Consider the following 57671-nt stretch of genomic DNA (forward strand, 5'->3'; position numbering starts at 1 on the left):
GCGTCGGGTGCGATAGGCGCCTACGCCAGTGCGTCGCGATGACGAATATTTGCAGGTTCGCCTATTCCTTCGAGCGTTGAGGTTCGGAGGAGGGATCCGGCCCGACCTGCGGTTCCCATGAAAGCGCCCCGAAGCCGGCCATCCAGGCGCCCGCGATGAGGCTGATGATCACCGTCCTCCCGAGACTGGCCGACGAAAAGGCCAGCAAGAGCAGGAACATGACCAACATGAACGGTAGACCGGCCCTGATCGCAGCCCTAAGGCGCGATCGTGATCCGCTACGCCGCCATATGAGGTATCTATCCCAAATGTCCCGCATGGTGGATGAGTCTCTCAGCGACCTGGCGTTGATCAGAACTTGCGCCCTTTACCCACATCGGATGTCTTGCATCGGGATCAGCCCTTGCGGAGTACACGGAGCCGATGGGGCGCTGGGTAGGCTTGTGTCGTGATCCGTGTTCACCTGGACGAGGCGACCCTCTCCCGGACCAGGGTCGCGATCAGCCGACTGCACGAGATGATCCGCGGCCTCCACATCCTGCACCGGCACCCCACGATCGTTCCCTGGCCCTACACGAGCTGGGCGATCAACGCGCGGAAGATCCTGCGGACGACGCCCGAGACGGCTCCGCTGCGGGTGTACAGCGAGCTGTACGGCGCGAACCATGGCCGCCCCACCCCGGATGCCTTCACCCCCATCCCTGAAGAGGCATTCCCCGACCTGCGGGCCGAACTCGATCGCCTGCGCCACGGCTCGCCGCTGGTGATCCGCGCACAGATCGAGAAGCACTACCCCGAGGGAACTCCTAGCTTCCTCCAACCGTACGCGCGGGAGCCAGAGGAGGCGTTCGCCCGCCTCGCCGAGGCGTTCAAGGTGTACTGGGACAAGGCTCTGGCGCCCTACTGGCCCGCGATGCGGGTCGCCTTGGACGAAGAGGTACTGGCCCGCGCCCGGGCGCTGGCCGCCGACGGTCCGGACGCGCTGCTGCTGGATCTGCACGGCCCCCAGGTGTGGCAGCCTCCTGTGCTGAATTTCCCGCGCAACGACAAGGAATCCACGGTGCGGGCCGTCAACCAACGGCTCCTGCTGCTGCCGCTGATCTTCGCCGAGGACATCACGATGATCTCGACGGATCATCCCCAGATTCAGTCGATGTCGTACCAGTCCCGCGGCCAGGGTGTTCTCGCGCCGGCACCGCCCGTCTCCGACGGCGCCCCGTTGGACCGGCTGGCCGCCCTGATCGGCCCCGGCCGGGCCCGGTTGCTGCTGGCGCTGAAGCGTCCCTCGAGCACGACCGCTCTGGCCCACGAGCTGAAACTGGCGCCCAGCACCGTCTCCGAGCAGCTCTCGGCCCTGCTGGCGGCGGAGGTCGTGTACCGGCGTCGCAGCGGACGCCGGGTCATCTACGGGCTGGAGCCGGCCGGTGACCTCCTGCTGTCGCTCTTGGGGTCTGGTCAGGACGAGCAGGCGGGCTGAGCCGAGGATTCGCCTTCGCCCGAATCAATACCGGACGGTCAGGGCGCCTGCCTAGCGTGTGATCGCTCCTGTAGTGATCGACGTGAGGTTGGGGACCGATGAGCCCGGAACGTGCGCTGCTGCGCGAGGTGGTGCGGCGACGGGCCCGGCCCCTCGTCGTCGGATGCTCGGCGTCGATGGTGCATCAGACGTGTGAAGCGCTGGTGCCCTTGGCCATCGGGCTGAGCATCGATCATGCCGTCAGCGGGGGTGCGCCCTCCACCATCCTCGTGGCGGTGGCCGGGATCCTCGTGCTGTTCACGCTTTTGGCCACGTGCGGCGGTCTGGCGTACTGGATGCTCAGCGTCAGCGTGCAGAGGGAGGCGCATGCGCTCCGCGTGCAGGCGGCCGGCCGGGTTCTGGCCGATCCGTCGGCCGGTCAGCACCGCACCGCGGGCGAACTGATGGCCATCCTGACGTCGGACACCACGGCGCTGGCGGGGATCCTTCCAGCACTCTCGCTCATCGTGTCCGGTATTGCGGGTCTGGGCGTCACCGTGTTCGTCCTGGTGCGGGTCGATCTCGCTCTCGGGTTGGGGCTGGTGGTCATGGTCCCTCTGCTGATGATCGGCGTGGAGCGGATCGGTCCCTGGCTGGAGCGCAAGGTCGCGGCCCAGCAGCAGACCGGTGGCCTGGCCGCGGCTCTGGCCGCGGAACTCGTCAGCGCACTGCGGACCATTCACGGGTTCGGTGGCACGCGCGAGGCGACTCGCCGATACCGGGCCGCCAGTCGCGTATCCCTGAGGGCCGCTGGTGAGGCGGCCACCGCGTCCTCCGTTGTCGCCGGTGTCGGTCTTCTGGCCACCGCGACCGTCGTGGTCGTGACCGCGGCCGTGGCTGCAGGCATGGCGCTGTCAGGCCGGATCAGCATCGGCGAGTTCGTCACTGTGGTGGCGATGGCGTCCTTCGTCGCCGAACCGGTGCAGCGGATCGCAACGGGCGTCCAGCAGACAGCCGTCTGCCGGGCCAGTGCTGCCCGGCTGATCCCGCTGACCTCTGGCGGGGTTACCGAAAGCACGAGCCTGGACAACCTCGTTCCGATCGCGCGTCTTCCCGGCCTGGACGTCGACCTTCGCCCCGGCGAAATGCTCGGAGTCGTCACCGCTGACCAGGCCACGGCGCAGGATCTGAGCGAAGCCTTGCGCACGGCAGCCCGGCCCGGCCTGCTGGTGGAACCGCCGCACGCGTATCTGCTCGGCGGCACCATCCAGGAGGCCCTGAACACGGGGCGGGACGTTCCGCAGGAGTGGACGCAGCTGTCCCTGACCGCGGCCGAGGCCCACACCATCCAGTCGGAAAGCCTTCTGGACGGGGGCATCAACCTCTCGGGCGGCCAGCGCCAGCGGCTGGCTCTGGCCAGGGCGCTGGCGGCGGACCCGCCTGTGCTGGTTCTCACCGATCCGCTCAGCGCGGTCGATGCGGTCACGGAGGACGCGGTGGCCCAGAAACTGCGAGAGTTGCGGTCTCATCACACCACCGTGGTCGTCACCACCTCGCCGCCTCTGCTGATGTCGTGCGATCGCGTGGTCTTCCTGAACGGGTATCCCGCCCCAGCCATCGCCTCGCACGACCGGCTCATGCAACGCCCCGACTACCGGAAAGTGGTTCTGCGATGAGCGTCCTTCCCGTTGCGAGCGGACGCCAGACCTGGCGAGGACTGTGCCGGTCCGCCCTCAGCCATCCCGGTGATCTTGCGGCTGCGGTCGTCTGGACCCTGACGGCCAGTATCGGCGTCGTCGTGGTGCCGGTGCTGCTGGGGCGGTGTGTGGACGCGGTCCGTGTTGGCTCGTCCTCGGACCTGCCCCTGCTGTTGCCCGCACTCGTGATCACCGCGCTTCTCGGGGCCGTCCTGACCGCGCTGGCGCAGCGTTCCACCGCCCGCCTCGGGGCGCAAATTGCTGCCGACATCCGTGAGCAGGCCCTGACGGCCGCGCTCGACCTGGACCCCGGCCTTCTGGAGCCGGCCGGCAGCGGGGACGTCACCTCCCGGGTCACTGAGGACGTCGAGACCTTCGTTGCTGCCATCCCTTTGGTGGCCGCGGTGTCGACCGCGGGAAGTACGCTGCTCGTTGCGGTGACCGCGGTCGCCGGGCTCGACTGGCGCCTGGCCCTGGCCTTCGTCGTGGTGCTGCCCTTCTACGCGTTCGGTCTGAGCCGGTACCTCCCTCGGTCCGGACCGCTGTACGCCCAGGAACGACGCGCCTCGGCCGAGCGAGGGCGGGTACTCCTGGAGTCCCTGCACGGACGCCCCACGGTGGCGGCGTACGGTATGGCCGACCTGCAGACCCGTCGCGTCGAGGAGGCATCCGGACACAGCCTCGAACTGCGGGTCCGCACGATCGGGCTGTCGCTGTGGCTGACCAAGTCGATGAACGCGGCCGAGGCAGCGGGACTTTCGACGATTCTGCTTACCGGGTACTGGCTGGTGCACGATGACGTCGTCAGCGTCGGTGCCGTGACCGCCGCGGCGTTGCTCTTCCACCGCCTGTTCGACCCCCTCGGCACGCTTCTCAACTCCTTCGACCAGGTCCAGCGCGCCGGAGCGGCCCTGGCCCGCATCATCGGAGTCGCTCTCGTCCCGGCGCGGCAGTACGTCGACGCCCCGCCCCCTCAGGGTGCCGTCGCCCTGCACGTGTCGCAGGTGCGGCACTCCTACGACGGTGTTCACGACGTCGTAGCCGACATCGACCTGGAGGTGCCCGCCGGATCGTCCCTGGCTCTGGTGGGGACCAGCGGCGCCGGTAAGAGCACCCTGGCCGGCATCCTCACCGGGATGTTCCCACCCACCGGCGGAACAGCCGTCCTGACGGACGGCCGTACGCGGCTCACGGTCGCCGAGGTGGCACCGGCACAGCTGCGCGACTGGATTGCTCTGGTCTCCCAGGAAACTCACGTCTTCAGCGGAACCCTTCGTGACGATGTCGCTTTCGCCGCGCCCGGTCGTACGGACAACGAGATTCGCGAATCGCTGAACCGCGTGGGCGCACTGGGCTGGGTGACAGCGCTGCCCGCCGGCCTCGACACCAGGGTCGGGCCCGGCGGACAGCACCTCAGCCCGGTGCAGGACCAGCAGCTCGCCCTGGCCCGCATCGTCCTACGCGATCCACCCGTCGTGGTCATGGACGAAGCGACCGCCGAGGCCGGCAGCGCCGGCGCACGGGACCTGGAACACGCTGCGACCGCGTTGCTCTCAGGCCGCACAGCCATTGTCGTGGCCCACCGGCTGTCCCAGGCTCGAGTGTGCGACCGGATCGCGGTGATGGACCATGGCCGCGTCGTCGAAATAGGCTCGCATGAAGAACTTCTCACCATGGGCGGACGCTACGCACGGCTCTGGACGGCCTGGTCTCGGACATCGAAACCGCCTGCCCGGCAGTAATACAGCTGAAACCGGCGGATGCGGTTCAGGGATGCGGTAGCACGAAGTGCGCGCGACGACCGTGCACGGCTTCGCATTGCACAACCTTTCGACATCGACTTGAGACCCGTCACTGCAGCCGGGCACGACCACGGCGAGGTTAAGGCCTTCGGCGACGGTGCGGGCCCGGGTGTCGGCCGGATGGCGCCGAGGGCTGACATATGGAGGCAATCCTCCACTTGACTGGTAGTGTGGAAGCCAATCGGAGGATATCCTCCACATAGTTGCAGGGAGCTGTGCATGTCCACCCTGATCCTGGGTGCCACCGGTCAACTGGGCCGCCTGTTGCTGGCCGACCTCCGCAAACGCGGCGTCGAGGCGAGTGCGATCACCGCCGCCGGGCGCAATCAGGATGTTCTGTCCGCTCTGGCGGCCGAGGGCTACCGAACCGCTACCGTCGAGCTGTCCGACGCCCAGCAGGTCGCCGCCGCGGTCGACGGGCACGACCGGGTCGTCCTGATCTCGGGGCTCGACCCGGACCGTGTTCAGCAGCACCGCAACGTGGTCGACGCCGCCAGGGCGGCAGGCGTTCAGCACCTCGTCTACAGCAGCGGGATCCGGGCCGACGACCCCAGCTGGATGCTGGGGGCCGACCACCGGGCGACCGAAGATGCGATCAAGGACGCCGGTCTCACGTACACCTTCCTGCGCAACGGCTGGTACATCGAGAACTACCTCACTTCGCTGGCATCCGCGCGAGAGAGCGGGGTTTTCGCAGCGGCCGTGGGCGAAGCCAGAGTTGCCGCCGCTGGTCGCCGTGACTATGCCGAGGCACTCGGTGCGGTGATCGCCGGGCAGGGGCACGAGGGACGCACCTACACCCTGGCCGGCGACCAGGACTTCACCTACGCCGATATCGCAGCTGCGATGGGCGAGGTGCTCGGTCGGCCGGTGGTCTACCAGGCGATCGCGCCCGCGCAGTACCCGCAGATTCTTGTGGCCGCCGGAATGGACGAGCAGACGGCCGGATTCCTCACAGCCCTGGACCAGAACATCGCCGCCGGAGTTCTGGCCCACGCCGGTGACGACCTCTCGCGTCTGATCGGCCATCCCACGATGTCCCTGGTCGAAGGGCTGCGGCAGTAGTCAGTTCGCGCTGATCCGGCCCCCGGGACCAGGGCCTGTCCTGCGGATCTTTGCCTACTTCGGGGCGCTGATCCACAGGGCGGGTCCTAGCGGGGCGGGCGGTGTCCACGCTGGTTCTCGGTGGCCCGCAGCATCGCTCGGTACATCTGACGAGGCGCCGGCGGTTCCGGCAGGGGACGGGCGGACTCGGCAGCGCACGCCTGAAGGATGTAACCGACCATCCGCCGCCAGGTCTCGGGCGCTGCATCGGAAGTGGCGGCCAGGACACCGGCGTTGGCCATCAGGAACATCGGCATGTCCTCGGCGACGAAGTCAGTGCGCAGCCGCCCGGCGGCCTTGGCCCGGTCGACCAGGGTGCTGAACGCGGCGTAGGCGGCATCCCGATCGGCCTCGAACTGTTTGGCGGTGGGGAAGGTCATGGTCAGCACCGTGGTGAAGCCCCGATCGCCGGCCTGCATGGCGCAGATCTGCTCCACATAGGAACAGAAGGCGTTCCACGGGTCCGGGTCGGCCAGGGCCGCACGGGCGGCCTCGGCATAAGCGCTCATCTTGACCTCGAAGGCCGCGGCCACGAGATCGGCGCGATCGGGGAAGCGCCGGTAGAGAGTGGCCACCCCGACCCCCGCCTGACGGGCGATCTCCTCGGTCGCCACATCCAGTCCCTGGGCAGCGAAGACCGCACGGGCCGCACTGACGAGGCGCTCGCGGTTGCGCTCGGCGTCAACCCGCAGATTCGAAGCAGTCACACGACCAGCCTAAGAGATGTGGAGGGTGTCGTCCATTTCTCTGTTAACCTGCGTCAGTAAATGGAGGCAAGCCTCCATTTGATCTCAAGGAGAATCCTGTGCGCGCATTTGCCCTGCCCGAAGCCGGTGCCGGCCCCGCTGTCACCGATGCCCCCGCCCCGCAGCCGGAGGCCGGTGAGGTCCTGGTCCGGGTGCAGGCTTCGTCCGTCAACGGCTTCGACCTGGCGGTTTCGGCCGGATACCTGGCCGGGATGATGGAACACCGCTACCCCGTCGTCCTGGGCAAGGACTTTGCCGGCACGGTCGAGGCCATCGGCGAGGGCGTGACCCGCTTCGCCGTTGGGCAGTCGGTCTTCGGCGTCGTGACCAAGGCTCACCTCGGGGAGGGGGGTCTCGGCGAGCTGACCACGGTGGCCGAGGCGATCGGCATCACCACCTGGCCCGAAGGTCTGGAGCCGGCTACGGCCGGGGCCCTCGGCCTGGCCGGGACCGCGGCTCTGGACTCGCTCAGCGCGGCCGCCGTGCAGAACGGTGAGACGGTCCTGATCAGCGGTGCAACCGGTGGTGTGGGCGCGATCGCGATCCAGTACGCCGTCGCCTCGGGCGCCCGGGTCATCGCCACCGCCCGCCCGGGCCAGGAGGAGGCATTCGTCCGTGACCTCGGTGCCCAGGAGGCCGTCGACCACACCGGTGATGTGAGCGCTCAGGTTCGGGCCCTGGCCCCTGAAGGCGTGGACGTCGTCCTGCACTTCGCTGGTGACGGTGTCGCACTGGCCGGTCTGCTCAGTGACCAGGGCCGGATCGTCAGCCTGCTGGCCCCGGTCGAGCACCCTAACGCCCACCAGGTGATGGCGACCCCGACCGCCGAGACGCTCGACCGCCTGGCCGCTGACGTCGTCGCCGGTCGTCTGCGTCTGCCGGTCGGCGCGGCCTTCTCGCTGGAGGAAGCGCCGGCCGCGTTCGCCGCCTTCGCCGGCGGCACGCTCGGCAAGATCGCCGTCTCGCTCGGCTGACCACCACTCGCGACAGTTCGGGAGACCCGATGGAACTGGGCATCATCTCGCTCAGCGATCTGCAGATCGACCCAGCCACGGGTCGCCGGTTCAGCGCTTCCCAGCGGCTGGCCGACACGATCGAGTACGCCGTGCTGGCCGAGCGTCTGGGCCTGGACGTCTTCGCGCTGGGCGAGCATCACACGCTGGACTTCGCCGTGTCGTCCCCGGCGGTCGCGCTGGCCGCGATCGCGGCCCGCACCCGCCGGATCCGGCTCACCAGCGCGGTCACCGTGCTGAGCGTGCTGGATCCGGTGCGGGTGTACGAGGACTTCGCCACGCTCGACCTGATCAGCAACGGCCGGGCCGAGATCATCGCCGGGCGCAGCGCGTTCCTGGAACCGTTCGCCCTGTTCGGTCATGATCTGAACGACTACGACCAGCTCTTCGGCGAGAAGCTCGATCTTCTGCTGCAGATCCGCGCGAACTCGAAGGTGACCTGGTCCGGTCGCTTTCGGCCGCCCCTGGACGAGGCCGAGGTCGCCCCGCGAGCGGTACAGGACCCGTTGCCGGTCTGGGCCGGCGTCGGGGGCTCGCCCGGTAGCGCTGAGCGAGCCGGCCGGCTGGGGCTGCCGATGGTCCTGGGGTACATCGGCGGGCCCATCGAGCAGGCTCGCCGGGCTGTCGAGGTGTACCGGGAAGCAGGGGAGCGAGCCGGGCATCCAGAAAAGCTGAAGGTTGGCATATCCACCCATTTCTTCGCCGGTTCCGACCCCGGGTCGGCTCGCGCGGTCTACCCGTACTACCACGAATACCTGCGCCCCAAGACTCCCGGAGGCCGTGGCTTCCTGGTCAGCCGATCCCAGTTCGAGGCTGGTACCCGGCCGGGGCAGGCCATCATGGTGGGTTCCAGCGACGAGCTGATCGAGAAGATCCTGTTCGCCCGCCAGACCCTCGGCATCGAGCGCTTCTACGGGCAGTTCGACTGGGGCGGTCTGCCCCGGGAACTGGTCGAGGCATCGATCCACCGATATGCCGACGAGATCGCCCCAGCCGTTCGCGCGAGCTGAGAACGGGCAGTCGGATCCACGATGGGCGTGAGAATTTGAGGCATGGGAACTGACGGCCGTGGACGGACAGGTCCGGAGGACGAGAGCGACGTCCTTGGTGCGGGCTTCGCCGGGCAGCGCATGCTGGTGCTGCCCCGGCCGGTGCTGAACGAGGCCCTCAGCCGGCCGGTGACCAGCGAGCTCCTGGTCACCGACTGCGGGTACTTCCCGCACGCCGAGCGGCACGGCCGGGAACGTCACGATCCCATCGAGCAGGCGGTCGTCCTGATCTGTGTCCGCGGGCGTGGCTGGTGCCGGACCGACGGAAGCGATTTTGACATCAGGGCAGGAGAGGTGGCCGTCCTGCCCGCCGGGCACCCGCATGCCTACGGGGCTGACCCGGACGACCCGTGGACCTTGTGGTGGCTGCACACTGCCGGGCGGGCCGTGCCCTCACTGGTGGAGGTGATCGGTGCCTCGGCGAAGGCGCCGGTGCGGGTTCCCGCGGACGCTCACGGCATCGCCCTGCTCGCGGCCGAGGTGGTGGCCTGGATGGAGCGGGACACGACACCCTCAAGCCTCGTCGCATCGTCCGGGGCGGCCTGGCACCTGCTCACCCTGCTGGCCTCCAGCCGATCGGTCCGCGACGGTGCCGAGACCCTGGTCGAGCGAGCTGCGGAACATCTGCGGACGAACATCAGCGCCCGTACCAGCGTGTCCGAACTGGCCTCCACCGCGGGCCTCAGCGAGTCCTACTTCGCAGCGCTCTTCCGGCGGCGGATGGGCGTGCCCGTGCAGACCTACCAGACCCAGGTGCGGATGGGGCGTGCGCGGGAACTCCTGGCAACCACCGAGCGATCGGTGGCCGAGGTCTCCACCGAGTGCGGATACGACGACCCGTGGTACTTCTCGCGCCAGTTCCGGCGCGTCCACGGGACCAGCCCGTCGGTCTACCGCAAGCAGTTGCGCTCCTGACCGCAGATCATCGGATCGTCCAGGTATTGCGTCAATACGTCCTCCTCCATCGCCCGGCCTGAGTCGTAGCCTCCTGATCGAAGGCCGGGAAACGTGGTTTCCGGCCGGCGGAACTCGATGAGGAGGTACGCATGAGACGCAGGACTTTCATTGCTCTCGCAGCCGGCGCGCTGACCAGCGCTTGTGCGGCCGCACCCGGCGCCCGGCCGGGGCAGACCGTGCTGAGGTTCTGGTCCTGGGTCCCCGGGATCGACCAGGCGGTCAATCTGTGGAACAGCCAGAACCGGGACACGTACGTCGATCTCGAACTCACCCCCGCGGGCTCTTCGGGTACCTACTCGAAGATGTACGCCGCGGTCCGGGGCGGGCGAGGCGCGCCCGACGTCGCCCAGGTCGAGTATCAGGAACTGCCGGGCTTCGCCCTGGAGAACGGCCTGATCGAACTCGGTCCGCTCGGGATGGACCAGCACCGTGACCAGTTCGTGGACTGGCAGATCTCCCAGTCCTCGTTCGGCGAGCGGATCTACGCCGTACCGCAGGCATCCGGCCCGATGGCCCTGTACTACCGCAACGACATTTTCGGCTCGCTGGGGCTGGACGTTCCCCGGACCTGGGAGGACTACCGAGCTGCGGCCGAGGCGGTGCGCGCTGACGGTAGATACATCGCCACCTTCCCGCCCGGCAACTCCGCCTGGTTCGCGGCGTTGTCCTGGCAGGCCGGCGCTCGCTGGTTCGGGCTGGACGGCGATGTCTGGACCGTCGGGATCAACTCCGAGCAGACGCTGCGGGTCGCCGAGTACTGGGACGAACTGCGCTCGCAGGATCTGATCTCCATGCAGCCGGACTTCTCCAACTCCTGGTACGCCGACCTGCAGAGCGGCCGCATCGTCACCTGGCCGAGCGCCCAGTGGGGTGGACCGATCCTGTCGGGCAACGCCCCCGGCACCTCGGGCAACTGGCGTGCTGCCCAGCTGCCGCAGTGGAATCCGGACAATCCGGCTTCGGCCAACTGGGGTGGTTCGGCCACCGCCGTGCTCAAGGGTTCCGAACACCCTCGGGAGGCGGCGGAGTTCGCCATCTGGCTGAACTCCGACCCGGAAAGCATCGACCTGCTGATTGCCGGCGGGTACGGCTGGCCCTCGGTGAAGGACGCCCTGGACGGGACCGCCCTGGACACGTCGGAGGAGTTCTTCGGCGGGCAGAACGTCAACCGTGACGTGTTCGCGCCGGCCGACGAGACGATCGGCACCGACTGGCTCTGGAGCCCGACCACGAACGCCACCTACCTCCACCTGAACGACGGATTCGCCGGGGTGGTGGCTGGGGGAAGCAGTTTCGTCGACGTGGTGCAGCAGACCCACCGTCAGACCGTGGAGGATCTGAGAGCCAAGGGCCTGACCGTGCGGGAGGCATCATGAGAGGCCGTCGACTCGCGATTCTGGGCCTGCTCGGCCCCTTCACGGCGCTGTTCGCCGCCACGATCGCGTTGCCGATCGGTTTTGCTCTGTACGAGAGCGTCACCGCGATCGAACGATCCGGACCGCTCGGCCGAGGGACGACGTCCACTGTTTTCGTCGGACTCGAGCACTACGCAACTGCCCTGAGCGATCCGGCCTTCACCGCCAGCCTCTGGCGGGTCGTGCTTTTCGCTCTGGTCCAGGTGCCGGTGATGATCGTCCTGGCCACTACTCTGGCCCTGATGCTGGACGCGGCCTCGGCTCGTGGGGTCAAGTTCTTCCGGTCGGTCTACTTCCTGCCCTACGGCATTCCCGGTGTGATCGCTTCTCTGTTATGGGGTTTCCTGTACACGCCGGGCCTGAGCCCGGTCCTGGACGTCGCCTCCTGGTTCGGGCTGAACATCGACTTCCTCGGCGCCAGTTCGATTCTCTGGTCCATCGCGAACATCGTGACCTGGCAGTTCGCCGGGTACAACATGCTGGTCATCGTGGCCCAGCTGAAATCGATCGACGGTGACCTGTTCGAGGCGGCCGAGATCGACGGCGCCTCGGCCTGGCAGATCATCACCCGGATCAAGCTCCCGCTGATCCGCCCGGCGATCGTGCTGACCACGGTGTTCACCATCATCGGCACGATCCAGCTGTTCGGTGAACCGCTGATCCTGCGGCCTTTGACCGGCTCGATCACCAGCACCTACACCCCGAACCTGGCGGCCTACAACGAGGCGTTCGCCAACAACAACTACAACCTGGCGGCGGCCGAGTCGGTCCTGCTGGCGCTGGTCGCCTGCGTCTTCTCCTTCGCCTTCCTCAAACTGGTGAACAGGAGCGGGAAGTGAAGAATCCTCGCACGCCGTCGGCGGCCTCCCGGGTCCTGCTCACCGCGGGCCTGGCGGTCGCGGCCGTCTACTTCCTCTTCCCGGTGTACTGGCTGGTCATCGCGGCCACCAAGAGCACTGGCGACCTGTTCGGCTCCTCCGGGTTGTCTCTGTCCAACCCGCAGCTGCTCACCAACATCCGTAATGTGTTCGAGTACAACGGCTCGATCTTCTTCCGCTGGGTGGGCAACAGCCTGCTGTACTCCGGGGTGGGTGCGCTGGTGGCGACCGTGGTCTCCATCGCAGCCGGATACTGCCTGGCCAAGTTCACCTTCCGGGGCCGCGACGCGCTGTTCAACATCTTCCTGGCCGGGGTGATGATCCCGGGCACCGCGCTGGCCCTGCCGCTGTTCCTGCTGATGAGTGAGATCGGCCTGGTCAACACCTACTGGGCCGTCCTGCTGCCGTCAGTGATCAGCCCGTTCGGGGCCTACCTGGGACGGATCTACGCCTCGGCCGCAGTGCCGGACAGTCTGCTGGAGGCGGCTCGGCTGGACGGGGCGGGGGAGTTCCGGATCTTCTTCACCATCGTGCTGCGGCTGATGACCCCGGCCGCCGTCACCGTGTTCCTGTTCCAGTTCATCGGTATCTGGAACAACTACTTCCTGCCCCTGGTCATGCTCTCGGACCCGGACCGCTACCCGCTGACCCTGGGACTGGTGAGCTGGCAGAGCGTTTCGGACCGCCACCCCGAGCTGTACCAGATGACGATCGGTGGGGCCCTGCTCTCGTCGGTCCCGCTGATGATCGCGATCGTCAGCCTGCAGCGCTTCTGGCGGGCCGGCCTCACCGAGGGAAGTGTCAAGGGCTGATTCCGCCCGGCACCGAACGACAGCTACGACGAAAGTTGAAACACCAGCCATGTCCTCAGAACCGATCTCCCGTATCGAGCTTCCCGATGCTCCGGCCGACGCCTGGCAGCACGGCGTCGCGGTCTGGTCCGAGCCCCTGGTCATCGACAGCTATCTGCCCGAAAAGCCCTCGGCCTACCCAGCCTTCCTGCACAACCGGGTCTACCAGGGATCTTCCGGACGGGTTTTCCCGTTGCCGTTCCACGAGCGGATCGCCGCGGTCAAGCGGCCGCACACCTGGCAGGCGCTGCATCTGGAGAACGAGTGGCTGCGCGTGGTGATACTGCCGGAGCTCGGTGGCCGGGTGCACATCGCCTACGACAAGGTCGCCGGGTACGACCTGTTCTACCGGAACAACGTGATCAAGCCCGCTCTGGTCGGCCTGGCCGGGCCCTGGATGTCGGGCGGGATCGAGTTCAACTGGCCGCAGCACCATCGCCCGGCCACGTTCCTGCCCACGGATGTCGAGATCGAACGAGAGGACGACGGGTCGGCGACGGTCTGGTGCTCCGACCACGACCCGTTCGCCCGGATGAAGGGCATGCACGGGATCCGGCTGACTCCCAGCAGCTCCCGGATCGAGGCCCGGGTGCGGTTGTACAACCGCAGCGAGGTCCCTCAGACCTTCCTCTGGTGGGCGAACGTCGCCGCCGCGGTGAACGACGACTACCAGTCCTTCTTCCCCGGCGACGTGACCCACGTGGCCGACCACGCCAAGCGAGCCGTGGTCACGTTCCCTCGGCCCGACGCGCCCTACTACGGCATCGATTACGCGGGGGCCACCGAGGACGACCCCGAGGCGGACCGGCTCGACTGGTACCGCAACATCCCGGTGCCCACCTCGTACATGGCCCTGGACACGGTCGAGGACTTCTTCGGCGGGTACGACCACGGCGTGCAAGCCGGATTCGTCCACGTCGCCGCCCACGAGATCTCGCCCGGCAAGAAGCAGTGGACCTGGGGAGACACGCCTTTCGGCTGGGCCTGGGACCGCAACCTCACCGACACCGACGGCCCGTACGTCGAACTTATGGCCGGCGTCTACACCGACAACCAACCCGACTTCGCGCACCTGGCCGTCGGCGAGACAAAAACCTTCGTGCAGGCCTGGTACCCCGTCCACGGCACCGGCCCCGTGCAGTATGCCGACCGTCGCCTTGCGCTGAGCGTCGCCGAGAATGAGGGACGCCTGTGGGTTCGGCTCTGCGCGGCCGAAATTCTTGACGCGGTGAGCGTGGTGATCACCGACGGCACCTTCGAGTTGGGCAGTCGGACGCTGGACCTGCGTCCCGGGCAGACCTGCGAACTTGAGGTCGGCAAGACAGCGAAGCTCACGGTCCGGATCACCCGGCCGGGGGAGACGCTGGCCGACTTCACCCTGGGCGAGCCGTCCGTTCCGGACCAGGCCCCCACCACGACACGGGCCGTGGCCCCGCCCTCGCCCGCCGACGTCACGAGCATTGACGAGCTGATCCACATCGCCCGGTATCTCGACCAGTACCGGCACGCCACCCGTTCCTCGGTGCCCTACCTGTACGAGGTTCTGCATCGCGAGCCAGGAGAGTCACGAGCACTTCTCGCCCTCGGTGCCAAGGCTTACGAACGGGGCGACTACGCCACAGCTGCCGACCTGCTGCGTCGTAGTGCCGACGCCCAGACCCGCTGGAGCCCCACCCCGGCCTCGGGTGAGGCGCTCTACCGGCTGGGCCTGGCCCTGACCCGGCTCGGGCGGGACGGTGAAGCGGCCACGGCCCTGGCGCGCGCCGGCTGGGATGCCCGCTTCGCCGTCACGGCCCGCTTCGCCCTGGCCCGGCTGCGCTGCCGCCACGGCGACCACCGACGGGCCGGCGAACTGCTGCACGAGGTGCTCGACCTGGACGCCCACCACCTGCAGGCCGCGGACCTGCTGGCTACCGTCCTGGCCGAGACCGGCGACCAGGAGAAAGCCCGGACCCTGGCCAGGACGACCCTCGAGCGTGACCCGCTGGACGCCTGGGCCCGTGACCTGGCCGGCCTGGCCCCCACCGCCGACGCCACCTCCATGCTGGACGTGGCCCTGGAATACGCGGCCGCAGGTTTCGACGGGCACGCGATCGCAGCTCTGAACAAGGCCGAGACCCTCGCCGCCACCAGCCCGAGCGGGCAGGTGAACGTGACTCCCCTCGTCCAGCTGCACCGAGCCGTCCTGCACCTACGGGCCGGGGAGACGGAACTGGCCCGAGCCGACATCGACCTGGCCGGCCAGCAGGACCCGGCCTCGGCCCATCCCCTGCGCCTGGACGACATCGACACGCTGCGAACGGTTACCGCGACGGCTCCGGAGGTGGCGCTGCCCTGGGCCATGCTCGGGCACTGGTACTACTCCCGGGACCGCGCCGAGGATGCGATCGAGGCGTGGCACAAGGCCGCCGCCGCCCACCCGGCGACCGAACTGGCCGCCATCGTCCACCGCAATCTGGGCCTGAGCGCCTACAACGTCCGCGCCGACGTCGAGGCAGCCGTGCAGCATTACGAGAGCGCCCTGCAGGCCTCGCCCGACGACGCCAAACTCTGGTTCGAGCGCGACCAGCTCGCCGCGCGCGCCGGCGAGAACTCCGCCGACCGGTTGGCCCGGCTGGAACCTCGACGTGACCTGGTGGCCGAGCGTGACGACCTCACGGTGTCCCTGACCCACCTGCTGCTCGACGAAGGACGGGTGGACGAGGCCCGCACCTTGTTGACGGAACGCCACTTCCAGCCCTGGGAAGGCGGCGAAGGCCTGGCTCTCGGCGCATGGGAGCGCAGTTCGGTGCGGATGGCTCAGCGTCTGCTCGCCGACGGGCAGCCGCGAGAGGCGGCAGCGGTCGTGCGGAAGGCTCTTCAACCGCCGGCCGGCCTGGGCGAGGATCGCCACCACCTCGCCAACACCGCCGAGCTCTACCTCCTGCTGGGTGACGCGCTCGCCGCCGACGCGGACCCGATTGCGGCGCAGCGCTGCTGGGAGATCGCCGCGCGTTCCACCGGCGACTTCGTCGACATGGCGGCAACCGCGTTCAACCGCAACACCGTCCACGCCGTCCGGGCACTGGCCTGCCTCGGCCGCGAGGACGAAGCCGAGAACCTGGTCAAGGCCTTGGCCCAGTGGGTGGAGGAGTACGCCGTGACCCCGGTGGAGGTGGACTTCTTCGCCACCAGCCTGCCCAGCATGCTGCTGTTCGTCGAAAGCCCCGAAACCGCCCGGAACCGCGAAGTGAGCATCGTGCGCGACCAGATCCGCGGATGGCAGTCATGACCCCAGCACCCGAGAACCAGCAGGAGACAACCTCCGTGACCGAGTCCACGCCCTACGTCCTTGACCTGTCCGGCCGCTGGCGCGCCGCGCTCGATCGAGAGCACGTGGGTGAGCACCAGAACTGGTACACGGCCGAGGCGTTGCCGGATGCCGCCGAGCTGGACCTCCCCGGTTCGGTCCAGGAGCAAGGGCTGGGCGATCCCGTCACGCTGGAGACCCCGTGGACCGGGCTGGTCGTGGACCGCTCGTACTTCACCGACGAGCGCTACGCGCCCTACCGCGAGCCCGGCCAGGTAGCGGTGCCGTTCTGGCTGCAGCCACACACCTACTACCGCGGCGCGGTCTGGTTCCAGCGCAGCATCGACATCCCGCAGCAATGGCAGGGACGTCGCGTGATCCTGCACCTGGAACGAGTGCACTGGGAGTCCACCGTCTGGCTGGACAACCGCCGGATCGACAGCGCTCGCAGCCTGACCACACCGCACCGCTTCGACCTGGGTGTCGTCGAGGCTGGCCGGCGCACCCTCACCCTGCGGGTGGACAACCGGACAGTGGTCGACGTCGGCCCGAACGCGCACAGCATCAGCGACCACACCCAGGGGAACTGGAACGGGGTGATCGGCAGCCTGCGCCTGGAAGCTCTTCCTGCGGTGGTGATCCGCTCGGTCACCGTGATTCCCGACCTGGCCGGGCGCTCGGCCAGGGTCAGGATCGACATCGCCAGTGACTCGGCAGGGGTCGGGCAGGGGCGGGTCACGGTCTCGGCCCGCCGGTTCAACGTGCCCGGCGAACACGTGACCGACGAGATCATGAGCGAGTTCGACGATCAGCGCGAAGCCGATCTGAGCGAGCGCGGCATGATCGAAGGTGGCGCGCACCTCGACCTGGACCTTCCGCTGGGTGAGCAGGCCGAGGCCTGGGACGAGTTCCACCCGGCGCTGTACGAACTCACCGCCCGGATGTTCACCACGGTCGGCGCGCAGCAGCACGAGCACGCCTACCGCACGGTCTTCGGGCTGCGCGAGGTGGGCGTCCAGGGCACCCAGATCGCCGTCAACGGCAACGTGACCTTCATCCGGGGAACCCTGGAGTCGTGCGTCCACCCGCTGACCGGCTATCCGCCCACTGATGTCGAGTCCTGGCGCCGGATCATCCGCGTCAACCGCGCCCACGGGCTCAATCTGCTGCGCTTTCACTCCTGGTGCCCGCCGGAGGCAGCGTTCCGGGCAGCCGACGAGGAGGGCCACTACCTTCAGGTCGAGGGGCCACTCTGGGCCAACCAGGGCGGGGCCATCGGCGAGGGCCGCCCGGTGGACGCCTACCTGTACGAGGAGACCGACCGGATCCTGAGGGAGTTCGGCAACCATCCGTCCTTCATCCTGATGGCTCACGGCAACGAACCGTTCGGCCGGGACGCCGAGTTCCTCGGGGCCTGGGTCGAGCACTGGCGCAAGCGCGATCCGCGTCGCCTGTACACCAGTGCTGCCGGCTGGCCGGCCATCCCGGAGAACGACTTCGACAACATTCCCGACCCGCGTACCTACCGCTGGGGCGAGGAACTCGACGCGCGTTTCAATGCCCGCCCGCCGGAAACCGAGACCGACTACCGCGACTGGGTCCAGGCCACCCCGAGGCCGATCGTCAGTCATGAGATCGGGCAGTGGTGCGTGTACCCGGACTTCGCCGAGATGGCCAAGTACACCGGCCTGATGCAGCCGAAGAACTACGAGATCTTCGCCGACTTCCTCCGCGAGGCGGGCATGGCCGACCAGGCGCAGGAGTTCCTGCACGCCTCCGGCAAGCTGCAGCTGCTGTCCTACAAGGAAGAAGTCGAATCAGCGCTGCGAACACCCGGTTTCGGAGGGATCCAGCTGCTGGGCCTGAACGACTTCCCGGGGCAGGGCACGGCTCTGGTCGGTGTCCTGGACGCCTTCTGGGACGAGAAGCCCTACAGTACGGCGGCAGACTGGGCTCGGTTCTGTGGGCCGACCACGCCGCTGGCGCGGCTGCCCAAGCGGGTCTGGCGCACCGACGAGGAGCTTTCCTTCACCGTTCAGGTTGCCCACTTCGGGCCGGCGCCTTTGCAGGCCCGCGTTTCCTGGAGTCTGGGCGAGGCCGACGGACTGGTCCAGGAAGGGACGATCGCGCTCGGCAACAGCTCGGACTTCGCAAAGGTGAGTGTTCCAGCCGGGACGGTGACGTCCACCGGGCGGCACAAGCTGGTGCTTCGAATCGTGGACGTCGGTGGGGCCGTTTTCGAGAACGACTGGGATCTCTGGTTCTTCGGTGAAATCCTGGAACCGGTCGCTGACGTGTTCGAGACGGCCGACGTGGACGAGGCTCTGCGCCGAAGCGGCGCCGGCGAGTCGGTGCTTCTGCTGCCGGACCTCGACCGGGTGCGGACGGAAGCGGTGCTCGGCTTCTCGACCGTCTTCTGGAACACCGCCTGGACGAGGAACCAGGCCCCTCACACGCTCGGCATCACGCACGACCCGCAGCACCCCGCACTCGAGGGCTTTCCCTCGGACGGGCACACCGACTGGCAGTGGTGGAGCCTGCTGCACGGAGCCAAGGCCATGGTCCTCGACGGGTTGCCGATCGAGTTGCGCCCGGTGGTTCAGCCGATCGACACCTGGTTTCACGCCCGGCGACTGGGCGCCCTGATCGAGGCCCGGGTGGGCGCCGGCCGCCTGATGGTGTGCACGCTGAATCTGGACGGGACCGATCCGGTGCGCGCCCGCTTCCGCGCATCTGTGCAGCGATACCTGGCCAGTGACCGATTCCAGCCGGCCGTCGAACTGCGCGAGAGCGACATCCTCGGGCTGTTCATCTGACCCGGGTAGAGCAAGATTGGTCATCTGAAGTCTGACGACAAGGAGATGAGATGGCCCGCGTCCTGATCACCGGAGCCTCGGCCGGTCTCGGCCTGAACACTGCCCGGGCTCTGACGGACGCGGGCCACGACGTCGTAGTGCATGCCCGGGGTTCCGGGCGGATGCCCGACTGGCCGAAGGTCGTCCTCGGTGATCTCAGCGATTTGCAGGAGACCCGTGGCGTTGCCGAACAGGCTCAGGAACACGGCCCGTTCACGGCCGTCATCCACAACGCGGGCACGATGGATCCGGCCCATGCCTTCGCGGTGAATGTGATCGCTCCCTATGTCCTGACCGCCCTCCTTGAGCGGCCAGAGCGCCTGATCTACCTCACCAGCTCCATGCACCGAGGCGGCTCCGACGATCTGGGGCGCATCGGGAAGCGTCGCGTCACCTACTCCGACAGCAAGCTGTACGTAACCGCCTTGTCGGCGGCGTGGGCCACCAGATGGCCCGGAACCGTGACTCACGCTGTAGACCCTGGCTGGGTCCCCACCAGGATGGGCGGTTCAGGGGCGCCCGACGACCTGGTGGCAGGCCATGAGACCCAGACGTGGCTGGCCACCGCCGATCGAATCGACCCGTCCACCGGTGGTTACTGGCACCATCGGCGCACCCAGGACCCGCATCCAGCGGTCACGAACGGCCGTTTTCAGCAACAGTTGCTGGACCTCCTGGGTCCGCACACCGGAGTCAAGCCTGACTGAGACCTGATCCACCGGCTGGCCCGAAGCCGGGTGTGGACGTCATCCCAGCTCCCGGTAGCTGAGTCGGGCCCGCCTCCACGCGACGGGCCCGGCCAGCCAACGGGCTCAGCAGTTGGATATGGCGAGCGGGATGGTGGTGGCGCTCTGCGCGCCGCTGATTGCGAGGTCGCTGCGGTAGTCGCCGTCGAAGTCGCCGGCTACGACCTGGTAGCCAGCTTCCCTCGCCCAGACCGGGAAGCCCGACACCCAGGAATTGGTGACGCCGAATGTGCCGTTCCCGTTGGAGAACACCGCCGGGATCGTGGTGGCGTTCTGGGCGCCCGTCATCGACAGGTCGCTACGACCGTCGCCGTTAAAATCACCGGCCACCAGCTGAAAACCGGCTTCCCGGGCCCAGATGGGAAAGTTCGGCACGGTGTAGTTGGTGACGCCGAATGTGCCGTTCCCGTTGGAGAACGCCACCGGGATCGTGGTCGCGTTCTGGGCGCCGGTCATCGCCAGATCACCGCGGCCGTCCCCGTTAAAATTTCCTGACACAATTTGGTATCCGGCTTCTCTCGCCCACACCGGAAAACCCGACACCCAGTTGTTCGTCACGCTGAAAGTTCCGCAGGCGGCCGCCGCCTTGGCCATCGATGAGCCGGATGGCAACACGGTCAGACCGACAACGCTGGCCACGACCAGCAATGCCGTCGAAAGGGACCTCTTCACTTTTCCCTCCACCATCATCTGTCTCAACGGTCGAGGGATGACATCACCACGGGAGAGGAGGAAGATCACTCTGGCCCCGACGGTAATCATGAGTACAGATGTGCCGAGCCCCCTCCATTCGCAGCGACTGGGACGCCGACTTGTGCCGGTTCCCCATCTCACTCCGGCGCAACCCGGGAACGCTCAGATCTGTGGCGACTTGTATGAATCGGCGCCAACTGACCGGTCTTAGCCGCGCACCGCTCGTTCGATGAGTTCCAGTGCGGTGATCGAGTCGGCCGGGTCGATCGGCAGCGAGGCACTGTCGGTCAAGGCATCGCCCAGCAGGCGGTAGAAGGCCAGATACTCTCCGGCTTGCAGTTCGACGGCGCGCTCGCCCTCAGGGGTGGAAATGGTTGCGGTGCGTCCGTCGTCGTGCCGGCCGAAGCCTTCTGAGCCGGGGCGCCGCCCGGCGATCGATTGCGGTTCCTGCGGGTCAAGCCCTTCCGAGACGAACACGCCCTGGGAGCCGACCACCCGGAAACGAGGTCGGGGCGCGGGGGAGATGGCGCTCATCCACATCCGGGTCCGGACGCCGGAAGTGTGGCGCATGGTCATGAAGGAGTCGTCGTCGTTGAAGGCGCCAGGGCGCCGGGCGTCAAGTTCGGCGTGAATCTCCTCGACCGGGCCGAAGAGCTGGATGGCCTGGTCGATCAGGTGCGGGCCGAGGTCGTAGAGCATGCCGCCGCCGGACTGTGGGGTGGCGGTGTCCTTCCAGCGTTCGGTGACCTTCGGGCTCCACCACTCGAAAGACGTCTCGAATTGGCGCACCTCACCGAGTTCGCCCTTTTCGAGGACGGCCTGCAGCGTCTTGAAATCGCCGTCCCATCGGCGGTTCTGGAACACCGTAAGCTTGACTCCGGCCGCGGCGGCGGCCTCCACCACCTGACGGCTCTCGGCGGCGGTGACTGCGATGGGTTTGTCGATGACCACGTGCAGGCCGGCCTCGATCGCCCGCAGCGCCAGCGGCGCATGTGTCTCGTTCGGGCTGCCGATCACGACCAGGTCGAATTCTTCGGCACGGTCGAAGAGCTCATCAGTGGAACTGAGGACGACCGTGCCGGGGTACTCGGCGGCAACCACGGCAGCGCGCTCGGGGGAACTGGTGACCACGGCGGACAGAGCGAAGCGGGGTTCGGCGGCCACCAGGGGTGCGTGGAAAACACGTCCGGCGGTGCCGAAACCGATGACTGCGGTGCGGATCGTCATGGTTGACCTTTCCAGAAGCTTTACTGAGGACCGAGATCGGTGGGAAGGGTGGCGGCGATGCGGTCGATCTCGTCGAACAGGGCGTCGGGGATGTCCAGTTCGACGGCGGCGACACTTTGTTCAATGCGAGACGCTCGGGAGACTCCCACGACCGTGCTGGCGATGCGCGGGTCGCGGACCGAGAACTGCACGGCCGCAGCCGACAGCGGAACGTCGGCCTCGGCGCACAGCCCCTCGATCCGGCGGATCGCCTGCAGCAACTCCTCGGGTGCTTCCCGATATCCGTAACGGGAGGACGCGGTGGTCCCGGTAGCGAGGATGCCACCTCCGAAGACGGCTGCGTTCACCACACCCATGCCCCGCTCGAGGGCCGCATCGATCAGCCCGTCAGCGTTCCGGTTGACAAGCGTCCATCGGTTGTGGGTGAGAAGGACATCGAAGAAACCGGTTTCGACGTACTCACCGATGATCTTCGTGTCGCCGCCGGCGACCCCGATCACGTCGGCGACACCGGCGTCCTTCAGTTCCCGGATCACGTCGACCGGCCCGCCGGGCGCCGTGGCCTGAGCGAACGTGGTGTTCTCGGGGTCGTGCAGGTACAGCAGGGGTACCCGGTCGACGCCGAGGCGCTCGAGGCTGCCGGCGATGGCCCGGCGCATCTGCTCGCCGGAGAAGTCGCCGGTGTCCAGGTCGCGGGTGATCTTGGTGGCCAGCACGTAGTCCTCCGGCAGTCCGCCGACGTGCTGGATGGCCTCGCCGATGCGCCGCTCGGACTCACCCTTGCTGTAGGCGCACGAGGTGTCGATCGCCCGGATCCGGCCGCGCAGAGCCGCTTCCGCCGTGGCTATGCCGTCCTCTGCGGTGACCTCGTAGCCGAAGTTCGAGGGCATCGACCCCAGGGGAGCACCGCCGACCGTCAGCGGGGTGATCTGCAGCCTGGTACGGCCAAGCTCGTTGAGTTTCCAGTCCATCGATCAGTCCTTCGGTTCGTTCCAGTCGAAGAAGTTGGCTGCGCCTGGTTCCAGATGCGTCGCAGCCGCCTCGCGGTCGAACTCGATGCCCAGGCCGGGCCGGTCGCCGACCTGCACGTAGCCGTCGGTGACGATCTCGCTGTCGAATCCGTCGAGGATCTGGTACCACCACGGGTCCATCGCCAGCGGGTACTCGAAGGCGATCAGGTTGTCCGGCAGGGTGGCGCTCACCTGAATCAGGGTGGCCAGTCCGAGCAGGCCGCTGCTGACCCCGTGCGGCGCGATCCCCACGCCGTACAGATGCGCGAACTCGGCGATCCACTTCAGTTCGGCCAGACCGCCCACGTCGCCCGGGTCGGGCCCGATGATCCGCACCGACCGGGTCTCGATCAGTTCGCGGAAGTTGTTGCGCAGGTAGAGCTGTTCGCCGGTGTGGGTGGGGACGCTGGTGGCCGACGTGAGTTCGCGGTAGCCCGAGACGTCGTTCCAGGGAACGAAGTCCCCGGTCAGCACGTCTTCAGCCCAGGCGATGTCGAACGGCTCGAGCGCCTGGAGCACGGTGATCGCGTCCGAGATCTGCCAGCCCGGGCCCATGTCGAGAGCCAGCCGCCGATCGGGACCCAGGACGTCTTTCATTGCCGCCACGGTGTCGACGATGTGGCTGACCGCGCTGGGAGTGAGGAAGCCGGCGTTCGGGTGCAGGGTGCCCTCGCGCAGGTCGTTGTACATGAAGTCGGGGGTGTTAGGGGCCATGAAGCCGTGCAGGCCCACCCCTTCCTTGTAGATCGAGAAGTTCTCCGGCGAGTCGACCATGAACTGCATCGACTTGGCGTAGTCCTCCGGGGTGTGGTTGCCCAGGTCGGTGCGAATACCGCCGTTGTAGACCCGGATCCGGTCGCGCACCTTGCCGCCGAGCAGTCGGTGCACGGGTACACCGAGCGCCTTGCCAGCGATGTCCCACAACGCGATCTCGATCGCCGAGACGATGGCGCCCCAAGGCTTGGAGCCGCCCATCCGGCGGATCCGCTGCATGCATCGCTCGATCTCGGTGGGGTCGCAGCCCAGCAGTTTCTGCCGGTAGAGCTCGAGGGTCTGGGTGACGTAGGGCTTGGAGTGCTCGATCTCGGCGAAGCCGTCGATGCCCTCGTCGGTGAGCACGCGCACGATCGGGCTGCGGCCGATCCGTGCCGTGCGGATGTCGGTGATCTTCATCCCTTGACCGCTCCTCCGGTGAGTCCGGCCACGAAATACCTTTGCAGGGCCACGAACAGCACCACGATCGGCAGGGTCAGCACCACCGAGGCGGCCATCGTGGCGCCCCAGTCCACGCTGAACTCCCCGGCGAACTCGGTGAGGGAGACCGGGGCGGTGCGGGCGGAGGTGGAACTGGTCATCACCGAGGCGAAGAGGAACTCGTGCCAGGACTGCAGGAAGGCGAACATGCCCGCTGCGGCCAGGCCGGGTGCGCAGATCGGCAGGGTGACGTAGGTGACTGCGTCGAATCGGGAACCGCCGTCGATCATCGCGGCCTCCTCCAGGTCGATCGGGATCGCGGCCACCTGGTTGCGCACCATCCAGGTCACCAGCGGCACGGTGATCGCCAGGTGTGCGAAGGCCACGCCGATGGTGGTGTCGAGCAGGTTCATGGCGTTGACGAACTGGTACAGCGGCAGCAGCACCACGGTCAGCGGGACCACCTGGCCGAGCAGGATGAACAGGGCCAGCGGGCGGGCTGCGCGGAAGCGGAACCGGGCCAGCGCGTAGCCGGCGCTGAAGCAGAAGATCAGCGTGGCGGCCGAGACCAGCAGGCCCACCACGATCGAGTTCCACAGCGCGGTGGGCATGTTCGAGCCGGTGAAGACCGTGCGGTAGTTCTCCAGCGTCCAGGTGTCCGGCAGCAGCCGCACCGGCACCTGGTAGATGTCCGAGCCCGGTTTGAACGAGGTGAACAGCATCACCGCCACCGGGGCCAGGCTCCAGACCAGCAGCATCGCCAGCAGCGCCCAGATCACGCCGCCGCGCAGCAGGCGGGCGGATTTCATGTCTGCTCCTCGATGTCGGTCCGCATCGTGCGGGCGAAGAAGACGGCGAACACGCTGCCGATCAGCAGTTGCACCACGGCCACCGCGGAAACCAGGGCCTGGTCACCGTTCTGGAAGGCCTGGTACAGCAGGATCGGCAGGATGGTGGACGATCCGGCCGGGCCGCCGCTGGTGGTGACGAAGATGATGGTGAACGAGTTCAGTGCCCAGATCGCCAGGGTCAGCGAGCAGATCGCGGTGGTGGTGCGGATCGCCGGCAGGATGATGTGACGCAGGATCTGCGGCCCACCTGCGCCGTCGATCCGGGCCGCTTCCAGGCGTTCCTCGGGGATGCCGGACAGCACGGCCGAGACCATCAGCATCACGAACGGTGCGGTCACCCAGATCTGGATCAGCGCCACCGAGATCAGCACGATGTCCGGGTTGGACAGCCAGCGCACCGGCTCACCGATCACCCCGAGGTCGAGCAGGGTCTGGTTGAGCAGGCCGTAGTCGGTGGACAGGGCCCAGCGCCAGACCGTGGCCGCGACCACGCCGGGAATGATCCAGGGGATCATCACCAGTGCCCGCCACAGGCCCACCAGCCGAAGCCTTTTGGACGAAAGGACGAGGGCGCCCAGGTAGCCGATGAACAGCGCTCCGGCCACCGAGCCGACGGTCCAGATCAGGGTGTTGAGCATGACCTGGCCGATGTTCGGCAGGTCGAAGAGGCGCTGCAGCCCGGTACCGCCGTCGGTGATCACCCGGATCACGGTGGTGACGATCGGGATCAGCATGAGCACGGCGGTGAGCAGTGCGGCCGGAAGGATGAGGGCCACCGGCTGGCCGCTGCCCCCGCGCCGACGCCTCGAGGGCGCCGGCGGGTGAGCGACTGCCGACGCGGGGGTCGGCTGGTCGGTCTGAATCATGGCTCAGATCAATCAGTTCGAGGCGGTCTTGTCCGCGATTTCCTGGATCGAGGTGGCCGCCGCGGCGGCGCTCTTGTCCCCGAGGGCGACCTTCTGGATCTCGTCGTGCACCTGCTGCAGCACCGCGGTCCAGCGCGGGTCGTTCGGGGCTGGGACGGAGTGCTCGGCCAGCTGCTCGGCGTAAGCGGCCCGTTCGGGGGTGGTGAACTTCGGGTCGTCGGAGGCGCTGACCCGGGCGGGGAAGGTCAGGGTCAGGGCGGCCATGTTCTCGGGCTGACCGAGGAACGAGACCAGTTTCTGGGCCGCGTCCTTCTTCTGCGAGGCCTGCGGCACGATGTAGGCCCAGCCCACGCCCTGCGCGGTGCCGGGACCGTCCGGGCCGGGCAGGGCAGCGGTGGCGATCGGCGCGCCGGCTTCCAGCGCCGCGTCCACGTCGAACACGCCTGCCGGGTACATCGCTACCCGGCCCTGCAGGAAAAGCTCACGGATGCCGGTGTTGTCGAGCTCGAACGAGCTCTTGCTGGCCCAGCCCTCGTTGATCGCGTCGCCGATCAGGTTGATCGCCCCGGCACTGGACTTCTCGGTCAGCTTCGGCAGGCCGTTCTCGATCGTGGCGCCGTCGGAGAGCGCGAAGTCGAGGAAGCGCAGGGTCAGGTCGCTGGCGTCGCCCTGCATCGGCCAGGCGGTGCCGACCACGTTGCCCTGGGTCAGTTTCTTGGCGTCTTCCTCGAACTCGGCCCAGGTAGCAGGCGGTTCGTCGATGCCCGCCGCCTGGAACAGAGCGGGGTTGTAGATCAGCGCGTTGGTGGCCCAGCGGTAGGGCACCGCGTAGGTGGCGCCGTCCACGGTCAGGGCGTCGATCAGGCCGGGGGCGAAGTCGTCCTCCGGAAGGTCCTGGCCGTACAGCGTGGACAGGTCGGCGAGCTGGTCCTTGTCGGCGTAGCCGCGGATCCGGGCGATCGACTCGGTGATCACGTCCGGGGTGTTGCCCGAATCCAGTGCCACCGCAGTGCGGTTCGCCACCGTGTCGCCCGTGGTCTGTACCAGTTCGACCTTGATGTCGGGGTTGTCGGCCTCGAAGGTCTCGACGATCTTGACGGCCTCCTGGTAGTCCCAGTCCGGCACCCACCAGGTCACGGTGTTCTGGTCGTCGGCCGCTCCGCCGGAGGCGTTGACCACGATGGTTGCGCCGATCCCGATGACGGCGGCGCCCACCACGCCGGCGAAGAGCGCGGTGCGAGGCTTCATTGCCATATTTGCTCCCAGGTCAAGGGTCGCCGAAGCAGCGGCGACCAGCCCAGGCTGCACTTGTAATTACAGGATGTCAACCTTCCTGAGGGGCATGCCGGACCTCGATCTCCATCCGGCTGCGATCGCCCCGGTGATACCCGACAAAACGCTCCACCGGACGGCCGCTGCCGTCGAGAGAAAGACTGCGCATCACCAGCATCGGTGCCCCAGCGGCAATTTCGAGTGCTGAGGCAACCGTCTCCGGGGCCAGGCCCACCTCGACCGACCGGTTGGCCCGTTCGAAGCGGATGCCGTAGTCGCGCTCCAGGATGCCGAACAGCGACACGTCCTCCAGCGGCAGGTCGAGCAAGGGAAGACCCACCGCCATCGGCAGATGGGTGCGGGTGAACGCCCACTTCACCCCGTCCACCTCGCGGATCCGCTCGATCTCGACCACCTCGTCGCCGACACCCACCTGCAGGTCGCGAGCCACCAGGGCCGTGGCCGGCACCACGCCCTTGCGCACCACGTAGGAGTGCTGTTCGGTGCCTTCGGACTGGATGTCCTCGAACGTGCCCACCAGCGCGCCACCAATACCGCGCGAGGAATGCAGGTCGGCCACGAACGTGCCACGCCCGCGCTCACGCCGGATCACGCCCTCGTGCTCAAGTTCCAGCAGCGCCTGCCGCACCACCGTGCGCGACACGTCGTAGCTCTCGCACAACTCGTGCTCGCCCGGCATGCGGTCGCCCGGCTCCAGGCCCTGTACTGCCAGATCAGCGACCAGCAGGCGCTTGAGCTGCGAGTACAGCGGCACCGCGGAGCGGCGATCGATCTTGGACGTCTTCGGCCCCATTTGCACAGCGTAATTGTAATGACAAGTTCAAGGGGTTGTTTATCAAGGGCACGGCGCGGTGCTCGGTCTCCGCTCGGGTGCCCGCGCTCACGTCCGGGCGGATCGGTCTTTGATGGGTCACTGCAGATCCGATCAGCGGTGGCAGCCGTCGAACCACATCTCACGCCGACGGGGGCCGGCCACGAACTGAGGCGGTGGAGAAGTGAAACCGGCACGGCACCCGATCTCGATCCCCGTTGGGCGACTGGATCAGACGCACGATGCGCAGTCCGGGCTCTCGCCTGGCTGGATCCGGTGCCCACGTAAACTGACCCGTGTGGCGGTGACCAGGAATGATGTGGCAAGAGTGGCGGGAGTGTCCACCGCGGTCGTCTCCTATGTCCTGAACGACGGCCCGCGGCCGGTGTCCGCGGCGGCGAAAGCGCGTGTCCTGGCGGCTGTCGAAGAGCTGAACTACCGGCCTGACGGGGTGGCGCGCACCCTGGCGGCCGGGCGTAGCCGGACGGTAGGGCTGGTCGTGCCGGACGTGAGCATGCCCTACTTCGCCACGGGGGCCCAGGAAATCACTCAGGAAGCCGCCCGGCGTGGATATCAGGTGCTGGTGGCCACCACCGGCTGGGATCTGGAGGCCGAGCGGCGGCAGTTGCTGGCGTTGGCCGAGCGCCGGGTCGAAGCACTGATCTTGATGAGTGTCGATCCGACGCAGGGCGACGAGTTCCTGGGGAAACTGGGTGCTCCGGTGGTGGTCGTGGACCGTCCTGGGGTGGCCCTGGACGGCGCCGAAGCGGTTACTGCGCATCTGCTGGAGCACGGTCACCGGCGGGTCGGTTACATCGGTGGGCGGGCAGACCTGGTGGTCAGCCAGCGGCGGGAACAGGGCTGGCGAGCTGGTCTGAGGGCCGGGGGGATCCGCTCTGCCACATCGTGGATCACGCGGGGGCCGTATACCGAGCAGGGCGGGTACGACGCGGTCGATGTGCTGCTGAAGGCTCCGGCCCGGTGCACCGCGCTGTTCGCCGAGAACGATGTGCAGGCGCTCGGGGCGCTGCGGCGGCTGCGTGAACTGGGACGGCAGGTCCCGGGCGATATCGCCGTGGCCACCCTCGACTCCTCCAGCCTGGCCCGGTTCTCCAGCCCTTCGCTGACCGCTCTGGAGCAGCCGCACCGCAAGATGGGTACTCGCACCCTGGACGTGGGGCTGGGTGGTGAGCCACTCGTCCATCGGATCGATGTGCAGGGGTTCGAGCTGGTGCGGCGGGAGTCGTGCGGATGCCGCAGCACCGATGAAGCTTGATCTGCTTCAATCAACACGGCTGAAACACTTCCCTGACCGGATTGGCAACCAGTTGGCCCTAGCGTCCGCGATATGACCACCGAGCACGATTCTCCGCGCGCCCCGCTGGCCGGAATCGGCGATCAGGACCACCGCTTCGACGATTGCGGCCGCCCCGTCCCGGCTGTCGGACTGGGCCGCCGATCTCTGTTGGCGGCGGTGGGCGCAGGGGCAGCCGCCGGCCTCACCCTGGGTACGCCGGAGATGGCGGCCGCGGCGCCGCGGGTTGCCGGAACCAGGAAGAAGACTTCTCGCGGGCACTACCTGATCAAGGGCGCCGCCCTGGTCAGCGTCGATCCGGAGATCGGCAACCGGGCCAAGGCCGACATCGAGGTGAAGGACGGCACGATCGTCGCCGTCGGCGCGAGCCTGAAAGCCCGCGGTGCCAAGGTGATCGACGCATCGCGGATGATCGCGACGCCCGGTTTCATCGAGACGCATTACCACATGTGGAGTGCACTGGGCCGGAACTTCGTCAGCGAAGGCTTCGAGTACTTCGCAGCAAAGTCCGCAACCGTGGCTGCCTATCAGCCGGACGACTTCTACGACAGCGTTCTTCTCGGGCTGGTCGAGGCGGCCGGGGCGGGCATCACTACGGTCAACAACTGGGCCCACAATGTCCGTGGCCCTAAATTCGCCGATGCTGAACTGCAGGCCCACGCCGACGGTCTGGTGCGGGCGCGCTACTCCTACGGCCACAAGGACGGCCAGCCCGGCACCCAACTGATCGACTTCGCCGACATCGACCGGGTGCAGCGCCAGTGGTTCGGCAAGAAGTCGCCCTTCGACGGCCTGGTCCACCTCGGCGTGAACCTGCGTGGCCCGGGTCAACTGGAGACGTTCCACGCCGAGATGAAGGAGGCGCTGAAGCGCAAGCTGCCCGTTTCCGTCCACTCCGGACAGGGCCCGACCACTGCTGTGCACGCCGCCGACATCAAGAAGATGGGCTACCTCGGCCCGGACTTCCTGCTGTGCCATGCCCTTCCGTTCGACGAGGCCGACCGGCAGGCGATGGTGAGTACCGGCGCACCGGTCAGCTTCTCCCCGCACTCGGAACTTCGCCTGGGTACGGCCGGTGGCTTCCACGGACAGTTGCTGAAGATGGCCCACGCGGGCATCACCGTCTCGCTGTCGTTCGACGCCTCGTCCCTGGCCCCGATCAACATGTTCGAGTCGATGAATCTGACCTGGAACCTGGGCATCCCGTACATCGGTACCGACACCGAGAAGCTGCCCGCGATCGTCTTCGGGCAGGTGATCGAGATGGCCACGATCAACGGCGCCAAAGCTCTTGGCCTGGAAAAGGTCACCGGCTCGATCACTCCGGGCAAGCGGGCCGACATCGTGCTGGTGCGGGCCGATGACATCAACATCGCCCCGATCGGTGACCTGGAGTCGACCCTGGTGCGCTCGGCCACTCCGGCCAACATCGACACCGTCATGATCGACGGACGGATCGTGAAACAGCACCGGGAGACCACCAGCCACGACGTGAGCAAGGTGGTCCGCAATGCGGCGGCCGCTGCCCACGCGGTACGTACCCGGGCCGGCGGCACCCTCACGCCGGTCAGTTCGGCGGTGCCGCGCTTCTGATCCCGGAAACGTGAAAGGGACGTCCCGGTGGCTGAGACCACGACCGGGACAAGGGTTGAAGGCGCTCCTCCTCGGTGCGCCTGAAGGGTCCTCGCCACGCACCATCTGAGGGTGCTGACCGGATGTTCCCGGGCAGCACCCTCAGAGTTTCTAGGCCGGGGTCTTCGCCATCTCGGCGTTGACCCGCTCGCGCTCGGCCTTGCCCCAGGTCTCGGGCGTGGCCAGGATTCCGGCCAGGCCGATCAGGGCAGCGGCTAGGTAGAGCAGGGAGGCGCCGGGCCAGCCCAGCCAGCCGACCGCGGCCGCGGCCAGCAGCGGCGCGAAACCACCGATGGACGCTGCGAGCTGGTACCCGAGAGAGGCTCCCGAGGTGCGGGTGGACGTCTTGAACTGCTCGGTCAGCAGTGATCCCTGGGTGCCGGTGAGTGAGGCGTGGATGATGCCGATACCGAAGACGAACACGAAGGCGATCAGGAAGGTGTTGCCGGTGTTGGTGAGCAGGTACATCGGGAAGGCGAACAGCACGGCCGCGCTACAGCCGACGATGTAGATCGGGCGCCGGCCGATCCGGTCGGTCAGGGCACCCGCGGCGAAGGTGACGAATACGGCCAGGATGCTGGCGGCAGTGATCGCGTTCAGGGCGGCGCCGCGCTGGTCGGGATTGCGGTCGGAGATGTAGCTGAGCAGGTAGGTAGCGGTGGAGTAGTAGGCGAACGACTCCACCACCCGTAGGGCGATGACGCGGGTGATCGCGCCCTTGTCCCGGGTGACGGCCTTGGCCAGTGGGTTCTTCTCGGTCTTGCCGGACTCCAGGGCCTCCTGGAACTCGGGAGACTCCGAGAGTTTGGAGCGCACGATCAGCGCGGCGATCACCAGGACGGCGCTGAGCAGGAACGGCACCCGCCAGCGCCAGTCGCCTTCGAGCTGGGTGCTGGCTGCGAAAACCGCGCTGGCCAGGGCGATACCGACCGGGTTGCCGGCCTGGGGGATGGCGGCGTACATGCCGCGGCGGTTGGCCGGGGCGTGCTCGTAGGCCATCGTGACGGCGCCTCCCCATTCGGCGCCGAAGGCCAGGCCCTGGATCAGGCGCAGGGCGACCAGCAGCAGCGGGGCCAGCACGCCGACCTGGGCGAAGGTGGGCAGCAGTCCGATCGCGAAGGTGGCCAGGCCCATCACGATCATCGCGGTGACCAGGACGGGTTTACGGCCGTAGCGGTCGCCGAGATAGCCGCCCAGAGCGCCACCGAGCGGTCGCATCAGGAAGCCGACGGCGAGCGTGGCGAAGGAGAGCAGGGTACCGATGAAGGGGTCGGTCTGCTGGAAGAAGACAGCGTTGAAGTAGAGCGCGGAAGCGGTTCCGTACGAGATGAAGTCGTAGTTCTCGACGCTGGTGCCGAAGGCCGCGGCGATCGCGGTCTTCTTCCGGTCGGGTGAACCGTGCAGCGAGTTCGGGGTGCTCGTCGACATGGGATCCTCTTTGATCGGGGGCAGGCCGGATCACCCCACGGCACCTTCTGCGGTGGGGGAGCCGGTCTCGGGGGGATTAGGGGGTGAGTTGGTCCAGGGCGTTGAGCTTGGCCACGCGGCGACGGGTGTCCTCGTCGTCGTCGAAGACCGCGCCGAGGAATTCTTCGACGATGTCCTTGACCAGGGCGTGCGGGACCAGCCAGGCGCCCATCGCGATCACGTTGGCGTCGTCGTGCTCGACCGCCTGGTGCGCGGAGTATGGCTCGTGGGCCAGGCCGCAACGGATTCCGGGGATCTTGTTGGCGGCCATGATGGCGCCGGCGCCGGTTCCGCAGACCAGTACTGCCCGATCGGCGCGCCCGTCCAGGACGGGTGCGCAGGTGGCCTGGGTGATGTCGGGGAAGTCGACCGGGTCGGTGTTGTCGGTGCCGCAGTCGATGATGTCGTGGCCGAGTGTCTCGATCACTTCTCGGACCCGCTGTTTCAGCGGGAATCCGGCGTGATCTGCTCCGAGAGCGATTCTCAAGGTGTTCCTCCTGCGTGCTGAACAGCGAAATGGGGGACGAGCGGCGCGACTTGCGCGCGGGTCGGGATGGATGGTGAGGCCCCGGCTCGGGTGACGGCCTGCGCGCCGGCGGCCGTTGCCCAGGCCAGGCGTTCGGTCTGGGGGAGGTGAGCCAGGGCGGCGTAGTAGCCGGTGAAGGTGTCGCCTGCGGCCGTGGTGTCGACGGCCTGCACCCGGGGTGCGGGGTGGACCGTGCGTTCGTGGCCGTCGCTGAGCAGGGCACCGTCGGCGCCCAGGGTGCAGACGACGGTGACGCCGAGCAGGCGGGCCAGCCGGTCGATCAGATTTCCGGATCCGCTGGGCAGCTCCAGAACATCGGCCAGGGAGCGTAGTTCGCCTTCGTTCACGATGACGACGTCCAGGTCGGACGGTATCTCGGCGCGGTCGGCCGGGGCCGGGGCTGCGTTCCAGATCACCGAGGCACCCTTGTCTCGGGCGATGCTCGCGGCCCGGGCGGTGGTCGCGGCCGGGATCTCGTTCTGCAGCAGCACCACGTCGCCGGGGTTCAGGTCGGCCAGATGGGTCTCCAGACTCGCCGCACCAAGCTCGTCATTGGCTCCGGCCACCACCAGAATGTGGTTCTCGGCGTCGTCCGAGACCACCACCAGTGCCTCGCCGGTCGCCGCGTCGGCGCGCGCGATCCGTTGCACGTCGACCCCACCCGCAGACAGGTCGTCCACGATCCGGTGGCCCGCGGCGTCCTTACCTACACAGCCGACCATCACCACCGGTGAGCCGGCGGCCGAGGCGGCGAGCGCCTGGTTGCCGCCCTTGCCGCCCACACACTGATCCGATCGGTGGGCGGCGATCGTCTGCCCACGGGCCGGCAGGGACAGGACGCGATAGACGGTGTCCAGGTTGAGGCTGCCGACGACCACGACCCTCGAACTCATTGATGTGCTCCTGTCTCGGGGTGGGCGAAGCGCTGCCGGAGGCGGCGTTGCGACGCCGGTCGGGAGGCCGCTCTATCTACTCGCGTAGACTAAAAGCCTCTTCCGAAGGATGGCAAGTGCAACCTTCGGGCGGCGGTCCCGGCGTCTCCCTCATGAACAGGGCGTTTGTGCAGTTTTCCGGGAGCGCGTCGGTCGGTGGGCGATCCCGGGTCCATCACGTTTCGTGATACCTCACTCATTCGCTTTGGAACGTGCCAATGGAACGTGACAATGGTCCGGCGCGAGGGGGACGAGCGCCCATGACCCTGCACGGCTTCAGCACTCCGAAGAGGACCACCAACCCATGTTCCACCGCCCCGGCCGCCCACGGCGTCCCTTGCTCATTACCGTTCTGGCTGTTTCCGCGCTCGCCCTGAGCGCCTGCTCGGGTTCCTCGGGTGGCTCCGGTTCGGGTGGGACGTCGGACAAGACGGACCTCAACCTCGCCGTGGGTGTCCCGCTGAGCGGGTTCTCTCCGCAGGTCATTGGCGATGGTTATGCCCTGCAGTGGATGCAGGCGGCCTACGACACCCTGACGTTCGCCGAGGCCGACGGCACGTACTCACCGATGCTGGCCACGCAGTGGGAGTACGACGACTCTCAGACCAAGCTGACGCTGGATCTGCGGGCCGATGTGAAGTTCAGCGACGGCACGGCCCTGGACGCGGAGGCGGTCAAGAAGAGTCTGGAGGCCACCCGCGACAGCGCCGGTGGATCAGCCTCGGCGCTGGCCGCCATCGACGAGGTTACGGCCCTCGACGCTGACACCGTGGAGCTGGAGCTCAAGGCGCCCGACCCCAGCCTGATCCGTAGTCTCAGCCAGGTGGCGGGCATGATCGCCAACCCCAAGAGCGTCGGCACCGACGCCCTGGACGCAGCCCCCGACGGCTCAGGTCCGTACACCCTGGACGCCGACGCCAGTGTGGCCGGTACCAGCTACGTGCTCCAGAAGAAGGACGACTACTGGAACACCGATCTGTCCCTGCCGTTCCAGAAGATCACCATCCAGTCGATGCCCGACCAGAGCGCGGTGCTCAACGCCCTGCTCTCCGGCCAGGTCGACTCGTCCTTCATCGTCTCCAGCAACGCCGAGCAGGCCACCGCGCAGGGCCTGACCGTCACCCAGTACTCCGCGCCCGGCGCCGTCGGGCTGTACCTGTGGGACCGCGACGGCAAGATCGTGCCCGAGCTGAAGGACGTGCGGGTGCGGCAGGCGATCAACCACGCCATCGACCGCGAGGCCCTGCTCACCGGCGTACGGGCCGGGCACGGCACGGTCACCGAGCAGCTCTTCCGCCCCGACTGGGACTCCTCCGACGAGGCCCTGAACGCCAGCTACTCCTTCGACCCGGCCAAGGCCAAGGCGCTGCTGAAGGAAGCCGGCTACGAGGACGGCTTCACCGTCGAGATCCTGCAGAACGCCGCCATGCCGGAGAACGACCTGGTGGCCCAGATGCTCGCCGACGTCGGCATCACGGTGAAGTGGAAGCCCACCACCAACATCGTCCCGGACATCCAGTCCGGCGACACCGGCCTGAGCATCTTCCAGCTCGCCTCCCAGGCCGAATGGCAGTTGGTCACTGCATTCCTGCTGCCGAACTCCCCGTGGAACCCGCTGAAGTCCACCGACCCGCAGGTCGAGCAGCTGATCGAGCAGGCCCAGCAGGCCGGTGACGACGCTGCCCGCTCGGCCGCGCTCAAAGAGCTGAACACCTACCTGGTCGAGCAGGCCTGGTTCGCCCCGTTCTACTTCCTGACCGGCAACTACGCCTCGACCAACGGGGTCACGGTGCAGGCGCCCTACATCAACGTGCCCGCGATCTACGACTTCCAGCTGGGCTGAGCACCGTCTGCCGTGGGGTCGCGTCGTCCGGCGCGACCCCACGCGGCGTGAAAAAGGTTGACTATGTTCGTATTCCTGGCCCGGCGCCTGATGTCCGGCTTCGTGCTGGTGGCCGTCGTCGGGTCGCTCACTTTCGTGACGATGAGCCTGTCCGGTACCGACCCGGTGCGGAATCTGCTGGGGGAGAACGCCACCCAGGAACAGGTCGATGCCCGCGCGGCCCAGCTCGGCCTGGACCGGCCCCTGCCGGAGCGCTACCTGGACTGGGCCGTCAGCGCTGTACAGGGTGACCTCGGCACGTCCTGGGTGAACAACGCGAGCGTCTCGCAGGTGATCGGGCAAAGGCTGCCGGTCTCGCTCTCCCTGGTGATCGCCTCCACCCTGGTCACCGCCCTGGTCAGCGTGGCCCTCGGAATCGCCGCGGCCGTCCGTAAAGGCTTCCTGGACCGGCTGGTTCAGGTACTGGCGGTGGCCGGTTACGCCCTGCCGAACTTCTGGGTCGCGCTGGTCCTGGTGTCGTTCTTCGCGATCAGCCTGCGCCTGCTGCCCGCCACCGGGTACACGCCACTGACCACTGACCCGGGGAAATGGGCGCTCGGACTGGTGCTCCCGGTGGCAGCACTGGCGATCGGCACCATCGCCTCCACCACACAACAGGTCAGAGCAGCAACAGTGGACGTCCTTGAGCACGATTTCGTGCGGACGTTGCGGTCCCGGGGTCTCCCGAGCCGTTCGATCGTCGGCGTGCACGTGCTGCGCAACGCCGCGGGCCCGGCCCTGACCGTCCTTTCATTGCAGTTCGTCGCCCTGCTGGCCGGAACCGTCGTGATCGAGCGGGTGTTCGCTCTGCCCGGCGTCGGCAGCATGGTGGTCTCCAGCGCCACCGCCGGAGACCTGCCCATGGTGCTGGGAATCGTCACCGTCATGGTCGTGGTGGTCGTCGTGGTGAACCTGCTCGTCGACGTCGCCACCGGCTGGCTCAACCCGAAGGTGCGTGCCCGATGACCCCCAAATCCCAGCCGGGTCTGGGCCGGCGCCTGCTGCGTAATCCGCTGGCCGTCGGGTCCGTAACCGTCCTGCTGGCGATCGTCCTGGCCGCCCTGCTGGCCCCGGTCCTCACCTCCTGGGACCCCTCCCAGGCCAGCGCCCGCGAGATCCTGCTGCCGCCCGGTGGAGAGCACCTGCTCGGCACCGACAGCGCCGGTCGCGACATCCTGGCCCGGCTGCTGCACGGCACCCGGTTCACCCTGCTCGGCGCGGTCCTGGTGATCGGCGTGGCCTTCGTGATCGCCGTGCCCGCCGGCATGATCGCCGGCTACTTCGGCGGCCGGATCGACGCCGCGCTCAGCTGGATCTCGGACCTGCTCATGTCGATCCCGAACCTGGTGATCGTGCTGGCCTTCATCACCGTGCTCGGCCCCCGCACCACGATCGTGATGCTGATCTTCGGCGTGCTCTTCGCCCCCGGCACCTACCGCCTGACCCGCTCAGCCACCCGGGCCGTGCGGCGCGAGCTGTACATCGACGCGGCCCAGGTCTCCGGCCTGTCCGACCTGAGGATCATCCGCCGGCACGTGCTGCGCCGGGTGCGCTCGCCGCTGATGATCCAGGCCTCGATCGCCGCCGGGGTCGCCATCGTGCTGCAGTCCAGCCTGGACTTCCTGGGTGTCGGCGACCCACGTGATCCGCGCTGGGGTCAGATGATCAACGATGCCTTCCTGAACATCTACCGGGCGCCGCTGATGATCCTCTGGCCCGGACTGGCGATCGGGATCACGGTGGCCGCGCTCGCCCTGCTGGGCTCGGCGCTGCGGGACGAGATCGAAGCTACGTCCTCGCGGCGTGGTCGCTCGGCACGGGTGCGTCCCCAGGCGAAACCCACGGATCCGGCCGAGGGGCTACTGACGATCCGCGGCCTGCGCATCGCCTACGGCGAGGTGGAGGTCGTGCACGGTGTTGACCTGAGCGTGCAGCCCGGTGAAGTGCTTGGTGTGGTGGGGGAGTCCGGCTCGGGCAAGTCCCAGACCCTCTTCGCGGCACTGGGTCTGCTGAGCCCGGGCGGGCGGATCACCGAAGGAGCAGCCTGGGTAGACGGGCAGCCGGTGGCCTGGCCCGGCAGTCCGGACTCGGCCGTCACAGCGTTACGGGGCCGGACGATCGGCTACGTGCCGCAGGAACCGATGGCCAACCTCGACCCGTCCTTCACCGTCGGGCACCAGCTCGTCGAGCCCTTGCGGCATCATCTGAAGCTGAGCCGTTCACAGGCTCGCCTTCGAGCGCTGGAGCTGCTGAAGCGGGTCGGCATCCCCGACCCGGAACGGACGTTCTCCGCCTACCCCCACCAGATTTCGGGTGGGATGGCCCAGCGCGTCCTGATTGCTGGCGCGATCTCCTGCTCGCCGCGCCTCCTGGTCGCCGACGAGCCGACCACCGCGCTGGACGTGACGGTCCAGGCCGAGGTGCTGGAACTCCTGCGCGGCATCCAGAAGGACGAGGGCATGGGGATGATCGTGATCACTCACAACCTGGGCGTGGTGGCTGACATCTGCGACCGCGTCGCCGTCATGCAGAACGGTCAGGTGGTGGAGAACGGCTCGGTCCGCGACGTTTTCGCCCGACCCCAGCACTCCTACACGAAGATGTTGCTCGCCTCCACCCTGGAAGGCGCGGCCTCCCGGGTGCAACTGGACTCGGAGGCAGCCCGATGAGCGCGCCCTTGCTGCAGATCAAGAACTTGATGGTGGACGCTCCTGGGCGCCGATGGCGGCAACCTCACCATCGGATCCTGCACGGGGTCGACCTGTCGGTCGGACAGGGGCAGACCGTCGGTCTGGTGGGGGAGTCCGGGTCAGGCAAGACCACCATCGGACGGGTGGTGCTGGGACTCTTCCCACACACCTCCGGTGAAGTCCGCTTCGACGGCCAGCCCATGCCTGCCCGACGCGAACGCGGGGCCCAGGTACAGGCCGTGTTCCAGGACCCGTACTCGTCCTTGAACCCGGCCATGACCATCGGTGACATCCTCACCGAGCCCCTGCTGGCCGCCCGCTGGAGCCGCACCGATGCCCAGGCCCGGATCAGCGAACTGCTGGACCGGGTGGCCATGCCGGCCGGAACCCTGCGCCGCTACCCACGTGAGTTCTCCGGCGGTCAGCGTCAGCGCATCGCGATCGCCCGGGCCCTGGCCCGGGAACCCCGGCTGATCGTCTGCGATGAACCGGTCTCCGCCCTGGACCTGTCCACCCAGGCCCGGGTTCTCGACCTACTGATCGAGGTACAGCGCGACACCGGCGTCGCGCTGCTGTTCATCTCCCACGACCTGGCCGTTGTACGCCGGATCAGCCACCGCATCGCCGTGATTCAGAGCGGGCGGATCGTCGAGGAGGGCGAGGTTGAGCAGGTTGCCGACGATCCCACCCACGACTACACCCGGCGTCTGATGACCGCCTCGCCCCTGCCCGACCCCGACCGCCAGGCCGAGCGCCGCGCGGCCTGGCTGGAACTGACCCGCACCACCAAGGAGTAGTACCCATGACCGATGTGATCGACGAGGTCCTCGGCCTCCAGGCCGGCGACGACCTGTACGCCCTGCGCAACACCCGGCCGGCCGTCAAGGAAGGTCTGCAGGGCGTCTACGACGCCATTTACGACCCCGCCTCCTCCACCCTGAACCAGCTCAGCCTGGACGAGCGCGCAGCCGTGGCGCTGCGGGTGTGCCTGGTCGCCGACGTGAAGCCGCTGGCCGAGCACTACCGCGCGCGCATCACCGACGAGGCCGTGCGCGAGGCTGCGATCAGCGGCCGCTCGGACGATGCCCGGCTCTCGCGGATCCTGGAACACGCAACCCTGGTGGCGGCCTCCCCGGACCAGAGCGGACGGGCCCAGATCGACGCCCTGCGCGAGGCCGGGCTGGACGAAACCGCACTGGTCACCCTCACCCAGACCATCGCCTACACCTCGTTCCAGCTGCGCGTGGTCGCCGGGCTCTACATGATCGGATACTGACAAATGGCACATCCCAAGACCTTCAAGGCCGGCAGCACCGTGGGCTGGACCTCGTACCTGCAGGCACCGGCGATCGAGGAACTGAGCGACGAGCAGCGGGCGGCCCTGCGGCCGGTCCAGGTGCGCGCGGAGTACTACCGCCTCCTGGCCCGCGACCCGAAGATCGTCGATGCCCGCACCACCGTCGACAACGCGATCTACCACGCCCGCGAAGGCCTGCCTCGGGGCGAACGCGAGCTGTGTGCGGCGGTTTCGAGCATGATTACCGGATGCCCGGTCTGCACCACCACCCACGTGAAGTTCGCCGCGAAGTTCAGCAAGCGCGAGGACGACGTGCTCCGCCTGGCCGAGGAGGGCCTGGAGTCGGACGTCGGCTACCGCTGGAACTCGATGGTCAACGCGGCCGCCAACCTGGCCGCAGTCCGGCCGGTCATCGACCAGAACGACGTGGACTCGCTGCGCGGCACCGGTTTCAGCGAGGAGGAGATCCTCGACGTGGTGCACTCGACCGCGTTCTTCGCCTGGGCCAACCGGCTGCTGATGACGCTGGGGGAGACCACCGTCAGCGACCCGGCATGACCTACGGCATCGGCATTCTCGGGGCCGGGATGATCGCCACGACCGCGGTCGGTGTGCTCCCTGGCATGCGAGAACTGGCCGGCCGGGCCCGGGTGCGGGCAATCGCCTCGCGCACCCGGGCCACCGCCGAGGCGGCAGCGGCTGAGTTCGGCATCGACCAGGTGCACGACGACCTGAGCGCCCTGCTGGCCGATCCCGCAGTGGACGTGGTGGTCAACCTGACCCCGATCTCCGCTCACTTCGAGACCTCCCGGCAGATTCTTGCCGCAGGCAAGCACCTGGTTACCGAAAAGCCTCTGGCCGCAACCGTTGCGGAATGTGACGAGCTGATCGCTGTGGCCCGGGCGAAGGACCGGCAGATCGTCGTTGCCTCCCCGCGGATGCTGGAGCCGAGCCGTCGGCGGGCGGCGTCGATGGTGCAGTCGGGGGCCATCGGCCCGGTGACACTGGTGCGTGCCCGGGTCTCGCACGCTGGTCCGGGTGGTATGCCCTGGCCGTCCGACCCCCGCCCGGCGTACGCGCCGGGGGCGGGCCCGCTGCGTGATCTGGGCCCGTACGCCATCGAGCAACTTTCGGGCATCGTCGGCCCGATCGAGCGGGTGAGCACCCTGTCCCGGCGCAGTCGCGCATCGTTCCCGGCCTGGGGCGAAGGGCCGTTCTCCGGGGTGGAGGTGCCGGTGCACAGCGACGACACCGTGGCCCTGGCCTGTGAACTGCAGGGCGGAGCCTTCGCCCTGATCGACTGCTCCTTCGGGTCGGTGGCGGCGTCGAGCCCGCAACTGGAGATCTTCGGCCTGGAAGGGACACTGGAGCTGTACACCTGGTACGGCGGTGAACAGGGACCAAGGCTGCGCTCTTTCCTGCGTGAGCGCGGCACCTGGGTCGGCGAGGACACCCCGGGTGACCAACAGCGTCAGCAGCAACTGGCCCGCCTGGGACGTGCCGTGCTCGTGGAACACATGCTCGACATCCTGGACGACGGCTCGACACCGGTGATCGGGGCGTCCATGGGCCGGCACGTGGTCGCGGTGATCGAGGCGGCCGAGGCGTCCGCACACAGCGGACGCCTCGAGCCGGTCAGACCCTAACCGCGGGTCAGCTTCAGAGCAGCTTCGGCGACCGCGTCGGTCTGCCGCAGGAACACGGAGTTCGACCGTGCGAAAGCGGTGAAACTCGTTCCCACGTGCGGGCCGACCGGAATGCCGATGGCGAACACCCGCCCGCTGGCCTGACCGTCCGCCTCCACCAGATGGAACGGTTTCTCGGTCACCTCGAAACCGGATGCATCCTGAGTGCTTCCGTCCAAGGACGGCAACCGGTAGGGGCGGCAGCGGCCTTCATCGAGCAGTGAGCGCAGCAAGGGGTTCGTCGTCCGGGTGATGTCGGAGTCGGCCAGTCGGGCCTCCACCAGCACGCTGCCACGAATCTCGACCCCCGGCAGCGAAGCGCTGCTGGCCAGCGGGCCCTGCTCGTCAACGCTGACCCGCAGGCCTGCCCCCAGCATCCGGACCACGCCGGCCTCGATGAGCGCGGCCAGTTGGGCCAGGCGTAGAGCGGGAGGTCCACCGGCCAGGGAATTGGCGTAGCCCGCATACCAGCCCTCGAACCTGCGCCGATAGCTGGTTCCGGGCAGGCCACCGTACGAGGCCAGCGGGAACACCCAGGCCCGGGCACTGCCGATGGCCCGGTCACCCTCCTTGACCGGGCTGAGGATCGCCCGGCGAGCCTGGTCGAGATCCTCCTCGACCCACGCCCGGGTCCAGCCACTCAGGTCCTCGACGCTGCCGAATTCCTTGCCGCCCAGCGGGTCAGCGCTTCGCTCAGGATCGAAATGCAGCTCCAGGCCGAAATCGGCGCGCACTTTGTCCAGATCAGGCGTCCGTGAACCTGCCTCGGCGTCGAAGCTCCTGGTGAGATCGGCGACCGCGACGGGGTCACCGTCGCCAAGTTCGACGAGCGCGGCCTGCCACAGCGCTTCCTTACGGATCCACGGCCAGATGTCCGAGTCGAAATCCAGACGCCCCCGAAGCACCCAGAGCTGCTGCAGTGCATGGCCATCCGGGTACCGCCGTACCTGCGCCGGAAGGCGTTCCTCGACGATCGCCTTGGCCTTGAACGGCACGCCCCGCCGCGAACCCGCCCAGATCACCGGCTCCTGCCCGCTGGGAAGGTACTCCAGCCGGCTCTCCCCACGGGCGACGAACCGGCCACCACGGGCCAGGGTCAGCATGGCCATGGTGTCAAAGAAGTTCAGCCCCAGTCCCCGCACGATCACGTTCTCGCCGGGAGCAACGGCCGACCAGTCCTGCTCGGCCGGCTGGCCGGGCGGCACGTAGAGCCAGTCGCCCTGCCGCGCAGCGCTGATCGCATTCTGGACCTCAATGCTGTGCTCGGCGTCTGTGTGACCGACCGCCAGGACCACCGCGTCCACCATGAGTTCTTCGCCGTTCGACAGCGAGACGACCTCTGCCTGCACGGTTCGGCGTAGCCGGGTTGCGCTGTGCGGCACCACGACCACCCGGCATCCGTCGGGGATCCGGCTGCTGATCTCGGTGAACGCCCACCCCAGATAGATGCCGTACAGCCGGCGGCTGACCGAGGTGACCGGCCGCAGCGCGGCAATTTCGGCCCGCAGCCCGGCGTCGATCAGTTCGGCCGCGACGTGCTCGTCGATGTGCTGAGCCCACGTGTACAGGTCGAGTCCGGGCGGGCGCGGGTGCCTGGTCTCGACCGTTTCGTCGAGGTAGAGCGTCGCGTCGCCGGCCGTGGTGTTCATCAGCAGGTTGGCGTTCTGCCCGGCCTGCCAGACACGTCCGCCGGGCGGGTGCGGATCGATCAGGTGGATGGTGACGTGGTCGCGGGCTGGATCGAGCTGGGCGACGAGGCGTTCGAGCGTCGACAGCCCGCGAGGCCCGGCACCGATGATCGCGATGGCGCGGGGGCTAACAAGATTCATGATGCAGTCATGGTACTGGCACGTGCCAAGTCCTGGCCGAGGCTGGACTGTGAGATGCGCGCGCTGATTCTCGATCGAGCGTCATCCACTCACCGGAAGTGACAAGCGCTGGTAGGCCGGGCGTCCTCGCGCAAGTGCAGGCTCATGCCCTGGTCGCCGGCCACGTAGAGGTGCTGGAAGTGGGTGCCGAACGGTGCGCCGTCGGGGTGGCGCAGTCGCATCGGCCCGAATGTTTTCTCCTGTACCGAGTGGCCGGACCAGAGCGCAGGGATCATCCAGTCGGAACGGTGTCCCCCGAATCATGCACGACCCGCCTCGGGTGAGGGACGAATCGTGGATGATCACGGCGGGTTGGGGAAGCGGGCGTCATTGGTCGCCCGCCTAGTCGACGGGGAGTCTGCGGGCGCTGACTGCTATCAGCAGGAGCCCGGCGCCGGTGATGCCGAGAACACCCGAGGCCCCGGCCCCGGCGGCGAGTGCACCCGCCGCGCTGGGGATCACGACCTGACCGGCCCGATTGCCAACCAGTCGCAGGGACATTGCCCGTCCCCGGGCGCCGGGTGGCGCGGAGGCGGCGAGCCAGGACATGGTGATCGGCTGCCCGACGCCGAGGCCCAGGCCGGCCAGGGCCATCAGCATCCCAGCGAGCCAGAGCGGGACCGGTAAGGCCATGGCCAGCAGGGCGCCCGCTGCGGCCAGGGTGCCGCCGACCAGTACGTTGCGTCGTCCGAACAGGCCGGTCAGGCGGCCCAGGAACAGGCGGGTCGTCATGGATGAAAGTCCACGGATGGTCAGCAGAATGCCGATGAAGGACGCATTGATGTCTCGCTGGGTTCCGAGGGCGGGCAAGTAGACCAGGGTGATGTCGACCGCGGCGAGGACGACGCTGCTGGTGAGCAGGGCCTGGGCGAGCCCGGGCAGACGCAGCAGGGAGCCGAGCCCGGTGGCCGTTTCGTCGTCAGCCGGGTGCGCGCCCGCCTCGCTGCGGCGCAGTAGGGCGGCCAGGAGTAGCAGGGCCAGCCCGGCCACCGAGCAGGTGATGAAGATCTGCTGAGTCTCCGGCACGGCCCCGCCCCGGCTGAACAGCACCAGGGCAGCCGGTCCGATGGCCTGGCCCAGTGAGGCGGCGAACGTGTAGTAGCCGAAGGCGCTGTCCAATTTCGACGCCTGACTGGTCGAGTTCGCCACGAGGGTCTGCTGGGCCACGACGCTGCCCAGGTGACCGACGCCGAGCAGGCAGGTACCGACGGCCAGGGCGATGACGCTGTTTCCGGTCAGGGCCAGGACCACGGCGGAGGCGGTGATCAGGACACCACCGATCATGGCGGTGTTGCCTTCCCCGATCCGGTCGACCACCGCCCCGCTGGGCAGGGCCAGGATCAGCGGGGCGATGGCGAAGCAGGCCGAGAGGACACCGAGCCAGGCCGCGGGGGTGTCGATCTCCAGCGCCCGGTACGTGGTGGCCGGGCGCAGGAGAAAGGTGATGATCTGGGTGAGGACCGAGTGGCCGAGCAGAACTGCGGTCTGGCGGGACACTCCGGTTCAGGCTGCGGGCTTGACGACGACGCCGTCCTCATCGCTGAACAGCAGGTCGCCGGGGCGGAAAGTGACGCCGCCGAAGGAGATCTCGACGTCCTTCTCGCCGTCGCCGGTCTTGCTGCTCTTGGCCGGGCTGGATCCGATCGCCTTGATCCCCAACTCGACCGTGCGCAGAATCGCCACGTCCCGGACACAACCGTGGATGACCACCCCGGCCCAGCCGTTCTCCTGCGCGATCTTTGCGATCATGTCGCCCATCAGCGCGCAGCGCCGCGAGCCCTGCCCGTCCACGATCAGCACCCGGCCCTCGCCCGGCCCGGAGACCACGGACTTCACCAGGGCATTGTCCTCGTGGCAGCGCACGGTGCTGATCGGCCCGCTGAACACGGCCAGTCCGCCGTACTGCAGGAACGGGGTCACGCAGGACTGCAGGCTGGTGCCGAACTCGTCCCACAGGTCGGCGGTGGCGCTGGTCATGGTTCTCCTCGGATTGCTCGGCTCAGGATTCGTCGGTCTGCTGCTTCAGCCGCCAGGCGGCGTGCGCGCCCAGGCTGGTGTCGATGTGCTCGCGCATGACCGTGGCGGCCCCCTCGACGTTCCCGGAAATGATGCAGTCGAGAAGGCTCTGGTGCTCGTGAGCCTTCTGGTCACGGGCCGCCTGCCCCCGCTCGACCTGCAGAGCCATGCGGCGGTAGCGGTCGGCCTTGTTCCACAGCTCCTCAAGGGTGCTGATCAGGATGTCGTTGTGCGAGGCGAAGTAGATTGCCGCGTGGAAACGCCGGTGGTGCAACAGTTGGTCGTAGCTGGGGTCACCGGGCAATGGCTCCAGGCCCTCGTGGGCGGAGCGCATCTCGGCGATGTCAGCCTTGGTGCGGCGTTCGGCGGCCAGGGCCGCGGCCAGAGGATCGAGCGAACGGCGGATCTCCAGGAGATCACGCGCCTCCTCCGCGGACAGGGGAGAGACCCGGCCGTCGCGGTGGGCGTCCAGTTCGACCAGGCCCTCGCCCTTGAGCCGGCGCAACGCCTCACGCAGTGGGGTGGTGCTGATCCCGATCTCGGTGGCCAGGGACGCCTGGTTGAGTACCTGCCCCGGGGCCAGGTGGCCCTCCAGGATCATCTTGCGCACGCGGTCGTAGGCGTAGTCGCTCTTGGTCGTGTAGATCCGTGCCGGATCCGGCATGCTACGTCCTCTCCGCTTCAAGGTTATAGCGTACAGAACCCACCTCCGCAGCCTTCGCCAGGATCCTGCGCCTCATGGGTCGTACCTGACCAGAAACCCATCTTCCGATCGCCGGGTGCAAAACCCCTTCGCCCGAAGGCGAAGCCAGTCTGGCCTTTGCCCATCATGCTTATAACCTACGATCTGTTCGTAGCTGGGCGCCAGGTCAAGAAGATAGAACAGGAACGTCGCACGACGCCGTTTGCTCGCGGGATTCACTCTGACCGCAGTGCTGGGCGTGAGCGTCTGCGGCGGCGGAGAATCCGAGGCCGAGCGGGCCCCTGAGAACGAGATCGCGGTCGAGCAGGCTCCGGAGTACTACCCGGCCGAGCACGGCAAGATCATCGAGGGAGCGAAGGCTGAGGGCGGCAGCCTCACCATCTACTCCAACGCCGACCAGGAGAACTGGGCCCCCGGGATTCCCGGGACTTCCAGGCTTGGGAGGTAGGCGACTCATTTCCCACCCCGAGGCGCTCGCGCTACTGCACGCGTCGTGGCCGCCCGAGGCAGTTCTGGTCCTACTTTCGATGGACCACGGCGGTTGAGATACGCCACCAAGGATGGAAAGTGGTTCAGCGCAAGTCGCATTCCCGGTCGAAAGTCTTTTCGGACGCCTGCTGGTGCGCCAGGCTCTGGGGTGTCAACAGGCGTCCATTGCTAACGATGTGGGAATCATGCGAACGAAACTTATTACACTGGCGGCGGTTACGTTGATCGGGGCAACTGCCTGCTCGCCCGGTGGCCCAGGCTCGCCCAGCGGTGGCAACTCTGCCGCGGCGCAGGCGGAGGTGGCATTCGAGCCAGAGCCGATCGAGTGGGATGAGTGCGACACCGAGGCCCTGACCGGCCTCGGAGCCGAGTGCGGGTTCCTGACCGTGCCGCTGGACTACGGAGCGCAGGACGGCGACACGATCCAGCTCGCGGTCTCGCGTCTGAAGCACACGGCCAAGAAGGCGGACTACCAGGGGGCCATCGTGCTGAACCCGGGTGGTCCGGGCGGGTCGGGGCGGGATCTGGTCTCGGTGGCGGGCACCGTGAAGAAGAAGGCTGCCGCGGCGTACGACTGGATCGGCCTGGACCTGCGCGGTATCGGGGCCAGCAAGCCGGCGCTGTCCTGCGATGTGGAGGAGACCTTCGGCGAGGGGCCGACGAAGGTGCCCCAGACCGATCAGCAGGAGCAGGAGATGCTGGAGCAGGCTGCGGCGTTCGGTGAGCAGTGCGCGAAGGACAGCGGCCCGTTGCTGGATCACATGAAGACCACGGACAACGCCAAGGATCTGGAGGTACTGCGCAAGGCTCTGGGGCAGGAGGAGATCAGCTTCATCGGGTACTCCTACGGCAGCTATCTCGGGCAGGTGTACGCGACTCAGTACCCGCAGCGGGTGGACCGGATGATCATGGACGGGGTGGTTGACCCGCAGAACGTCTGGTACGACTCCGGCTCGTTGCAGGCGAGGTCGTTGGAGGAGAACTTCGATGCGTTCTTCGCCAAGATCGCCGAGGCGGACGATGTGCTCCAGCTCGGCGGCAGCGCCGAGGCCGTGAAGGAGGAGTTCCTGCGGCAGAGGGAGAAACTGAACGCGAACCCCGAGGGCGGGGACTTCGGGGGCGAGGAGTGGACGAATGCCTTCCTGATCCTTGCCTACAACGCGCAGGCGTGGCAGACCGCCGGAGTGGCGTTCGCCCAGTGGGTTCACGAGGGTGACATCGCGGGCGCGCGTGAGCTGAGCGAGATGATGTCTGCGGGCAGTGACGCTCTGGACGTCAACGCGAATACGGTGTTCATGGCGACCACCTGCACGGACGCGCCGTGGGCGAAGGACTGGACCACGATCGAGAAGGACATCGAGCTCTGGGGCGACCAAGCGCCTCTCCTGAGCGGGGGTTCGGCCATGAGTGCCGCCATCTGCCTGGAGTGGGATGGTGACGTCGGTGAGCCGATCCAGGTCGACGGTTCCGAGGCTCCGCCGGTGCTGCTGATCTCTGAGACCAACGACGGGCCGACTCCTTTCGAGGGTGCGCTGGCCACCCGGAGCCTGTTCCCGAACTCGGTCCTGGTGGAGGGCGTGAACGGCTACAGCCACTCGGCATCGGGCAGCGGTTCGTCGTGCACGACGGACATCATCAGTGAGTATCTGCTCACCGGTGACCTGCCGAAGCGCACCGACGATGAGCGCAACTCCGACGTTCAGTGCGAGCCCTCGTTCCGCTGGGAGTGACGCACGACTGAGGGTCGGGGCGGATCTGCGCCCCGGCCCTCAGCTCTTCACGAGTTCGTCGGCGGCGGTCACCAGTGTGGTGGCCGCCGCCTGCGGGCTGCCCAGATAGGCGGCTACCATCGCCCCGCCCCGCTGGGCACGCCGTCGCCTGGGCGGCGGTTGGTCGCTTCGATACGCGAAGTAGCACTCCCTTCCGATCGAACGCAGAGCCGGAGGGACCTTTGGCCCCCTGGCGATGGTCCTGAAGACTCAGGGCCGGCGACCGCCGGGTGCCCGAGCATGTCCGGCATGGTGCGTAGTGGCAAGGTGGTCGTTCCTCTGCTGGCGGTCCTGCTGGTCGCGGGCTGCAGCTCGGGCGGTGATGAAGAGACTCAGGCCGAGCCGCAGCCGCAGTACAGCTCGGCCGACGTGGACTTCGCCATGGGGATGATCCCGCACCACGGGCAGGCGGTCGAGATGGCCGATCTGGCGCTCGAAAAGGCCGGAACCGAGCAGATCCGGGTGCTGGCCGGGAACATCAAGGCCGCTCAGGATCCGGAGATCACGCAGTTCGAGGATCTGCTGACCAGCTGGAACAAGGCGGTGCCGAAGGCGAGTGGGCACGCGCACGGGCAGCTCTACGACGGGATGATGACTGCCGAGCAGATGGCCGAGCTCGAGGTTGCCGAAGGGCCCGAGTTCGAGCAGCAGTGGACCGAGTCGATGATCGCCCACCACGAGGGCGCGGTCCAGATGTCCGAGACGGTGCTGGCCGACAGCGACAGCAGCGAGGTGCAGGAACTCGCGCAGAGCATCGTCGAGGCCCAGGGCGAGGAGATCGCACAGCTGCAGGAACTGCTCAAGGAACTGTAGAAGCAGCCTTCAGGTCTCCCACCCTGCCGACAACCCGGCGTAGCGGGCTTGGGAAGGCGATGGGCCGCGCGACCAAAGCGGCCTGGCCGGTGATCGCCTCGGCCGCGGGCTGGTCGAGGGCAGTGGCTTCGGCTTCGGCGGTGGCCTCGCCTCGGGCGAAAGTTATTGACTTCAGAGCCTTCTGAATGGCGGCCCGGTATCGCTCAGCGGCGGTGTTCTGGGCGTGCGAGCCGCGGATGACTCGGTAGCCGGTGACCAGACCGGCCACGACTGCTGCGGCGTCGGCCAAGCCGCTGTGCGCCGACAGGCCGCTCTGCTCGGTGCCGGGCGCGTCGGCGTAGCGGGATCGCGGCCGCTTGCATCGGCCCGGGTTCGACCGTTTGGGCGTTCATACACCGTGAGACGGGTGCTGTCAGTGTTGCGGCCATGTGTCATGGGCAATACAACCACCCGTCTGGTCTAGCCATTTAGCTTAGGCTAACCTAAATCGCGCTACTGCTCGTGGTGGCGCGAGGGCAGGGCGTGGTCGACGCGTCCCACCACGTCACCCCCGCCCCGTCCTTGAGGGAGGACCCATGCCGCGCAATCCGTTCGACGATCCCCACGGCACCTTCTTTGCCCTGGTCAATCACGAGGAGCAGTACTCGCTCTGGCCGACGTTCAAGCCCGTCCCGGGCGGCTGGACGATCGCCTTCGGCGGTCCGGACGGTGCGCCGCGCCAGGAGGTGCTCGACTGGATCGACACCACCTGGACCGACCTGCGCCCCAAGTCGCTGCGTGACTTCATCGCCCGGCACGAGGCTGTTCCGGACGCCGCGGTCAACTGACGAACCCCCACAGTCCCAAGGAGATTCAGGTGCTGCGAACCGTTCTCGGTGGCAAGATCCACCGCGCCACCGTCACCCAGGCCGATCTGCACTACGTCGGGTCGATCACCATCGACGCGGACCTGGTGAAGGCCGCCGGCCTGGTCGAGGGGGAGAAGGTCCAGGTCGTCGACATCACCAACGGGGCCCGGATCGAGACGTACGTGATCACCGGCGCGGCCGGATCGGGCCAGATCTGCATCAACGGTGCCGCAGCGCATCTGGTCAAGCCCGACGACCTGGTGATCATCATCTCCTACCTGCTCGCCGACGACACCGAGCTGCTCACCCACGAGCCCCGGGTGGTGCACGTGGACGCCGACAACCGGATCGTGGCTCTGGGCAACGACCCGGCCCAGCCGGTTCCGGGAGCAGTCGACCAGATCTCGACGAGGTAGTCGCGATGGGCGAGCTGGCGCCGCTCGTGCTCGAGGGCTTCGTGCCCTACCCCGAAGACACCGCGGCTCACTATCGCGCCAACGGCTACTGGATCGATCAGACGCTCCCCGAGCCACTTTTCGACACGATCGCCCGCACACCCGACAAGACCGCGCTGATCGCCGGCGACGTGGAGCTCAGCTACGCGCAACTGGGAGACCAGGTACTGCGCGTGGCCGCCGCTCTGCAAAGCCGAGGCATCCGCAGAGGTGACCGGACCGTCGTCCATCTGCCGAACGTCCCCTCGTTCATCGTTTTCGTGTACGCGATCTGGGAACTCGGCGCCATCCCGGTGTTCTCACCGGCGGCGCACCGGCGCACCGAGATCGAGCACTTCGTCGAGGTCACCGAGGCCAAGGCCTACGTGACCATCTCGCGGCACGACGGCGCCGACCTGTCGGCCCTGGCCGCGGACCTGCTGGACAAGTGGCCCAGTCTCGAGCACACGATCGTGCTGGACCCGGACGGCCGGGGCGCGGCGTTCGACGAACTGCTACGCCACGAGCCATTACCGCACGAGCGCCGCTCACGACCGGAAGATGTGGCCCTGCTGCAGATCTCCGGCGGTACCACGGGCCGGCCCAAGCTGATCCCGCACACCAGCGAGACGTACCTGCACTCGGTGCGCGGCAGCATCCCACTGTGCGGGATCACCGAGAACTCCGTGCAGCTCACCGCGGTGCCGATCTGCCACAGCATGTCGGTGCGCTCGCCCGGGTTCCTGGGAGTGCTCGCGGCCGGCGGTACCGTGGTGCTGGCCCCGGACGGCAGCCCGGACACCTGCTTCCCGCTGATCGAGAAGCATCGGGTCACCCAGTCGTCGATGGTTCCGCCGTTGCTGCTGGCCTGGCTGAACTCCTCGCTCAAGCAGCAGCACGACCTGTCCAGCCTGGAGAGCCTGCACGTGGGCGGGGCCAAGCTCAGCGCCGAGGCGGCCCGGCGGGTTGCCCCGGAACTGGGGGCCTTCCTGCAGCAGGGGTTCGGGATGTCCGAAGGGCTGGTCAATTACAACCGGTTCGACGTGGACGAAGAGCGCAGTGTGCGGTGCCAGGGCAAACCGGTCTCGCCGGGTGACGAACTGCTGATCCTGGACGATGACGGCGCCGAGGTGGCCCCCGGGGTGGCCGGGTATCTGCTCACGCGTGGGCCCTCGACCATCCGGGGCTACTTCCGGCTTCCGGACGAGAACGCCCGCAGCTTCACCGCCGACGGCTTCTACCGCACCGGCGACATCGTGGAACGCGACACCGAGGGCTACCTTTCGGTGGTCGGGCGCTCGAAGGACCAGATCAACCGCGGTGGCGAGAAAGTGGCGCCGGAAGAGGTGGAGAACCTCATCCTCGGCCACGAGAGCGTGCACGACGTGTCGGTCGTCGGGGTGCCCGACCCGATCCTCGGCGAGCGGGTCAAGGCCTTCGTGATCGTGCGCCAGGGGGTCGACCCGGCCGGGATGAAACTCGGTGTGGTGCGGCAGTTTCTGCGTCAACGGGGTCTGGCCTCGTACAAGCTGCCGGATGCGCTCGAGGTCGTGACCGAGTTCCCGAAGACCGGCTTCGGCAAGGTGAGTAAACGCCTGCAGCGGGTTCCGTTGTAGTGCGCAGGAGAACGTGAGAGGACGGACGTCGCGGTGACAGCGGAAGAGCGGGTGGCACTGTCCCCGGGACAAAGGGGCATCTGGGCCGCTCAACGACTGTTCCCCGGCACGGCCGCGTTTCGGGCCGGGGAGATCACCTGGCTGGACGGTCAGGTCGACACCGTGGCGTTCGCCTCCGCGGTCAGCCAGGCATTCACCGAGACAGACGCGCTTAAAGCTTGTTTCGGTGATTTTGACGGCATGCCGTTCCAGCGCGTGGACGGTTCGGCGGAGCTGAACACCACGGTTCTCAACGAGCCGCGCAGCGACGACGAGATCCGCGAGCTGGCCCGCTCCACGTTCCATGAGTTCCAGGCTCCCGAGCTGGCCACGGCGTCGTCCTTGATGCGCCGGGCCAACGGTTCGTGGGCCTGGTTCTTCTCCTCGGACAACCTGCTGCTCGACGGTTACAGCGTCACGCTCTTCATCCGGCGGGTGGCCGAGATCTACACGGCTGATCCGGCTCCGGAGGCATGGTTCGGCCGGCTGTCCGACGGTCCGGACCCGGTTGCCGATAGTGGCTACTGGCGTGAGCTTCTGGACGTCGACCAGCATCCGCAGCGGTCCGGGGCGACGATCGATCAGTTGCTGTCGTTCTCCTATCGGCCGGTGCGGGTTCCGCTGTCCGAGGACGCCTACGACCGCTTAAGGACGTTGGCCCGCGGTCTGCGGGTCAGCTGGAGTGATGCTCTGGTTGCGTTGTGGGGGCTGTACACCGGCCTGGCCGAGCAGCGCGACGAACTGGTGCTACGCGTTCCGTTCATGATGCGTGACGAGCCGGGGCTGCTGCGCACCCCCTCGGCCCGGTCGCGGGTGCTGCCGGTGGTGGTGCCGATCCGCCCCCGGATCTCGCTCGGCGAGTTGGTGGCCTCGGTGCGCAACAACCTGCGCCAGGCCAAGAAGCACGCCGATGTGGAGGATGCGCAGATCGCCCGGTGCTGGCCCGGGGGAGACGTGTCCTACTTCGGGCTGCCCTCGATCAACATCAAGATCTTCGACTGGACCGCGCAGTTCGGCGCGGTGTCCGGTGTGGTGGAGACGGTGAGCCCGGGGCAGATCGGCCGGCTCGACCTCTCGGTCTACAACGATCCGGTACGGGGCTGGCGGCTGGAACTGGCCGGGCACGAGGCGCTGCTGGGGCTGGACGAGGTGTCTCAGCACGCCGCGGACTTCGGGGCCTTCCTGGACCGGGCGTTGCGAGCGGGCGCGTCAACGCCCTTGTACGACCTGGTGTCGGCGCCGGAACCTGCTACCGAGCAGACCATGGTGCTGGGGCGGCGTTCGCTGGAAGGGCTGCTGGCCAAAGGGCTGGCAGAGGACGCGGTGGCGCTGTACGTGGACGACGTCCAGTGGTCGTTCGCGGAGTTGGATGCGCGGGTCTCGGCCTTCGCAGCCGGCCTGTCCGGAGTGCAGGGCCGGGTGGCGCTGCTGCTTGGGCGTTCTCCGGAGCGGATCGTTGCTCTGCTCGGGATTCTGCGGGCCGGTGCCGCCTGTGTTCTGCTCGACCCGGCTCATCCGACGGCCCGGCTGCAGCAGGTCCTGGCGGACTCCGGTGCCCAGGTGGTCCTCAGCGATCGTTCGGTCGCCGCCAGGCACGGCTCGCTGGAAGGCCTGGTGCTGGTGGATGAACCGGGCTGGGAACGGCCCAGCGGCTCGCGCGCCGGTCGGCGGCCCGTGCAACCGGACGACGAGGCGTTCGTCATTTTCACTTCGGGCACCACCGGGCGTCCCAAGGGTGTTGTGCTCTCCCATCGGGCCGTGGCGCAGCGTCTGGCCTGGGGCGCGGATCTGCTCGGGCTGGGAGTCGGCGACCGGGCCCTGGTGAAGAGCAGCGTGGGGTTTGTCGATGCGGTCACGGAACTGCTCACGCCGCTGTCGGCCGGCTCGTCGATCGTGGTGGCGCCGGACGACGTCGCGGTGGACGCCCTTGCCCTGAGTGAGACGATTGCTCGGTTCGAGGTGACCCACCTGCTCACCGTGCCCGGCCTGGCGGATGCTCTGGCTGCCGGTGCTGAGCTGCCTTCCTTGCAGCAGTGGGTCTGCTCGGGCGAAGTGCTGTCTCCGGCCACGGCCGCCGCGGTCAGGCTCGTGGCTCCGGGCGCGACTGTGCGCAACTTTTACGGCTCCACCGAGGTCACCGGGGATGCCACGGCTTCGTTGGACGTGTCGCTGGGCCATGCGGTGCCGGGTACGTGGGTGCAGGTGCTGGATTCGTGGCTGCGCCCGGTGCCGGCTGGTTCGGTGGGCGAGCTCTACGTCGGCGGGACGCAGCTGGCCCAGGGGTATGCCGGCCAGGGTGCGCTCACGGCCGAGAGGTTCGTGGCCGGGGCATACGGAGAGAGGCTCTATCGCACTGGTGACCTGGTGCGGCTGGAGGCCGACGGTGGGCTTGAATTTGTTGGGCGCGCCGATGACCAGGTGAAGATTCGCGGCTTCCGGATCGAGCTCGAAGAGGTCCGCAACGCCCTGGAATCGCACGCCTCGGTCACCAGCGCCACCGTGGTGCTGCACGATCAGCGCCTCGCGGCCTACGTGATCGCCACCACGTGGGACGAGGCCGAGCTGCGCGAGCATGTGGCGGCGCGGCTTCCCGAGTACGCCGTGCCCAGCACGTTTACCCGGCTGGAGGCCTTCCCCGTCACTGCGAACGGCAAACTGGACCGTCGCGCCTTGCCCGCGCCCTCCGTGCCGACCTTCGAGGGCCGGGCCGCGCAGACTGCTACCGAACGGGTGCTGGAGAGCATCTTCCGCGCGGTGCTGGATTTGGACCAGCCGTTGTCCGTGCACGACGATTTCTTCCGCCTGGGCGGGCATTCGCTGCTGGCGACCCGCGTGGTGGCCCGGGTGAACGCCGAACTGGGGCAGAACCTGGTGCTGCGAGATGTTTTCGATGCTCCGACCATTGCCGGGCTGGCGGCGCTGGTCGGTGCTGATTCCGGGGAGAAGGTGGCCCGGCCGGGTGAGTTGCCGCGGCCCGCGGTGCTGCCGGTCTCCTATGGGCAGCAGTCGTTGTGGCTGCTCGATCGGCTGGGCGGCCCGGGTGGCCGCTACGTGGTGCCGATCCTGCTGCAGCTCTCCGGTGAGCTCGAGGAGGCTGCTCTGAGCGCGGCGGTGCGGGATCTGGTGGAGCGGCACGAGGTGCTGCGCACGCTGCTTGTTCAGGACGAGGCCGGGCTGCGGCAGGTGATCGCCGCGGCTTCCGATGTGGTGCTGGAGACGTCCGGCCTGGAGGCTTTCGTTCAGCGCCGGTTCTCGCTGTCCGAAGAACGTCCGTTGCGGGCCGGTCTGTTTGAGAAGAACGCAGAGCAACGGACGCTGGTGCTGGCGATCCATCATCATGCGGTGGACGAGTGGTCATTTCCCACTCTGCTGAACGACCTTGCGCTGGCCTATCGGGCTCGAGTGCAGGGCGTTGCGCCGCAGTGGTCGTCATCGCCGCTGCAGTACGCGGACTTTGCGGTGTGGCAGCGATCGGTCCGGGGCGAGGAATCGCCTCAGCTGGCTCAGGATCTGGAGTACTGGCGGCAGGCGCTGGCCGATGCACCGGAGGAATCGCGGGTCAGCGCCGATCACCCCTACCCAGCTACCCCGTCGCATCGTGGCGCCGACATCGAGTTCGGCGTTGACGCGTCCATCGTTGATGGTCTTCGGGCCGTGGCGGAACGCTTCGGGGCAACTGCCTTCATGGTGTGGCAAGCCGCCGTGGCACTGACGGTTTCGGCCCTGGGCGGAGGCGAGGACGTGGTGCTCGGCTCGCCGGTGGGCGGTCGGTCCGAACCCGAACTTGAGGACGCGGTCGGCTACTTCGTGAACACCCTCCCGTTCCGGCACCGGATCGGTTTCGGGGACCGGCTCGGCGACGTGCTGGAGCGTACGCGTGCGACCGTCCTGGAAGGGCTTTCGCACCAGAGCGCGCCGTTCGAGCAGATCGCTGCCGCTGTTGGAGCTGAGCGGTCGGCGGAGCGCAATCCGCTGTTCCAGGTGATGCTCACCTATCGCCGGCTGGATGCTCCGCTGGAGCCGGACCTGCCGGGGCTTGAGGTGCGGATGGACCGGGCCTCGCTGGGCGCGGTGAAGACCGATCTGGACCTGTACGTCACTGATACGGTCGACGGTTCCAGCGCCTTCCTGAGCTACGCGACTGATCTTTTCGAGCGTGCCACGGCCGAACGCTTCGTCGCCACGCTCCTGAACGTGCTGGGCGCCATCGCCGCCGACCCTTCAACTCCGGTTGCCGCCCTGAGGCTTGCTGAGCACAGTTCTGCGTTGGCTGCGACGGATTCGCCCTGGTCTTCGGTGGACGCGATGTTCCGGGCTCAGGTGGAGAAGACGCCGGATGCGTGGGCCGTGCTGGGTGATCTGACGTACGCCGAACTGGACCGCCAGGTTGATGCTTTCGCCGCGAAGTTGGCTTCGGACGGCGTTGTCGCTGGAGCACGGGTTGCTCTGCTGCTGCCGCGTTCGGTGTCCCGGGTGGTTGCTCTGCTCGGCGTGCTCCGGGCCTCGGCCGTGTGTGTTCCGGTTGATCCGCTGTATCCCGCCGAGCGAGTGCAGCGGATTCTGGAAGACGCCGATGCGGCGTGCGTGGTGAGTGATCGGGCCACGAGTGCTGTTCATCAGCTTGGTGCTCGCACGCTCGTGCTGGTGGACGATGCTCGGCAGTTCCGGCCGGCGCCTACCCAGCGGCCCGCTGAGGATCACGGTGCCTTCCTCATCTTCACCTCGGGTACCACCGGCCGTCCCAAGGGTGTTCTGCTGTCGCATCGCGCGGTGCTGAACCGGCTTGCCTGGGGTGCCCAGAGACTGGGCTTCGGGGTCGGCGACCGCGCGCTGGTGAAGAGCAGCGTCGGGTTTGTGGACGCGGTGACGGAGTTGTTGGGGCCCCTCACCTCCGGCGCGGCCGTGGTGGTGGCCGACGAGAGCTCGGCCACCGATCCGGTAGCCCTGGCCGGGCTGATCCAGCAGCAGGCCGTGACCCATCTGCTCACGGTTCCCGGTCTGGCCGACGCGCTGACCCGCCTGCCCGAGTCGCTGGGTTCGCTGCGGCACTGGGTGTGCTCGGGCGAGGTGCTGTCGCCGGCGACGGCCGAGGCGATGGCTCAGGCTGCGCCGCAGGCGACGCTGCACAATTTCTACGGTTCCACCGAGGTCACCGGCGATGCCACGGCCGGTGCTGTGAGCGCAGGCATTGGCGGGCCGGTGCCCGGCGTCCGACTGCAGGTGCTTGACGCCTGGCTGCGCCCGGTGCCGCCCGGGGTCGTGGGCGAGTTGTACGTCGGCGGGCTGCAGTTGGCCGACGGGTACGCTCGGCGCGGTGCGCTGAGCGCCGAACGGTTCGTCGCCGACCCGGCCACCGACTCGGGCGAGCGTCTGTACCGGACCGGGGACCTCGTCCGTACGCGGTTCGATGGTGTTCTGGACTTCGTGGGCCGCGTCGATGACCAGGTGAAGATCCGCGGCTTCCGGATCGAGCCGTCCGAGATTCGCGCTGCGCTGCAACGGCATCCGGCGGTCTCGGGAGCTGCCGTTCGCGCACTCGACCATCCGGCCGGAGGCAAGTTCCTCGCCGCCTACGTGACCACCCGCTCGGCCACATCGCCCGACGATCTGCGCCACCACGTGTCTGATCTTCTTCCCGGCTACATGGTGCCCGCCTCGTTCACCGTGCTCGATACGTTCCCGATCACGCCGAACGGGAAGCTGGATCTGCGGGCCCTGCCCATGCCTGCGGTCGGGCTTGGCGAGGCTGAGGGCCGGAGCGCCTCAACGGACTCGGAACGTGCTCTGGCCAGGGTGTTCCGCGAGGTTCTGCATCTGGAGCACGATCCCTCGCTGGACGAGGACTTC

At 67.9% G+C, this 57671-nt stretch carries 47 protein-coding genes (1 of these 47 only partly in view); 29 read left to right on the plus strand and 18 right to left on the minus strand.

The window, feature by feature from the left end; genetic code table 11:
• Positions 1 to 448 precede the first annotated feature (448 nt).
• From LR394_RS43160 to LR394_RS24490, 4 genes are all read left to right on the plus strand, one after another.
• Positions 449 to 1477 (plus strand): ArsR/SmtB family transcription factor, encoded by a 1029-nt coding sequence (locus LR394_RS43160; RefSeq protein WP_231446292.1) that lies wholly within the window; start codon positions 449 to 451, stop codon positions 1475 to 1477.
• A gap of 98 nt (positions 1478 to 1575) precedes the next feature.
• Entirely contained in the window at positions 1576 to 3132 is a 1557-nt protein-coding gene (locus LR394_RS24480) for an ABC transporter transmembrane domain-containing protein (RefSeq protein ID WP_231446294.1), read from the plus strand.
• Complete coding sequence (locus tag LR394_RS24485) at positions 3129 to 4895, plus strand: ABC transporter ATP-binding protein (RefSeq protein WP_231446296.1); 1767 nt, start codon at positions 3129 to 3131, stop codon at positions 4893 to 4895. The genes LR394_RS24480 and LR394_RS24485 overlap by 4 nt, the downstream gene beginning before the upstream one ends.
• Positions 4896 to 5174: 279 nt before the next feature.
• Positions 5175 to 6020, plus strand: coding sequence for an SDR family oxidoreductase (locus LR394_RS24490; protein WP_231446298.1), 846 nt, complete (start codon positions 5175 to 5177; stop codon positions 6018 to 6020).
• An 86-nt stretch (positions 6021 to 6106) separates the two neighbouring features.
• On the opposite strand, the gene LR394_RS24495 is transcribed toward LR394_RS24490, so the two are convergent.
• A complete protein-coding gene (locus tag LR394_RS24495) occupies positions 6107 to 6766 on the minus strand; it encodes a TetR/AcrR family transcriptional regulator (RefSeq protein ID WP_231446300.1) in 660 nt (219 codons plus the stop codon).
• A 98-nt stretch (positions 6767 to 6864) separates the two neighbouring features.
• On the opposite strand from LR394_RS24495, the gene LR394_RS24500 reads away from it, so the two are divergent.
• The 9 genes from LR394_RS24500 to LR394_RS24540 all read left to right on the plus strand — a co-directional run bounded on the left by LR394_RS24500 (position 6865) and on the right by LR394_RS24540 (position 19819).
• Positions 6865 to 7779 carry an NADP-dependent oxidoreductase gene (locus LR394_RS24500; RefSeq protein WP_231446303.1) on the plus strand — a complete coding sequence of 305 codons (915 nt, stop codon included), beginning with the start codon at positions 6865 to 6867 and terminating at the stop codon, positions 7777 to 7779.
• 29 nt (positions 7780 to 7808) lie between these two features.
• The gene (locus LR394_RS24505) at positions 7809 to 8828 is read left to right on the plus strand and encodes an LLM class flavin-dependent oxidoreductase (protein WP_231446304.1); all 1020 of its coding nucleotides are present in this window, start codon (positions 7809 to 7811) and stop codon (positions 8826 to 8828) included.
• A gap of 42 nt (positions 8829 to 8870) precedes the next feature.
• Positions 8871 to 9782 carry a helix-turn-helix domain-containing protein gene (locus LR394_RS24510; protein ID WP_231446305.1) on the plus strand — a complete coding sequence of 304 codons (912 nt, stop codon included), beginning with the start codon at positions 8871 to 8873 and terminating at the stop codon, positions 9780 to 9782.
• 131 nt (positions 9783 to 9913) lie between these two features.
• The gene (locus LR394_RS24515; RefSeq protein WP_231446306.1) at positions 9914 to 11200 is read left to right on the plus strand and encodes an ABC transporter substrate-binding protein; all 1287 of its coding nucleotides are present in this window, start codon (positions 9914 to 9916) and stop codon (positions 11198 to 11200) included.
• Positions 11197 to 12078, plus strand: a complete 882-nt coding sequence (locus LR394_RS24520) for a carbohydrate ABC transporter permease (protein WP_231446307.1) — start codon at positions 11197 to 11199, stop codon at positions 12076 to 12078. Before LR394_RS24515 ends, LR394_RS24520 begins: the two co-directional genes overlap by 4 nt.
• Complete coding sequence (locus LR394_RS24525; protein ID WP_231446308.1) at positions 12075 to 12929, plus strand: carbohydrate ABC transporter permease; 855 nt, start codon at positions 12075 to 12077, stop codon at positions 12927 to 12929. Before LR394_RS24520 ends, LR394_RS24525 begins: the two co-directional genes overlap by 4 nt.
• Positions 12930 to 12978: 49 nt before the next feature.
• Positions 12979 to 16239 carry a DUF5107 domain-containing protein gene (locus tag LR394_RS24530; protein ID WP_231446309.1) on the plus strand — a complete coding sequence of 1087 codons (3261 nt, stop codon included), beginning with the start codon at positions 12979 to 12981 and terminating at the stop codon, positions 16237 to 16239.
• A complete protein-coding gene (locus LR394_RS24535) occupies positions 16236 to 19073 on the plus strand; it encodes a sugar-binding domain-containing protein (protein WP_231446310.1) in 2838 nt (945 codons plus the stop codon). Before LR394_RS24530 ends, LR394_RS24535 begins: the two co-directional genes overlap by 4 nt.
• Positions 19074 to 19123: 50 nt before the next feature.
• On the plus strand, positions 19124 to 19819 hold the full coding sequence (locus LR394_RS24540) for an SDR family NAD(P)-dependent oxidoreductase (RefSeq protein ID WP_231446312.1): 696 nt from the start codon (positions 19124 to 19126) through the stop codon (positions 19817 to 19819).
• A gap of 105 nt (positions 19820 to 19924) precedes the next feature.
• Here LR394_RS24540 and LR394_RS24545 read toward each other — a convergent pair whose 3' ends face one another.
• The 8 genes from LR394_RS24545 to LR394_RS24580 form a co-directional block, all read right to left on the minus strand.
• Positions 19925 to 20599, minus strand: a complete 675-nt coding sequence (locus tag LR394_RS24545) for an FG-GAP repeat domain-containing protein (RefSeq protein ID WP_231446314.1) — start codon at positions 20597 to 20599, stop codon at positions 19925 to 19927.
• A 159-nt stretch (positions 20600 to 20758) separates the two neighbouring features.
• Positions 20759 to 21778 (minus strand): Gfo/Idh/MocA family protein, encoded by a 1020-nt coding sequence (locus LR394_RS24550; protein ID WP_231446316.1) that lies wholly within the window; start codon positions 21776 to 21778, stop codon positions 20759 to 20761.
• 20 nt (positions 21779 to 21798) lie between these two features.
• On the minus strand, positions 21799 to 22749 hold the full coding sequence (locus LR394_RS24555) for an aldo/keto reductase (protein ID WP_231446318.1): 951 nt from the start codon (positions 22747 to 22749) through the stop codon (positions 21799 to 21801).
• 3 nt (positions 22750 to 22752) lie between these two features.
• Positions 22753 to 23961 carry a mandelate racemase/muconate lactonizing enzyme family protein gene (locus LR394_RS24560; RefSeq protein ID WP_231446320.1) on the minus strand — a complete coding sequence of 403 codons (1209 nt, stop codon included), beginning with the start codon at positions 23959 to 23961 and terminating at the stop codon, positions 22753 to 22755.
• Positions 23958 to 24791 (minus strand): carbohydrate ABC transporter permease, encoded by an 834-nt coding sequence (locus LR394_RS24565; protein ID WP_231446322.1) that lies wholly within the window; start codon positions 24789 to 24791, stop codon positions 23958 to 23960. The genes LR394_RS24560 and LR394_RS24565 overlap by 4 nt, the downstream gene beginning before the upstream one ends.
• Positions 24788 to 25609, minus strand: coding sequence for a carbohydrate ABC transporter permease (locus LR394_RS24570; RefSeq protein WP_231446324.1), 822 nt, complete (start codon positions 25607 to 25609; stop codon positions 24788 to 24790). The genes LR394_RS24565 and LR394_RS24570 overlap by 4 nt, the downstream gene beginning before the upstream one ends.
• A gap of 102 nt (positions 25610 to 25711) precedes the next feature.
• Positions 25712 to 26953: an ABC transporter substrate-binding protein gene (locus LR394_RS24575; protein ID WP_231446326.1), complete on the minus strand. Its 1242-nt coding sequence runs from the start codon at positions 26951 to 26953 to the stop codon at positions 25712 to 25714.
• A gap of 70 nt (positions 26954 to 27023) precedes the next feature.
• Positions 27024 to 27785 (minus strand): GntR family transcriptional regulator, encoded by a 762-nt coding sequence (locus LR394_RS24580; RefSeq protein ID WP_231446328.1) that lies wholly within the window; start codon positions 27783 to 27785, stop codon positions 27024 to 27026.
• A 337-nt stretch (positions 27786 to 28122) separates the two neighbouring features.
• On the opposite strand from LR394_RS24580, the gene LR394_RS24585 reads away from it, so the two are divergent.
• Both LR394_RS24585 and LR394_RS24590 read left to right on the plus strand, forming a co-directional pair.
• Complete coding sequence (locus LR394_RS24585) at positions 28123 to 29079, plus strand: LacI family DNA-binding transcriptional regulator (protein ID WP_331283100.1); 957 nt, start codon at positions 28123 to 28125, stop codon at positions 29077 to 29079.
• A gap of 72 nt (positions 29080 to 29151) precedes the next feature.
• Entirely contained in the window at positions 29152 to 30711 is a 1560-nt protein-coding gene (locus LR394_RS24590) for an amidohydrolase family protein (protein WP_231446331.1), read from the plus strand.
• A 150-nt stretch (positions 30712 to 30861) separates the two neighbouring features.
• On the opposite strand, the gene LR394_RS24595 is transcribed toward LR394_RS24590, so the two are convergent.
• The 3 genes from LR394_RS24595 to LR394_RS24605 form a co-directional block, all read right to left on the minus strand.
• On the minus strand, positions 30862 to 32178 hold the full coding sequence (locus tag LR394_RS24595) for an MFS transporter (protein WP_231446332.1): 1317 nt from the start codon (positions 32176 to 32178) through the stop codon (positions 30862 to 30864).
• 76 nt (positions 32179 to 32254) lie between these two features.
• Entirely contained in the window at positions 32255 to 32704 is a 450-nt protein-coding gene (locus LR394_RS24600; protein WP_231446333.1) for an RpiB/LacA/LacB family sugar-phosphate isomerase, read from the minus strand.
• Entirely contained in the window at positions 32701 to 33636 is a 936-nt protein-coding gene (locus LR394_RS24605) for a ribokinase (protein WP_231446334.1), read from the minus strand. The genes LR394_RS24600 and LR394_RS24605 overlap by 4 nt, the downstream gene beginning before the upstream one ends.
• A gap of 343 nt (positions 33637 to 33979) precedes the next feature.
• Here LR394_RS24605 and LR394_RS24610 point away from each other — a divergent pair, with 343 nt between their 5' ends.
• The 7 genes from LR394_RS24610 (at position 33980) to LR394_RS24640 (ending at position 41190) form a co-directional block, all read left to right on the plus strand.
• Positions 33980 to 35518: an ABC transporter substrate-binding protein gene (locus tag LR394_RS24610; RefSeq protein WP_231446335.1), complete on the plus strand. Its 1539-nt coding sequence runs from the start codon at positions 33980 to 33982 to the stop codon at positions 35516 to 35518.
• Positions 35519 to 35581: 63 nt separating this feature from the next.
• Positions 35582 to 36523, plus strand: coding sequence for an ABC transporter permease (locus LR394_RS24615; protein WP_231446336.1), 942 nt, complete (start codon positions 35582 to 35584; stop codon positions 36521 to 36523).
• Positions 36520 to 38226, plus strand: a complete 1707-nt coding sequence (locus LR394_RS24620) for a dipeptide/oligopeptide/nickel ABC transporter permease/ATP-binding protein (protein ID WP_231446337.1) — start codon at positions 36520 to 36522, stop codon at positions 38224 to 38226. Before LR394_RS24615 ends, LR394_RS24620 begins: the two co-directional genes overlap by 4 nt.
• Entirely contained in the window at positions 38223 to 39044 is an 822-nt protein-coding gene (locus LR394_RS24625; protein ID WP_231446340.1) for an ABC transporter ATP-binding protein, read from the plus strand. The genes LR394_RS24620 and LR394_RS24625 overlap by 4 nt, the downstream gene beginning before the upstream one ends.
• Positions 39045 to 39049: 5 nt before the next feature.
• Positions 39050 to 39523, plus strand: a complete 474-nt coding sequence (locus LR394_RS24630; protein WP_231446342.1) for a CMD domain-containing protein — start codon at positions 39050 to 39052, stop codon at positions 39521 to 39523.
• Positions 39524 to 39526: 3 nt separating this feature from the next.
• A complete protein-coding gene (locus tag LR394_RS24635) occupies positions 39527 to 40102 on the plus strand; it encodes a peroxidase-related enzyme (RefSeq protein ID WP_231446344.1) in 576 nt (191 codons plus the stop codon).
• A complete protein-coding gene (locus LR394_RS24640; RefSeq protein ID WP_231446346.1) occupies positions 40099 to 41190 on the plus strand; it encodes a Gfo/Idh/MocA family protein in 1092 nt (363 codons plus the stop codon). Before LR394_RS24635 ends, LR394_RS24640 begins: the two co-directional genes overlap by 4 nt.
• Here LR394_RS24640 and LR394_RS24645 read toward each other — a convergent pair.
• The 5 genes from LR394_RS24645 to LR394_RS24660 form a co-directional block, all read right to left on the minus strand.
• Entirely contained in the window at positions 41187 to 43058 is a 1872-nt protein-coding gene (locus LR394_RS24645) for an FAD/NAD(P)-binding protein (RefSeq protein WP_231446348.1), read from the minus strand. The two genes, LR394_RS24640 and LR394_RS24645, sit on opposite strands and share 4 nt — an antisense overlap.
• An 89-nt stretch (positions 43059 to 43147) precedes the next feature.
• Positions 43148 to 43279 carry a hypothetical protein gene (locus LR394_RS41965; RefSeq protein ID WP_269329682.1) on the minus strand — a complete coding sequence of 44 codons (132 nt, stop codon included), beginning with the start codon at positions 43277 to 43279 and terminating at the stop codon, positions 43148 to 43150.
• A gap of 160 nt (positions 43280 to 43439) precedes the next feature.
• Positions 43440 to 44594, minus strand: coding sequence for an MFS transporter (locus LR394_RS24650; protein WP_231446350.1), 1155 nt, complete (start codon positions 44592 to 44594; stop codon positions 43440 to 43442).
• Between the two features lie 6 nt (positions 44595 to 44600).
• On the minus strand, positions 44601 to 45074 hold the full coding sequence (gene rraA, locus LR394_RS24655; protein ID WP_231446352.1) for a ribonuclease E activity regulator RraA: 474 nt from the start codon (positions 45072 to 45074) through the stop codon (positions 44601 to 44603).
• Positions 45075 to 45096: 22 nt separating this feature from the next.
• Entirely contained in the window at positions 45097 to 45777 is a 681-nt protein-coding gene (locus tag LR394_RS24660; protein WP_231446354.1) for a GntR family transcriptional regulator, read from the minus strand.
• 268 nt (positions 45778 to 46045) lie between these two features.
• On the opposite strand from LR394_RS24660, the gene LR394_RS24665 reads away from it, so the two are divergent.
• From LR394_RS24665 to LR394_RS24675, 3 genes are all read left to right on the plus strand, one after another.
• Positions 46046 to 46264, plus strand: a complete 219-nt coding sequence (locus tag LR394_RS24665; RefSeq protein ID WP_231446356.1) for a hypothetical protein — start codon at positions 46046 to 46048, stop codon at positions 46262 to 46264.
• Positions 46265 to 46604: 340 nt separating this feature from the next.
• Positions 46605 to 48035: an alpha/beta fold hydrolase gene (locus LR394_RS24670; protein WP_231446358.1), complete on the plus strand. Its 1431-nt coding sequence runs from the start codon at positions 46605 to 46607 to the stop codon at positions 48033 to 48035.
• A gap of 279 nt (positions 48036 to 48314) precedes the next feature.
• Positions 48315 to 48887 carry a DUF305 domain-containing protein gene (locus LR394_RS24675; RefSeq protein ID WP_231446360.1) on the plus strand — a complete coding sequence of 191 codons (573 nt, stop codon included), beginning with the start codon at positions 48315 to 48317 and terminating at the stop codon, positions 48885 to 48887.
• Here LR394_RS24675 and LR394_RS24680 read toward each other — a convergent pair.
• On the minus strand, positions 48874 to 49176 hold the full coding sequence (locus LR394_RS24680) for a hypothetical protein (protein ID WP_231446362.1): 303 nt from the start codon (positions 49174 to 49176) through the stop codon (positions 48874 to 48876). The two genes, LR394_RS24675 and LR394_RS24680, sit on opposite strands and share 14 nt — an antisense overlap.
• 286 nt (positions 49177 to 49462) lie before the next feature.
• Between LR394_RS24680 and LR394_RS24685 the strand changes: the two genes are divergently transcribed.
• The 4 genes in view from LR394_RS24685 to LR394_RS43165 are tightly spaced (at most 33 nt apart) and all read left to right on the plus strand, a layout consistent with a single transcriptional unit that may run on beyond the window.
• Positions 49463 to 49714: an MbtH family protein gene (locus LR394_RS24685; RefSeq protein ID WP_231446364.1), complete on the plus strand. Its 252-nt coding sequence runs from the start codon at positions 49463 to 49465 to the stop codon at positions 49712 to 49714.
• Positions 49715 to 49743: 29 nt separating this feature from the next.
• On the plus strand, positions 49744 to 50151 hold the full coding sequence (gene panD / locus LR394_RS24690) for an aspartate 1-decarboxylase (protein ID WP_231446367.1): 408 nt from the start codon (positions 49744 to 49746) through the stop codon (positions 50149 to 50151).
• 5 nt (positions 50152 to 50156) lie between these two features.
• A complete protein-coding gene (locus LR394_RS24695) occupies positions 50157 to 51785 on the plus strand; it encodes a (2,3-dihydroxybenzoyl)adenylate synthase (protein ID WP_231446368.1) in 1629 nt (542 codons plus the stop codon).
• Positions 51786 to 51818: 33 nt separating this feature from the next.
• Positions 51819 to 57671 carry the 5' portion of a non-ribosomal peptide synthetase gene (locus tag LR394_RS43165; RefSeq protein WP_231446369.1) on the plus strand. The gene runs 4485 nt beyond the window's last position, so only the first 5853 of its 10338 coding nucleotides appear in the window; it begins with the start codon at positions 51819 to 51821; its stop codon lies off the right edge, out of view.

This window comes from Kineosporia babensis (assembly GCF_021129305.1).
In the GTDB taxonomy this organism is placed as follows: Bacteria; Actinomycetota; Actinomycetes; order Actinomycetales; family Kineosporiaceae; genus Kineosporia; species Kineosporia babensis.

Excerpts from the sequence above, each read along its gene's own strand:
- LR394_RS24480 (WP_231446294.1), top strand. The coding sequence starts at position 1,576 with ATGAGCCCGGAACGTGCGCTGCTGCGCGAGGTGGTGCGGCGACGGGCC.
- LR394_RS24485 (WP_231446296.1), top strand. The coding sequence starts at position 3,129 with ATGAGCGTCCTTCCCGTTGCGAGCGGACGCCAGACCTGGCGAGGACTG.
- LR394_RS24490 (WP_231446298.1), top strand. The coding sequence starts at position 5,175 with ATGTCCACCCTGATCCTGGGTGCCACCGGTCAACTGGGCCGCCTGTTG.
- LR394_RS24505 (WP_231446304.1), top strand. The coding sequence starts at position 7,809 with ATGGAACTGGGCATCATCTCGCTCAGCGATCTGCAGATCGACCCAGCC.
- LR394_RS24510 (WP_231446305.1), top strand. The coding sequence starts at position 8,871 with ATGGGAACTGACGGCCGTGGACGGACAGGTCCGGAGGACGAGAGCGAC.
- LR394_RS24515 (WP_231446306.1), top strand. The coding sequence starts at position 9,914 with ATGAGACGCAGGACTTTCATTGCTCTCGCAGCCGGCGCGCTGACCAGC.
- LR394_RS24520 (WP_231446307.1), top strand. The coding sequence starts at position 11,197 with ATGAGAGGCCGTCGACTCGCGATTCTGGGCCTGCTCGGCCCCTTCACG.
- LR394_RS24530 (WP_231446309.1), top strand. The coding sequence starts at position 12,979 with ATGTCCTCAGAACCGATCTCCCGTATCGAGCTTCCCGATGCTCCGGCC.
- LR394_RS24535 (WP_231446310.1), top strand. The coding sequence starts at position 16,236 with ATGACCCCAGCACCCGAGAACCAGCAGGAGACAACCTCCGTGACCGAG.
- LR394_RS24540 (WP_231446312.1), top strand. The coding sequence starts at position 19,124 with ATGGCCCGCGTCCTGATCACCGGAGCCTCGGCCGGTCTCGGCCTGAAC.
- LR394_RS24550 (WP_231446316.1), bottom strand. The coding sequence starts at position 21,778 with ATGACGATCCGCACCGCAGTCATCGGTTTCGGCACCGCCGGACGTGTT.
- LR394_RS24555 (WP_231446318.1), bottom strand. The coding sequence starts at position 22,749 with ATGGACTGGAAACTCAACGAGCTTGGCCGTACCAGGCTGCAGATCACC.
- LR394_RS24560 (WP_231446320.1), bottom strand. The coding sequence starts at position 23,961 with ATGAAGATCACCGACATCCGCACGGCACGGATCGGCCGCAGCCCGATC.
- LR394_RS24565 (WP_231446322.1), bottom strand. The coding sequence starts at position 24,791 with ATGAAATCCGCCCGCCTGCTGCGCGGCGGCGTGATCTGGGCGCTGCTG.
- LR394_RS24575 (WP_231446326.1), bottom strand. The coding sequence starts at position 26,953 with ATGGCAATGAAGCCTCGCACCGCGCTCTTCGCCGGCGTGGTGGGCGCC.
- LR394_RS24580 (WP_231446328.1), bottom strand. The coding sequence starts at position 27,785 with ATGGGGCCGAAGACGTCCAAGATCGATCGCCGCTCCGCGGTGCCGCTG.
- LR394_RS24590 (WP_231446331.1), top strand. The coding sequence starts at position 29,152 with ATGACCACCGAGCACGATTCTCCGCGCGCCCCGCTGGCCGGAATCGGC.
- LR394_RS24595 (WP_231446332.1), bottom strand. The coding sequence starts at position 32,178 with ATGTCGACGAGCACCCCGAACTCGCTGCACGGTTCACCCGACCGGAAG.
- LR394_RS24605 (WP_231446334.1), bottom strand. The coding sequence starts at position 33,636 with ATGAGTTCGAGGGTCGTGGTCGTCGGCAGCCTCAACCTGGACACCGTC.
- LR394_RS24610 (WP_231446335.1), top strand. The coding sequence starts at position 33,980 with ATGTTCCACCGCCCCGGCCGCCCACGGCGTCCCTTGCTCATTACCGTT.
- LR394_RS24615 (WP_231446336.1), top strand. The coding sequence starts at position 35,582 with ATGTTCGTATTCCTGGCCCGGCGCCTGATGTCCGGCTTCGTGCTGGTG.
- LR394_RS24620 (WP_231446337.1), top strand. The coding sequence starts at position 36,520 with ATGACCCCCAAATCCCAGCCGGGTCTGGGCCGGCGCCTGCTGCGTAAT.
- LR394_RS24625 (WP_231446340.1), top strand. The coding sequence starts at position 38,223 with ATGAGCGCGCCCTTGCTGCAGATCAAGAACTTGATGGTGGACGCTCCT.
- LR394_RS24630 (WP_231446342.1), top strand. The coding sequence starts at position 39,050 with ATGACCGATGTGATCGACGAGGTCCTCGGCCTCCAGGCCGGCGACGAC.
- LR394_RS24635 (WP_231446344.1), top strand. The coding sequence starts at position 39,527 with ATGGCACATCCCAAGACCTTCAAGGCCGGCAGCACCGTGGGCTGGACC.
- LR394_RS24640 (WP_231446346.1), top strand. The coding sequence starts at position 40,099 with ATGACCTACGGCATCGGCATTCTCGGGGCCGGGATGATCGCCACGACC.
- LR394_RS24645 (WP_231446348.1), bottom strand. The coding sequence starts at position 43,058 with ATGAATCTTGTTAGCCCCCGCGCCATCGCGATCATCGGTGCCGGGCCT.
- LR394_RS41965 (WP_269329682.1), bottom strand. The coding sequence starts at position 43,279 with ATGCGACTGCGCCACCCCGACGGCGCACCGTTCGGCACCCACTTCCAG.
- rraA (WP_231446352.1), bottom strand. The coding sequence starts at position 45,074 with ATGACCAGCGCCACCGCCGACCTGTGGGACGAGTTCGGCACCAGCCTG.
- LR394_RS24660 (WP_231446354.1), bottom strand. The coding sequence starts at position 45,777 with ATGCCGGATCCGGCACGGATCTACACGACCAAGAGCGACTACGCCTAC.
- LR394_RS24675 (WP_231446360.1), top strand. The coding sequence starts at position 48,315 with ATGTCCGGCATGGTGCGTAGTGGCAAGGTGGTCGTTCCTCTGCTGGCG.
- LR394_RS24685 (WP_231446364.1), top strand. The coding sequence starts at position 49,463 with ATGCCGCGCAATCCGTTCGACGATCCCCACGGCACCTTCTTTGCCCTG.
- LR394_RS24695 (WP_231446368.1), top strand. The coding sequence starts at position 50,157 with ATGGGCGAGCTGGCGCCGCTCGTGCTCGAGGGCTTCGTGCCCTACCCC.